The 56,496-nt window shown below is 70.3% G+C and carries 56 protein-coding genes (2 of these 56 running past the window's edge); 46 read left to right on the top strand and 10 right to left on the bottom strand.

Annotated elements, in window-relative coordinates:
* The 4 genes from ACFCVM_RS14020 to ACFCVM_RS14005 all read left to right on the top strand — a co-directional run.
* Positions 1–396 carry the end of a PotD/PotF family extracellular solute-binding protein gene (locus ACFCVM_RS14020; RefSeq protein ID WP_375837086.1) on the top strand. It extends 819 nt beyond the left edge of the window, so the window shows 396 of its 1,215 coding nt (coding positions 820–1,215); its start codon lies beyond the left edge, outside the window; the stop codon is at positions 394–396.
* Between the two features lie 2 nt (positions 397–398).
* Positions 399–1,598: an ABC transporter ATP-binding protein gene (locus ACFCVM_RS14015; RefSeq protein ID WP_375837633.1), complete on the top strand. Its 1,200-nt coding sequence runs from the start codon at positions 399–401 to the stop codon at positions 1,596–1,598.
* Between the two features lie 2 nt (positions 1,599–1,600).
* On the top strand, positions 1,601–2,512 hold the full coding sequence (locus tag ACFCVM_RS14010; RefSeq protein WP_375837084.1) for an ABC transporter permease: 912 nt from the start codon (positions 1,601–1,603) through the stop codon (positions 2,510–2,512).
* A 113-nt stretch (positions 2,513–2,625) separates the two neighbouring features.
* Positions 2,626–3,408 (top strand): ABC transporter permease, encoded by a 783-nt coding sequence (locus tag ACFCVM_RS14005; protein WP_375837632.1) that lies wholly within the window; start codon positions 2,626–2,628, stop codon positions 3,406–3,408.
* Positions 3,409–3,517: 109 nt separating this feature from the next.
* On the opposite strand, the gene ACFCVM_RS14000 is transcribed toward ACFCVM_RS14005, so the two are convergent.
* Entirely contained in the window at positions 3,518–4,507 is a 990-nt protein-coding gene (locus ACFCVM_RS14000; protein ID WP_375837083.1) for an asparaginase, read from the bottom strand.
* Positions 4,508–4,512: 5 nt separating this feature from the next.
* Positions 4,513–5,889 (bottom strand): 4-aminobutyrate--2-oxoglutarate transaminase, encoded by a 1,377-nt coding sequence (gene gabT, locus ACFCVM_RS13995; RefSeq protein ID WP_375837080.1) that lies wholly within the window; start codon positions 5,887–5,889, stop codon positions 4,513–4,515.
* A gap of 82 nt (positions 5,890–5,971) precedes the next feature.
* Between gabT and ACFCVM_RS13990 the strand changes: the two genes are divergently transcribed.
* Entirely contained in the window at positions 5,972–6,451 is a 480-nt protein-coding gene (locus ACFCVM_RS13990) for an OsmC family protein (protein ID WP_375837078.1), read from the top strand.
* Here ACFCVM_RS13990 and ACFCVM_RS13985 read toward each other — a convergent pair.
* Both ACFCVM_RS13985 and ACFCVM_RS13980 read right to left on the bottom strand, forming a co-directional pair.
* Entirely contained in the window at positions 6,438–7,388 is a 951-nt protein-coding gene (locus ACFCVM_RS13985; protein WP_375837077.1) for a hypothetical protein, read from the bottom strand. The genes ACFCVM_RS13990 and ACFCVM_RS13985 overlap by 14 nt on opposite strands.
* 46 nt (positions 7,389–7,434) lie before the next feature.
* Positions 7,435–8,244: a lysophospholipid acyltransferase family protein gene (locus ACFCVM_RS13980; protein ID WP_375837630.1), complete on the bottom strand. Its 810-nt coding sequence runs from the start codon at positions 8,242–8,244 to the stop codon at positions 7,435–7,437.
* Positions 8,245–8,359: 115 nt separating this feature from the next.
* On the opposite strand from ACFCVM_RS13980, the gene ACFCVM_RS13975 reads away from it, so the two are divergent.
* From ACFCVM_RS13975 to ACFCVM_RS13950, 6 genes are all read left to right on the top strand, one after another.
* Positions 8,360–8,998, top strand: a complete 639-nt coding sequence (locus ACFCVM_RS13975) for a 4'-phosphopantetheinyl transferase family protein (RefSeq protein WP_375837076.1) — start codon at positions 8,360–8,362, stop codon at positions 8,996–8,998.
* An 88-nt stretch (positions 8,999–9,086) separates the two neighbouring features.
* Positions 9,087–10,178, top strand: coding sequence for a 1-deoxy-D-xylulose-5-phosphate reductoisomerase (gene dxr / locus ACFCVM_RS13970; protein WP_375837075.1), 1,092 nt, complete (start codon positions 9,087–9,089; stop codon positions 10,176–10,178).
* A 124-nt stretch (positions 10,179–10,302) separates the two neighbouring features.
* Complete coding sequence (locus ACFCVM_RS13965) at positions 10,303–11,628, top strand: RIP metalloprotease (protein ID WP_375837073.1); 1,326 nt, start codon at positions 10,303–10,305, stop codon at positions 11,626–11,628.
* A gap of 115 nt (positions 11,629–11,743) precedes the next feature.
* Positions 11,744–12,943: a sensor histidine kinase gene (locus tag ACFCVM_RS13960; protein ID WP_375837072.1), complete on the top strand. Its 1,200-nt coding sequence runs from the start codon at positions 11,744–11,746 to the stop codon at positions 12,941–12,943.
* Complete coding sequence (locus ACFCVM_RS13955) at positions 12,940–13,602, top strand: response regulator (protein ID WP_375837070.1); 663 nt, start codon at positions 12,940–12,942, stop codon at positions 13,600–13,602. Before ACFCVM_RS13960 ends, ACFCVM_RS13955 begins: the two co-directional genes overlap by 4 nt.
* Before the next feature lie 131 nt (positions 13,603–13,733).
* Positions 13,734–14,045 carry an SHOCT domain-containing protein gene (locus tag ACFCVM_RS13950; RefSeq protein ID WP_375837069.1) on the top strand — a complete coding sequence of 104 codons (312 nt, stop codon included), beginning with the start codon at positions 13,734–13,736 and terminating at the stop codon, positions 14,043–14,045.
* A gap of 84 nt (positions 14,046–14,129) precedes the next feature.
* Here the strand turns inward: ACFCVM_RS13950 and ACFCVM_RS13945 are convergent, their stop codons facing one another.
* Together ACFCVM_RS13945 and ACFCVM_RS13940 are read right to left on the bottom strand one after the other, a co-directional pair.
* Positions 14,130–15,413 carry a low temperature requirement protein A gene (locus ACFCVM_RS13945; protein WP_375837068.1) on the bottom strand — a complete coding sequence of 428 codons (1,284 nt, stop codon included), beginning with the start codon at positions 15,411–15,413 and terminating at the stop codon, positions 14,130–14,132.
* Between the two features lie 97 nt (positions 15,414–15,510).
* Positions 15,511–16,695: an acetyl-CoA C-acetyltransferase gene (locus tag ACFCVM_RS13940; protein ID WP_375837067.1), complete on the bottom strand. Its 1,185-nt coding sequence runs from the start codon at positions 16,693–16,695 to the stop codon at positions 15,511–15,513.
* Positions 16,696–16,844: 149 nt separating this feature from the next.
* On the opposite strand from ACFCVM_RS13940, the gene ACFCVM_RS13935 reads away from it, so the two are divergent.
* The 17 genes from ACFCVM_RS13935 (at position 16,845) to ACFCVM_RS13855 (ending at position 32,226) form a co-directional block, all read left to right on the top strand.
* Positions 16,845–18,041, top strand: coding sequence for a substrate-binding domain-containing protein (locus ACFCVM_RS13935; protein ID WP_375837066.1), 1,197 nt, complete (start codon positions 16,845–16,847; stop codon positions 18,039–18,041).
* Positions 18,042–18,285: 244 nt separating this feature from the next.
* A complete protein-coding gene (locus tag ACFCVM_RS13930; RefSeq protein ID WP_375837065.1) occupies positions 18,286–19,041 on the top strand; it encodes an ABC transporter ATP-binding protein in 756 nt (251 codons plus the stop codon).
* Positions 19,038–19,790, top strand: coding sequence for an ABC transporter ATP-binding protein (locus tag ACFCVM_RS13925; RefSeq protein WP_375837063.1), 753 nt, complete (start codon positions 19,038–19,040; stop codon positions 19,788–19,790). Before ACFCVM_RS13930 ends, ACFCVM_RS13925 begins: the two co-directional genes overlap by 4 nt.
* On the top strand, positions 19,787–20,662 hold the full coding sequence (locus ACFCVM_RS13920) for a branched-chain amino acid ABC transporter permease (protein ID WP_375837060.1): 876 nt from the start codon (positions 19,787–19,789) through the stop codon (positions 20,660–20,662). Before ACFCVM_RS13925 ends, ACFCVM_RS13920 begins: the two co-directional genes overlap by 4 nt.
* Positions 20,659–21,831, top strand: coding sequence for a branched-chain amino acid ABC transporter permease (locus ACFCVM_RS13915; protein WP_375837059.1), 1,173 nt, complete (start codon positions 20,659–20,661; stop codon positions 21,829–21,831). The genes ACFCVM_RS13920 and ACFCVM_RS13915 overlap by 4 nt, the downstream gene beginning before the upstream one ends.
* Positions 21,824–23,425, top strand: coding sequence for a class I adenylate-forming enzyme family protein (locus ACFCVM_RS13910; protein WP_375837058.1), 1,602 nt, complete (start codon positions 21,824–21,826; stop codon positions 23,423–23,425). The genes ACFCVM_RS13915 and ACFCVM_RS13910 overlap by 8 nt, the downstream gene beginning before the upstream one ends.
* On the top strand, positions 23,422–24,174 hold the full coding sequence (locus tag ACFCVM_RS13905) for a TetR/AcrR family transcriptional regulator (protein ID WP_375837057.1): 753 nt from the start codon (positions 23,422–23,424) through the stop codon (positions 24,172–24,174). The genes ACFCVM_RS13910 and ACFCVM_RS13905 overlap by 4 nt, the downstream gene beginning before the upstream one ends.
* Entirely contained in the window at positions 24,171–24,917 is a 747-nt protein-coding gene (locus ACFCVM_RS13900; RefSeq protein WP_375837056.1) for a 3-hydroxybutyrate dehydrogenase, read from the top strand. Before ACFCVM_RS13905 ends, ACFCVM_RS13900 begins: the two co-directional genes overlap by 4 nt.
* Positions 24,902–25,813 carry an alpha/beta fold hydrolase gene (locus ACFCVM_RS13895; RefSeq protein ID WP_375837055.1) on the top strand — a complete coding sequence of 304 codons (912 nt, stop codon included), beginning with the start codon at positions 24,902–24,904 and terminating at the stop codon, positions 25,811–25,813. Before ACFCVM_RS13900 ends, ACFCVM_RS13895 begins: the two co-directional genes overlap by 16 nt.
* The gene (locus ACFCVM_RS13890) at positions 25,810–26,583 is read left to right on the top strand and encodes a CoA transferase subunit A (RefSeq protein WP_375837053.1); all 774 of its coding nucleotides are present in this window, start codon (positions 25,810–25,812) and stop codon (positions 26,581–26,583) included. The genes ACFCVM_RS13895 and ACFCVM_RS13890 overlap by 4 nt, the downstream gene beginning before the upstream one ends.
* Position 26,584: 1 nt before the next feature.
* The gene (locus ACFCVM_RS13885) at positions 26,585–27,217 is read left to right on the top strand and encodes a CoA transferase subunit B (protein WP_375837052.1); all 633 of its coding nucleotides are present in this window, start codon (positions 26,585–26,587) and stop codon (positions 27,215–27,217) included.
* A gap of 15 nt (positions 27,218–27,232) precedes the next feature.
* Complete coding sequence (locus tag ACFCVM_RS13880; protein WP_375837051.1) at positions 27,233–28,282, top strand: alpha/beta fold hydrolase; 1,050 nt, start codon at positions 27,233–27,235, stop codon at positions 28,280–28,282.
* A gap of 171 nt (positions 28,283–28,453) precedes the next feature.
* Entirely contained in the window at positions 28,454–29,170 is a 717-nt protein-coding gene (locus ACFCVM_RS13875; RefSeq protein WP_375837050.1) for a hypothetical protein, read from the top strand.
* A 23-nt stretch (positions 29,171–29,193) separates the two neighbouring features.
* Positions 29,194–29,916 carry a hypothetical protein gene (locus ACFCVM_RS13870; RefSeq protein WP_375837049.1) on the top strand — a complete coding sequence of 241 codons (723 nt, stop codon included), beginning with the start codon at positions 29,194–29,196 and terminating at the stop codon, positions 29,914–29,916.
* Between the two features lie 58 nt (positions 29,917–29,974).
* On the top strand, positions 29,975–30,739 hold the full coding sequence (locus ACFCVM_RS13865) for a hypothetical protein (protein WP_375837048.1): 765 nt from the start codon (positions 29,975–29,977) through the stop codon (positions 30,737–30,739).
* Positions 30,740–30,826: 87 nt separating this feature from the next.
* Positions 30,827–31,957 carry a flavodoxin-dependent (E)-4-hydroxy-3-methylbut-2-enyl-diphosphate synthase gene (ispG, locus tag ACFCVM_RS13860; protein WP_375837047.1) on the top strand — a complete coding sequence of 377 codons (1,131 nt, stop codon included), beginning with the start codon at positions 30,827–30,829 and terminating at the stop codon, positions 31,955–31,957.
* Positions 31,958–32,031: 74 nt separating this feature from the next.
* Positions 32,032–32,226, top strand: coding sequence for a hypothetical protein (locus ACFCVM_RS13855; RefSeq protein ID WP_375837046.1), 195 nt, complete (start codon positions 32,032–32,034; stop codon positions 32,224–32,226).
* Between the two features lie 30 nt (positions 32,227–32,256).
* Here the strand turns inward: ACFCVM_RS13855 and ACFCVM_RS13850 are convergent, their stop codons facing one another.
* Positions 32,257–33,699, bottom strand: a complete 1,443-nt coding sequence (locus ACFCVM_RS13850; protein WP_375837045.1) for an RNB domain-containing ribonuclease — start codon at positions 33,697–33,699, stop codon at positions 32,257–32,259.
* A gap of 116 nt (positions 33,700–33,815) precedes the next feature.
* Here ACFCVM_RS13850 and ACFCVM_RS13845 point away from each other — a divergent pair, with 116 nt between their 5' ends.
* Together ACFCVM_RS13845 and ACFCVM_RS13840 are read left to right on the top strand one after the other, a co-directional pair.
* Positions 33,816–34,034 (top strand): hypothetical protein, encoded by a 219-nt coding sequence (locus tag ACFCVM_RS13845; protein ID WP_056013941.1) that lies wholly within the window; start codon positions 33,816–33,818, stop codon positions 34,032–34,034.
* 44 nt (positions 34,035–34,078) lie between these two features.
* Complete coding sequence (locus tag ACFCVM_RS13840; RefSeq protein WP_375837044.1) at positions 34,079–35,842, top strand: proline--tRNA ligase; 1,764 nt, start codon at positions 34,079–34,081, stop codon at positions 35,840–35,842.
* 102 nt (positions 35,843–35,944) lie between these two features.
* Here ACFCVM_RS13840 and ACFCVM_RS13835 read toward each other — a convergent pair whose 3' ends face one another.
* Positions 35,945–37,561, bottom strand: coding sequence for a flavin monoamine oxidase family protein (locus tag ACFCVM_RS13835; RefSeq protein WP_375837042.1), 1,617 nt, complete (start codon positions 37,559–37,561; stop codon positions 35,945–35,947).
* A gap of 161 nt (positions 37,562–37,722) precedes the next feature.
* Here ACFCVM_RS13835 and ACFCVM_RS13830 point away from each other — a divergent pair, with 161 nt between their 5' ends.
* The 5 genes from ACFCVM_RS13830 to rbfA all read left to right on the top strand — a co-directional run bounded on the left by ACFCVM_RS13830 (position 37,723) and on the right by rbfA (position 43,279).
* The gene (locus tag ACFCVM_RS13830; RefSeq protein WP_375837040.1) at positions 37,723–38,280 is read left to right on the top strand and encodes a helix-turn-helix domain-containing protein; all 558 of its coding nucleotides are present in this window, start codon (positions 37,723–37,725) and stop codon (positions 38,278–38,280) included.
* A 133-nt stretch (positions 38,281–38,413) separates the two neighbouring features.
* Positions 38,414–39,412, top strand: a complete 999-nt coding sequence (gene nusA / locus ACFCVM_RS13825; RefSeq protein WP_375837037.1) for a transcription termination factor NusA — start codon at positions 38,414–38,416, stop codon at positions 39,410–39,412.
* 78 nt (positions 39,413–39,490) lie between these two features.
* Positions 39,491–39,754 (top strand): YlxR family protein, encoded by a 264-nt coding sequence (locus ACFCVM_RS13820; protein WP_115962395.1) that lies wholly within the window; start codon positions 39,491–39,493, stop codon positions 39,752–39,754.
* Between the two features lie 83 nt (positions 39,755–39,837).
* Positions 39,838–42,660, top strand: coding sequence for a translation initiation factor IF-2 (infB, locus tag ACFCVM_RS13815; protein WP_375837034.1), 2,823 nt, complete (start codon positions 39,838–39,840; stop codon positions 42,658–42,660).
* Between the two features lie 127 nt (positions 42,661–42,787).
* On the top strand, positions 42,788–43,279 hold the full coding sequence (rbfA, locus tag ACFCVM_RS13810) for a 30S ribosome-binding factor RbfA (RefSeq protein ID WP_375837033.1): 492 nt from the start codon (positions 42,788–42,790) through the stop codon (positions 43,277–43,279).
* Here rbfA and ACFCVM_RS13805 read toward each other — a convergent pair whose 3' ends face one another.
* Positions 43,280–44,170: an A/G-specific adenine glycosylase gene (locus tag ACFCVM_RS13805; RefSeq protein ID WP_375837031.1), complete on the bottom strand. Its 891-nt coding sequence runs from the start codon at positions 44,168–44,170 to the stop codon at positions 43,280–43,282. It lies immediately after the preceding gene.
* 47 nt (positions 44,171–44,217) lie between these two features.
* Here ACFCVM_RS13805 and ACFCVM_RS13800 point away from each other — a divergent pair, with 47 nt between their 5' ends.
* Both ACFCVM_RS13800 and ACFCVM_RS13795 read left to right on the top strand, forming a co-directional pair.
* Positions 44,218–44,820, top strand: coding sequence for a hypothetical protein (locus ACFCVM_RS13800; protein WP_375837029.1), 603 nt, complete (start codon positions 44,218–44,220; stop codon positions 44,818–44,820).
* Positions 44,821–45,094: 274 nt separating this feature from the next.
* Entirely contained in the window at positions 45,095–47,602 is a 2,508-nt protein-coding gene (locus tag ACFCVM_RS13795) for a hypothetical protein (RefSeq protein ID WP_375837028.1), read from the top strand.
* A 107-nt stretch (positions 47,603–47,709) separates the two neighbouring features.
* On the opposite strand, the gene ACFCVM_RS13790 is transcribed toward ACFCVM_RS13795, so the two are convergent.
* Positions 47,710–48,705: a ketopantoate reductase family protein gene (locus tag ACFCVM_RS13790; RefSeq protein ID WP_375837026.1), complete on the bottom strand. Its 996-nt coding sequence runs from the start codon at positions 48,703–48,705 to the stop codon at positions 47,710–47,712.
* A gap of 58 nt (positions 48,706–48,763) precedes the next feature.
* Here ACFCVM_RS13790 and truB point away from each other — a divergent pair, with 58 nt between their 5' ends.
* From truB to ACFCVM_RS13745, 9 genes are all read left to right on the top strand, one after another.
* Positions 48,764–49,711, top strand: coding sequence for a tRNA pseudouridine(55) synthase TruB (gene truB, locus ACFCVM_RS13785; RefSeq protein WP_375837024.1), 948 nt, complete (start codon positions 48,764–48,766; stop codon positions 49,709–49,711).
* Positions 49,708–50,076 (top strand): hypothetical protein, encoded by a 369-nt coding sequence (locus ACFCVM_RS13780; RefSeq protein WP_375837022.1) that lies wholly within the window; start codon positions 49,708–49,710, stop codon positions 50,074–50,076. The genes truB and ACFCVM_RS13780 overlap by 4 nt, the downstream gene beginning before the upstream one ends.
* Positions 50,077–50,150: 74 nt before the next feature.
* Positions 50,151–50,546 (top strand): hypothetical protein, encoded by a 396-nt coding sequence (locus ACFCVM_RS13775; protein ID WP_375837021.1) that lies wholly within the window; start codon positions 50,151–50,153, stop codon positions 50,544–50,546.
* Positions 50,543–51,475, top strand: a complete 933-nt coding sequence (locus ACFCVM_RS13770) for a bifunctional riboflavin kinase/FAD synthetase (protein ID WP_375837629.1) — start codon at positions 50,543–50,545, stop codon at positions 51,473–51,475. Before ACFCVM_RS13775 ends, ACFCVM_RS13770 begins: the two co-directional genes overlap by 4 nt.
* A 32-nt stretch (positions 51,476–51,507) precedes the next feature.
* On the top strand, positions 51,508–52,728 hold the full coding sequence (locus tag ACFCVM_RS13765; RefSeq protein ID WP_375837019.1) for a CynX/NimT family MFS transporter: 1,221 nt from the start codon (positions 51,508–51,510) through the stop codon (positions 52,726–52,728).
* A gap of 170 nt (positions 52,729–52,898) precedes the next feature.
* Positions 52,899–53,843, top strand: coding sequence for a sugar-binding transcriptional regulator (locus ACFCVM_RS13760; protein WP_375837018.1), 945 nt, complete (start codon positions 52,899–52,901; stop codon positions 53,841–53,843).
* Between the two features lie 43 nt (positions 53,844–53,886).
* Positions 53,887–54,894, top strand: a complete 1,008-nt coding sequence (gene deoC / locus ACFCVM_RS13755) for a deoxyribose-phosphate aldolase (RefSeq protein ID WP_375837016.1) — start codon at positions 53,887–53,889, stop codon at positions 54,892–54,894.
* 10 nt (positions 54,895–54,904) lie between these two features.
* A complete protein-coding gene (locus ACFCVM_RS13750) occupies positions 54,905–56,491 on the top strand; it encodes an aldehyde dehydrogenase family protein (protein ID WP_375837015.1) in 1,587 nt (528 codons plus the stop codon).
* Positions 56,488–56,496 carry the 5' end (the start) of an aldehyde dehydrogenase family protein gene (locus tag ACFCVM_RS13745; RefSeq protein WP_375837014.1) on the top strand. The gene runs 852 nt beyond the window's last position, so the window shows 9 of its 861 coding nt (coding positions 1–9); its start codon is at positions 56,488–56,490; its stop codon lies off the right edge, out of view. Before ACFCVM_RS13750 ends, ACFCVM_RS13745 begins: the two co-directional genes overlap by 4 nt.

The raw sequence follows: 56,496 nt of genomic DNA, 5'->3' as shown, positions 1-56,496 counted from the left end.
ACGCTCGCCGCGATCTGCTGGTCGGGCGACATCACGGTCATCAACGCCGAGGCCGGCGACAAGTGGGAGTTCGCCATCCCGACCGCGGGCGGCACGCTGTGGAACGACAACTTCCTCGTGCCGGTCGGCTCGCCGCGCAAGGCGAACGCCGAGGCGCTCATGAACTTCTACTACAACCCCGAGATCGCCGCGGAGGTCGCCGCATGGGTGAACTTCATCACGCCGGTCGCCGGCGCGAAGGAGGCCGCGATCGCCATCGATCCCGAACTCGCCGAGAACCAGCTCATCTTCCCGAATGAGGAGACGCTGGCGAACGCGCACATCTTCCGTTCCCTCAGCGGTGCCGAGGAGCAGAAGTACCAGGCGCAGTTCCAGAGCATCCTCCTGGGGGCGTGAGCGTGTCGGTACGCGAGTTCGCCGAACGCGGCGCAGACCTCGAACTCGTCGGCATCCAGAAGCGGTTCCCCGGCTTCACCGCGATCGAAGAGCTCGATCTCACGATCCCGGCCGGCTCGTTCTTCGCCCTGCTCGGCCCCTCGGGCTGCGGCAAGACGACGACCCTCCGGCTCGTCGCCGGCCTCGAGGAGCCGACGAACGGACGCATCCTCATCGGCGGCCGCGATGTCACGGGGACCAAGGCGCACGAGCGCCCCGTCAACACGGTGTTCCAGAGCTACGCGCTCTTCCCGCACATGTCGGTGCTCGAGAACGTCGCCTTCGGGCTCAAGCGCCGCCGCATCGGCGACGCGCTCGGCCGCGCGCATGAAGCCCTCCGCCTCGTCGAGCTCGATCACCTCGCGCAGCGCCGCCCCGCGCAGCTCTCGGGCGGCCAGCAGCAGCGGGTCGCGCTCGCCCGTGCGATCGTCAACCGCCCGGCGCTGCTGCTCCTCGACGAGCCGCTCGGCGCTCTCGACCTGAAGCTCCGTCGCCAGATGCAGCTCGAACTGAAGACGATCCAGGAAGAGGTCGGTCTCACCTTCCTGCACGTCACGCACGACCAGGAGGAGGCCATGACCATGGCCGACACGGTCGCCGTCATGAACAAGGGCGCGATCGAGCAGATGGGCGCACCGGCCGAACTCTACGAACTGCCGCGCACCTCGTTCGTGGCGAACTTCCTCGGCCAGTCGAACCTGTTCACGGGCGACGTCTCGGGTTCGACGGATGCCGCGATCACGGTCGACATCGCCGGCTCGCGGGTGATCGTGCCCACCGCACGCGCCCAGCGCCACAACGGGCGCGTCACCATCGGAGTGCGGCCTGAGAAGGTCGCCCTGCTCCGCGAGGCGCCGGCCCCGTCATCCGACCGCAACACCCTCGGGCCGGGCCGCGTCGTCGATGTCTCGTTCTCGGGCGTGAGCACGCAGTACCTCGTCGCGATCCCCGACGCCGGCACCGTCACCGTGTTCGCGCAGAACACGGGTTCGGGTCCCGTCGTCGGCGAGGGAGCCGAGGTGTGGGTCTCGTGGCCGGTCGAGCACGGCTTCGGCCTCGACGACGTCGCCGAGCCCTCGGCGCGGTTCGCTGCAGACGACGACACCACCTCGATCGCCGCGCAGCGCCGTGAGGAGCTCGTCACGGAGCTCGAGGAGGGCTGACCATGGCCTTCGCAGCATTCCAGACCGCGGAGGTCGTGCCGCAGGCGCCGAGGAAGCGCAGCAGGATCGCCCTGTTCCTGCTGCTTCCCGGCCTGCTCTACCTCGTGCTGTTCTTCATCACGCCGCTCATCTCGCTCCTGCTCACGTCGCTGCAGGCGCCGACCGAGTTCGGCGACATCGGCCAGTACGACTACGCGTTCAACTGGCAGAACTACGTCACGGTGATGACCGAATACTGGCCGCACATCGTGCGCTCCTTCGGATACGCGCTCGCGGCCACGGTGTTCGCGCTGCTCTTCAGCTATCCGCTCGCCTACTTCATCGGCGTGAAGGCACGACGGTGGCCGATGCTGCAGGGGCTCATGCTCGTGTTGGTGATCGCCCCGTTCTTCATCAGCTTCCTGCTCCGCACGCTCGCCTGGAAGCAGCTGCTCTCCGACGAGTCGTTCGTCATCACTTCATTGAAGGCGCTGTCGCTGATGGCGCCCGACGCGCACTTCACCGGTACCCCGTTCGCGGTGATCTTCGGCCTGACCTACAACTTCATCCCGTTCATGACCCTGCCGCTGTACACGACGCTCGAGCGCCTCGACCTGCGATACCTCGAGGCCGGCAGCGACCTGTACGCGAACCCGTTCACGGTCTTCCGCAAGGTCACCATCCCGCTGTCGATGCCGGGCATCGTCGCCGGCACGCTGCTCACGTTCATCCCAGCTGCGGGCGACTACGTGAACGCGAGCCGCGACTTCCTCGGCGGACCCGACACGCAGATGATGGGCAACGTGATCGAGGCGAACTTCCTCGTGCTGCTGAACTACCCTGCGGCCGCGGCGCTCTCGATCATCCTGATGGCCGCGATCCTCGTGCTCGTCGGCATCTACGTGAAGCGATCCGGAACGGAGGACCTGCTGTGAGCGGAGAAGTCCAGGCGGCCGCCGTGCTCGGCGGCCTCGGCGAGAGCCAGGAGCTCGACTCGCGCCGCCCCGGCGGGCGAACGCGCTCGCGGCGACTCGGGCTCGGCGACTGGTTGCTGCCGGCCTACACGATCATCGCCTTCGTGTTCCTCCTCATCCCGATCGCCTACACCTTCGTCTTCTCGTTCAACGACTCGATCAAGTCGAACATCGCCTGGCGCGGCTTCACCCTCGACAAGTGGCTGAACGTCTGCACGGTCGAGGGCGGCGCCGTGTGCGAGGCGTTCGGCAACAGCATCATCATCGGCGTCGCCGCCACCGTCATCGCGACGGCGCTCGGAACGATGATCGCGATCGCGCTCGTGCGCTATCGGTTCCGCGCTCGTGGTGCGATCAGCCTGTTGCTGTTCCTGCCGATGGCCACGCCCGAGGTCGTGCTCGGTGCCGGGCTCGCGGCGCAGTTCCTCGCGGTCGGCGTCGCGAAGGACATGACGACGATCATCCTGGCGCACACGATGTTCTGCATCAGCTTCGTGGTGGTGACGGTCAAGGCCCGCGTGGCGAGTCTCGATCCCGCACTCGAAGAGGCGGGCCGCGACCTCTACGGCTCGCCGTCGCAGGTGTTCTGGAGGGTGACCTTCCCGCTGCTGCTCCCCGGCATCGTGGCGGCGGCGCTGCTGTCGTTCGCGCTCAGCTTCGACGACTTCATCATCACGAACTTCAACTCGGGCGCGGTCTCGACGTTCCCGAAGTACATCTACATCTCGGCGTCGCGCGGCATCCCGGCAGAGGCGAACGTCATCGCCTCCGCGGTGTTCCTCTTCGCACTGGTGCTCGTGATCGTCGCCCAGGTCTCGCGCGCAGCGCGCGCGAAACGGCTCGCGAGACTCGGCTGACCCGAACCGACCGAGAGCGCGGGCGACGGATGCCGCGACGGGAGCGATCCCGCCCGCGGCATCCGTCATCGCCGCCTCGTCACCGGCTCGGATGCCGGCGAGGTTCGGTTCAGACGGTGGCCCGGATCGTGCCGACGCGCTGATCGCCGCCCATGACCCAGAGATCGAGCTCGGTCTGCACGGCGTCGATCGCCTCGTGCTCGATCGCACCCGACTGCGCGAGCAGTCGAAGCGCGATGATCGTCGATGCGCGAGCGGAGCCGTCGAGCACCTTGAGCGCCACGGTCGTGCCGTCGGGCGCCGTCATGACCATGACGCCCTCTGCACCGATCTTCGCGAAGACGCCGAGTCGCTCGACTGCGACGGTGTCGGGCTGGCCGGGGCCGCCGACGGCCCACGCGTGGTCGCGGACCGCTTCGGTGAGCGCGGCGGCCTCACGGTACAGCGCGAACGGCGAGCTCGCGGCCGCGGTCGTGATCTTCTGGATGCCGCGGCCCAGGCCGCCGAGGCTGATCGCGTGCACGGGGGCACCGCAGCCGTCGATCGCGGTCGCCGCCGGACGCTCGCCCGTGAAGCGCTCGATGACGTCGAGCACGCGCTTCTGCAGCGGGTGATCGAGCTCGAGGTAGCTCTCGAGCGGCCACTCGTTCGCGACGCACGCGAGGAGCATCGCCGAGTGCTTGCCGGAGCAGTTCATGTAGACGCGCTCGCGCGGCCCGCCCGAGCGGATGAGCTGCTCGCGCGCCACCTGGTCGGACGGAGCCGCCGCCGGGCAGCCGAGCGCCGACTCGGGGAGCGTCTCGCGTTCGAGCAGGCGTCGAACGAGGGCGACGTGCGCGGCGGTGCCCGAGTGGCTCGCAGTGGCGATCGCCGCGTCTTCGCCGCGGAGCGTGACGCCCGAGGTCATGACGGCGACGGCCTGAAACGGCTTCAGGCAGGACCGGGGGAAGATCGGGGTGACGACGTCGCCGAGGGCGCGCATCACCTCGCCTTCGGGGGAGAGCACGACGGCGGAACCCGCGTGCCGGGACTCGATGAAACCACTACGCTCGACCACGGCGAGTTCGACGGAGTCAGTGACTGAGAATGTGCCGGCCACCTGCACTATCCGAGCGAGGCGAAGGCGTCGTCGAGCACGCGGAGCCCGTCTTCGATGAGCGCGTCGCTCACTGCCAGGCTCGGCAGGAAACGCAGCACGTTGCCGTAGGTGCCGGCGTTGAGGAAGAGCACGCCGTGCTGGGCGGCGAACGCGACGATCGCGGTGACGGCTTCGGCGTTCGGTGCCTTCGTCGTCGCTGCGGTGCCCGGCTGCACGAGCTCGATGGCGATCATCGCGCCCTTGCCGCGGATCTCGCCGATGATGTCGTATCGCGCGGCGAGCTTCTCGAGCCCGGCACGGAAGGTCGCCTCGATGCGACGCCCCTCGGAGAGGAGGTCGTGCTCCTCGATCGACTCGAAGACGGCGATCGCCGCGGCGCACGCCACCGGGTTGCCTCCGAAGGTGCCGCCGAGTCCGCCGGGCTGCGAGGCGTCCATGATCTCGGCGCGGCCGGTGACCGCGGCGAGGGGGAGGCCGCCGGCGATGCCCTTCGCCGAGAGCACGAGGTCGGGCTCCCAGCCGAAGTGCTCGCTCGCGTAGTAGCGACCGGTGCGGGCCATGCCCGACTGGATCTCGTCGGCGATCATGACGACGCCGTTCTCGGTGCACCAGGCCTGCAGGATCGGCAAGAATCCGTCGGCGGGCACCATGAAGCCGCCCTCGCCCTGAATGGGCTCGACGACGAGGCAGGCGAGGTCGCTCGCCCCGATGACCTTCTCGAGGTAGGCGATCGTGCGGGCCGCCGCGTCGGCGCCGGAGAGGCCGTCGCGGTACGGGTAGGAGTTCGGCGCGTGGTAGACGTCGCCGGCGAGCGGGCCGAAGCCGGTCGCGTACGGCATCGCCTTGTAGTTCATCGCCATCGTGAGGTTGGTGCGACCGTGGTAGGCGTGGTCGAGCACGGCGACGGCGCGGCGCCCGGTGTGCTTGCGCGCGATCTTGACGCCGTTCTCGACGGCCTCGGCGCCCGAGTTGACGAGCACGCTCTTCTTCTCCCAGTTGCCGGGGGTGTGCTCGGCGAGGAGCTCGGCGACGCGTACGTACTCCTCGTAGGGCGTGATCGTGAAGAGGGTGTGGATGACGTCTTGGAGCTGGTCGGCCGCGGCGGCGACGACGCGCTGCTCGGTGTGGCCGATCGTCGTCACGCCGATGCCGGCGCCGAAGTCCACGAACTGGTTGCCGTCGACGTCGACGAGGATCGCGCCGTTCGCGCGCTCGATGTAGACGGGCAGCGCCGAGGAGACGCCGGAGGAGACGACCTTCGATCGTCGGGCCTGCAGCTCCTGCGATTTCGGACCGGGGATGGCGGTCACGATCTTGCGCTCCTGCGGCACGGTGTAGACCGGGGCGGCGGCTGTCTGGGCGTCGATGCGGGTATCAGTCATGGTTCCTCCACCTTATCGCCGTGCAGTCACCGGCATCGGGCAGAATCGGATGGCGCGGACCACGTGCACGATCGGAGGAACGATGCTCGGCGAACACCACTACGAGATCGAGGTCGAGTGGCTGGGCGACCGCGGCACGGGCACCTCGGGATATCGCGCCTACAGCCGTGAGCACGTCGTCCGTGCGCCGGGCAAGCTGCACGAGATCGCCGGGTCGAGCGACCGCACCTTCCACGGCGATCGCGAACGGTGGAACCCCGAGGAGCTCCTGCTCGCAGCGCTCAGCCAATGCCACATGCTCTCGTACCTCCACGTCGCGACGAACCACGGCGTCGTCGTGCGCAGCTACGCCGACCGGCCGACCGGGCACATGCGGGAAGACGGGAAGGGCGGCGGCGCGTTCGTCGAGGTCGTGCTGCGACCGCAGATCGAGGTCGCGGACGCCTCGATGAGCGAGCTCGCCGCCGCGCTGCACGCCGAGGCATCCGAGAAGTGCTTCATCGCGGCCTCGGTCGCCTTCCCGGTGCATCACGAACCGGTCGTGACCGTCAGTCGGCGCTGAGTCGCACCGGCGGCACCGCCGGCAGCGTCGCCTCGGGGATCGGGCACGCGTGACCGCCGACGAGCCTGCTGCACGGCGGCAGGAAGCCCGGGTAGCGCTCGGCCTGCGGGTCGCCGAACCAGCGGTGCCAGAGCCGCCAGAAGTTCAGGTTGCCGAACGCGGAGCAGCCGTCGCCCACCTCGGGGTCGGCAACGGCCGCCGGGTTCGGCTGGTAGGGCGTGTAGTTGTACAGGTTCGCCGTGGCCTGGTTCACGATGGCGACGGATGACGCGCCGCACGCGGCATCCGGATGGAACCCCACATCGACCGCGCCGATGCGGTACGCGCGGTCGGGCTGTTCCGTGTACTGCCGGAACTGCCAGGCGGCGTTGTAGACCTGATTGAAGAAGCCGAAGTACTTCGCGTCGCAGTCGGCCGTGTCGGGGCAGCCGTAGCCCGTCGCGCGGAGGTAGCCCGACTCGCTCGGGCGGGTGAGCAGCGACTGCTCCTTCTGGAGCAGCACGAGCAGCGTCTTCGGACTCACGCCGCACGCCGCGGCGACCTTCGAGACGATGCGGCTCGCCCGTTCGCGGATGCCGCCGCGATACTCGGCGCAGTGGCCGGGGCCGGCCGCCGCCTGCGTCGTGGTGCTCTGCATGAAGTCGGCGAGGCACGGCACCCGGTCTTCAGGGCGGCAGTCGAGGCCCTCGAAGAACTCCTGGATCTCGTCTTCGCTCATCGCTCCGCTGTCGTAGAACGAGTCGTCGCTCACGATGTACCCGGGGTCGAACTCGGTGGCGGGCGGAATCGGGAGGTCGACGACCTCGGTCGCCGCGACGCTTCCTGCGGCGGCTCGCTGCACGTCGACGGGGCCGGCGCACGCCGCGAACACGAGCACGACGGCGACGGTCGCGGCGACGGTCGCGGTGACGCGGCGGAGGATCGAGGCGGGGCGCATCGGACTGACGATACCGGGGCGAGACGGGGAGCGGCTGGGAATCCGGTCAGATCCGCTCGCGCGGCACGACCCGGTCGGCGAGCTTGGCGAGGGCGCCCTGCGGCGGCGTCTCGTTGTAGACGCCCGCGAGCTCCTGCTCGCTGAGCGCGTGGATCGCGGCCATGATCTCGTCGGTCGCCGCGCGGCGGGCGCGCCCAGAGGTCGCCTGGCCGTGGCGACTGAGGTCGAGCGGTTCGCCGAAGCGAACGGTGACGGGGCGCACTCGGGGCAGCTTCGCCCCGACCGGCTGGATCTCCTCGGTGCCGATGAGGCCGACGGGAACGACCTGTGCGCCGGTCGTCAGCGCGAGCCATGCCACGCCGGTGCGGCCGCGGTAGAGCCGGCCGTCGAGCGAGCGGGTGCCCTCGGGGTAGAGGGCGAAGGCGTTGCCGGCGTCGAGGATGCGGCGGCCGGCGTCGAGGGCCTCCTGCGCCTGCGAACCGGCGCCGCGTTCGACCGCGACCGCGCCGATCGCGCCGAAGAAGGTGCGCGAGACCCAGCCCGAGAAGCCCGTGCCGGTGAAGTACGTCGACTTCGCGAGGAACTGCACGGGTCGCGGCGACGCGAGCGGGATCACGATGCTGTCGACGAACGAGAGGTGGTTCGAGGCGAGGATGACCGGCCCCCGCATCGGCACGTGCTCGGCCCCGGTGATCGTCGGCCGGTACACGAGCCGCACGAGCGGGCGGAGGAATCCGCGCACGATGCGGTAGAGCGGGCCCTGCCGCACCGGCGCCGGCGCAGCGTCGCCATCCGGGACCTGGGCGGGAAGTGCAGCGCCTCCACGGACGGGGGCGGGCACGGCGTCGCCTTCGATCTCTGTCACCGTTCGACCCTACGGGCGGGGACATGCACGCTACGGCATATCGGAATCACCCGCGCGTCGCCCATCGGCGTGGAGTGCTGCGGCGCTGGTGCGGGAAGATGGTGGCATGGACGTCGCAGCCGAAGGCGAGCTCATCGAGCTGGAGGCCTCCGGCGTGCGCGTCGTGGTGGTGATGCGCGGGCGCCGGGGTCCGGCTGCCGACACGGTCCTCCGCGGACTGCTGGCGCACGCGACGGGCGTGCCCGCCGACGACGTCGAACTCGTGCACGCCTGCGCCGAGTGCGGGGCGCGGCACGGTCGGCCGTCGGTCGCCTACCCGCTCACCCCGTCGGGCGCCACGTGGTACGCCGACGTCGCCGTCTTCGGCGACGCGGTCGTCGGCGCAGCGGCCACGAGGCATCCGGTGGGCGTCGGCATCGAATCGGCCGCGCTCGAGTCGGGCGCCGTCATCGACGAGGCGGCGTTCCACGCGAGCGAGCGGGCCGCGCTCGACCGTTTCGATCCGGCGGCACGGGCGATCGCCCGCGCCACGCTGTGGGCGCGCAAGTCCGCACTGCTGCGCGCCGTCGGCCACACCGAGTTCATCGAACCGTCGCGGTTGGCCCTCACGATGCCGAGTGACGATGGCGGGATCGGCCGCATCGAGGTGAGCCCGCCCGAGTTCGGTTCCGGATGGCGCGGCATCCGCTTCCACGACGTCGACGTGCCCGGAAACCGCGCGGCGACCGTGGCCGTGCTCTCCTGACGCGGAGCCCCGTGCTCACATGCGGTCGCGTGGTGGCCGTGGCCGTGCGCTCCTGACGCGCCGGGCCCCGCTCCCATACAGTGGGGACGTGCGTTCCGTCATCATCCTCGGCTCATCCGGTTCGATCGGCACCCAGGCCCTCGACGTCATCCGGGCGAATCCCCGTCGCTTCGACGTCGTCGGTCTCGCGGTCGGCTCCAATCGCGCGCTCCTCGACGCGCAGGCGGCGGAGTTCGGGGTCGAGCACACCGCGGTCGGCATCGAGGAGGCCGAGCAGCTCGTGCGCGACGTCGACGCCGACGTCGTGCTGAACGGCATCACCGGTTCCGTCGGCCTCGGGCCGACCCTCGCGACGCTCGAACGCGGCACGACCCTCGCGCTCGCGAACAAGGAGTCGCTCATCGTGGGCGGCGACCTCGTGACCCGGCTCGCCGAACCCGGCCAGATCGTGCCCGTCGACTCGGAGCACTCGGCGATCGCGCAGGCACTGCGCTCGGGCACCGACGACGAGGTGCGCCGGCTCGTGCTCACCGCCTCGGGCGGCCCGTTCCGCGGCCGTCGGCGCGACGAGCTCACCGCGGTCACTCCCGCCGAGGCGCTCGCGCACCCCACATGGGACATGGGCCTCGTCGTGACGACCAACTCGGCGACGCTCGTCAACAAGGGACTCGAGGTGATCGAGGCGCACCTGCTCTTCGACGTCGAGTACGACCGCATCGACGTCGTCGTGCACCCCCAGTCGATCGTGCACTCGATGGTCGAGTTCGTCGACGGCTCGACGATCGCACAGGCCTCGCCACCCGACATGCGCCTGCCGATCTCGCTCGGCCTCGACTGGCCGAACCGGGTCGCCGCCGTCGGCGCCCCACTCGACTGGACGCGTGCGCAGGAGTGGACGTTCGAACCGCTCGACGGCGAGGCGTTCCCCGCGGTCGCGCTCGCCAAGCAGGTCGGTCGCGCCGGCGGCGAGTACCCCGCCGTCTTCAACGCCGCCAACGAGGAGGCGGTCGCGGCGTTCCACGCGGGGCGCATCGGCTTCCTCGACATCGTCGACACCGTGCGCGACGTCGTCGAACACCACGAGGCATCCGATGCCGCGCTCTCCGTCGCCTCGCTCGCCGAGGCGGAGCGCAGCGCCCGGCGCGCAGCGGAGACCCGCATCGCCCGCATTTCGGGCTGAGGCCTGCGGCTGAGCCCTGCGGCCCGAACCCTGCTGCTGAGTGAGCCGGGCGCTCAGTCCGCGTTCGCCGAGCTCACAGCGGACCGCCAGCGCACTCGAAGCCGACGGCACTACGCTTGCAGCCGTGGATTCCGTGCTCGCCTTCATCATCGGCGTCGTCATCATCGTGATCGGCCTCGCCGTGTCGATCGGCCTGCACGAGATCGGTCATCTGGTTCCGGCGAAGATCTTCGGCGTCAAGGTCACCCAGTACATGATCGGCTTCGGCCCGACCATCTGGTCGCGCAAGAAGGGCGAGACCGAGTACGGCGTCAAGGCCATCCCGCTCGGCGGCTACATCTCGATGATCGGCATGTTCCCGCCCGCCAAGGGCGAACGCGTGCACGCCGACAGCACCGGCTTCTTCCGCGGCCTCGTGCAGGACGCGCGCGATTCGAGCACCGAGTCGATCACGCCCGGCGACGAGCACCGCGCGTTCTACCTGCTGCCGGTGTGGAAGCGCATCATCGTCATGTTCGGCGGTCCGTTCATGAACCTCCTCCTCGCGGTCGTGCTCTTCGGCGTGCTGCTCATGGGGTTCGGCGTCGCGCAGTCCTCGACGACCGTCGGATCGGTCTCGGCGTGCGCGCTGCCCGCCACGAGTGAACGGCAGACCTGCGAGTCCGGCGACCCCGCGGCTCCGGGCGCGGCGGCAGGAATCGAGCCGGGCGACCGCATCGTCTCGGTCGACGGCGAGCCGATCGAGTCGTGGAACGAGTCGACGGCGATCATCCGCGCGCACCCCGACGCCCCCATCGCGTTCGTCGTCGAACGCGACGGCGAGACCGTCGAGCTCGAGGTCACGCCGATGCTCAGCGAGCGCTACGTGATCGACGACAAGGGCCAGATCGCGACGGATGCCTCGGGCAATCAGCTGACCGAGTCCGCCGGGTTCGTCGGCATCGGCCCCGCGACCGAGATCGTGCAGCAGCCCGTGACCGCCGTGCTGCCCGCCGTCGGCGAGAACGTGGCCGGCGTGGCCGGAATCATCCTGAACCTGCCGCAGCGCATCGTCGACGTCGCCAACGCCGCGTTCGGGCCCGAGGAGCGCGACCCCAACGGCCCGATGTCGGTCGTCGGCGTCGGCCGCCTCGCGGGCGAGATCGCGACGATCGACGAGATCCCGATCGCCTCGAAGGCCGCGACGATGATCGGCATCCTCGGGTCGCTGAACATCGCCCTCTTCGTCTTCAATCTCATCCCGCTGCTGCCGCTCGACGGCGGGCACATCGCGGGGGCGCTCTGGGAGGGCATCCGTCGCGGGTTCGCCAAGCTCTTCCGGCGGCCCGATCCGGGGCCCGTCGACCTCGCGAAGCTCATGCCCGTGACCCTCGTCGTGGTCGTGATCTTCGGTGCGATGAGCGCGCTCCTCATCTACGCCGACATCGTCAAGCCGGTGCAGCTCTTCTGACCGAGCCCCTGATCGCCCGCGCCGCGGCACGCCTCCGCTCGTACTCCCCTCGGAGTAGCGAGTGAGTCTTCGTGGGGCCGATTCGGCCAGGAGGCGCCGGCGATACGATCTGGGAATGCCCGTGCCCCAGTGGGACGGTCGCTCCGAACGATTCCGGCCGCCGCCGGCATTCGTGCTGTTCGCGCCCGTCGTCATCAGCCTCCTCGTGCAGGTGCCCGCCGCGATCGGCATCGCCGTGTGGACCCACGTCGCTTGGGCTGCGGGCATCACCCAGGTCGCGCTCGCCGCAGCCGGCCCGCTGGCGCTGCTCGGATCGCGGCGATACCCCGGCCCGACCGTCGCGGTGGTCGCAGCCGCCGCGCTCGCCGATCTCGCGCTGACACCCGATCTCGGGCCGCCGTACATCGCCGTGGCGTTCGCGATCGTGCTCGCCGTCGCGCGCGGCGCCGTCGTCTGGGCGGTCTCCTCGATCGTCGTCGCCTGGGTCGCGGCGATCGCGCTCGGGTCGGTGCTCGGCGTGTCATGGCATCCGTTCCGGATCGCGTTCACGACGCTCGCGCTCGCTGTGTGCTTCGGCATCGGCTGGTTCGTGCGCGTTCGCCGGGCGCGCGCGTCGGCGTTCCGCGCCGAGGCGATGCGGCGCCGCCAGAGCGCCGAGGAGCGCGAGCGCGTGCGCATCGCCCGCGAACTGCACGACGTCATCGGCCACGCCCTCTCGCAGATCAACGTGCAGGCGAGCGTCGGCCTGCACCTGATGGACCGCGACCCCGAGCAGGCCCGCACGGCGCTCGGCAGCATCAAGGAGACCTCGAAGTCGGCGCTCGACGAGGTGCGCACCGTGCTCGGCGTCATCCGCGACGGCGAGGCGCCGCTCGTGCCGCAGGCGGAGCTCGCCGAACTGCCGAGGCTCGTTCGCGGCATCAGCTCGCCGGATCTCGATGCGCGCCTCGTCGACCGGCTCGCAGAGGCCCCGAGGCGAGCCGTGCAGTTCGCGGGCTACCGCATCGCGCAGGAGGCGCTCACGAACGTCGTGCGCCATGCCGGCGCGACCGAGGTGGTCGTGACCGTCGAGCGGTCGGGCGACGAGTTCGTGCTCACGATCGACGACGACGGCAGCGGCCCGGGCGGTGCCGATCACGGGGGCCTCGGCAGCCTCGGCGAATTCGGCGAGGCGCCCTCCGATCACGGCGAGGGTAGCGGCATCCTCGGCATGCGCGAGCGCGCAGCGCTCCTCGGCGGCTCGGTCGAGCTCGGCGCTTCGCCGCTCGGCGGTACGCGCGTGACCGCGCGCCTCCCGTGGGGAGGCGTGGCATGATCCGCGTCGCGCTCGCCGACGACCAGGTGCTCGTTCGCGCCGGCTTCCGTGCGCTGCTCGCGGCCGAAGACGACGTCGAGGTCATGGGGGAGGCGTCGACCGGCACCGAACTGCTCGAGCTCGTGCGCCGAGAGCCGGTCGACGTCGTGCTCATGGACATCCGGATGCCCGACGGCGACGGCCTCTGGGCGACCGAGCAGATCGCCGCCGATCCGAGGCTCGCGGGGGTGCACGTCGTGATCGTGACGACCTTCGAGCTCGACGAGTACGTCGCGAGGGCCGTGCGGGCGGGGGCGAGCGGATTCCTCGTGAAGGACACCGAACCCGTCGACCTCATCCGCGCCGTGCGGGTCGTCGCGAGCGGCGACGCGCTGCTCTCGCCCGGCGTGACCAAGCGACTCCTCGAGCGCATGTCGATCGGCCTCCGCGACGCACCCGACGAGGGCCGGCTCGCGGCGCTCACCGACCGCGAGCGCGAGGTGCTCCGCCTCGTGGGGCTCGGCCTCACGAACGACGAGATCGCCGAGCGACTCGTGCTGAGCCCGCTGACCGCGAAGACGCACGTCTCGCGCATCATGTCGAAGCTCGCAGCGCGCGACCGAGTGCACCTCGTGGTCGTCGCCTACGAGTCGGGGCTCGTGGCCCCCGGCTGGCAGTAGCCGCGGCGCGCTCGACTGCTCCCGGGGGAGCAGTCGAAGTGACTCCGCCGGGCGGATTCGCAGAGACGTCCGGCTCGCGAGACTCGACATCGACGGCCTGAACCGCGGGCCGCACGATCAAGGGAAACATCATGCTCGCCACCCTCGCCACCACCGCGGTGGTCACTCACGCCGGCCCATGGGCGGCCGGGTTCGGATGGGTCTTCTTCCTCATCCCGATCTTCTGGTTCCTCGTCATCGGCCTGATCATCTTCCTCGTCACTCGGAGCCGTCGCCGCTACTGGGCGCACGGCGGACCCGACGGGTCGTACGGGCCGCCCTGGATGCGCTCGGGCAGCGCCGAGTCGACCCTCGCCGAGCGCTTCGCCAAGGGCGACATCGACGAGACCGAGTACCGTGCCCGCCTCGAGGTGCTTCGCGCCAACCGGCCGAACGCCTCATAGAGCGCGCCTCCCGAGGCCTCTCCGAGGGGCGGATGCTGCGGCATCCGCCCCTCGGATGCACCGTCGCCGCCCCTCGGCGCCGCCCTACCGGCCGAGCGCCCGGTGCAGCGCCGCCGCCTGGTGCCGATGCCCGATCGTCTCGTAGCCGACGATCACGACGAGCGGTGCGCATGCCGCGAGCACGATGCCGACGGGCATGCTCGCGCCGGCCACGACGGCGAGCACCGAGACGCAGAGCGCCGCCATGCTGAGTACGAACAGCAGGATGTGGAAGCGGTCGAACTCCCGCAGCAGCAGGGAGTAGATCGTGAAGAGCGCGATGAGGAAGACGCCGACCGGCACTGCGACCGTGAGCATGGCCGCGACCTCGCCGATGTGCGCTGTTCCGTCGATCTCGAATGCCGCGACATGCAGCCCCGCCCCCGTCGCTGCGATCGCCCCGAAGATCACGAGGTGGCCGTAGCCCCAGACGAACCCGCGTTCCCGGAATCGCTGCAGCACCTTCGCCGACGGCATCGTGAAGTAGACCCACCACATGCCGAACGCGAGCGCCGTGCCGCCGAAGGCGACGAGCACGGCGTCGACGCTCCAGTCCTGATGCTCGACCACGGCGGAGATCGTGAGGATCGTGCCGAGCACGACCTCGCCCAGCGTGATGATGACGAGCAGGCCGTAGCGCTCGGCGATGTGATGCGCGTGCCACGGCGTGCCGCCGATGCGACGTTCGATCAGGTAGGGGCCGAGCAGTTCGAGGGTGCCGAGCACCACGAAGATGCCGAGCATCACGGGCAGCGAAGGGTTGATGAAGATCGTGGTCACCCAGCCGACCTGGATGACGCCGACGACCGTCGCGTAGGCGAGTGCGCTGCGCCGGTGCGAGGGGTCGTGACGCGCGATGCGCAGCCACAGGGCGACGGTGGCCACCCGCATGACGACGTAGCCGGCGACCACCACGCCGTTGTCGAGGTGCTCGCCCTCGTCGATCGAATGGAACATGGGCGGCAGTCCGAGCGCCAGCAGGAGCACGCCGAGCATCTGCACCATCGTCGCGATGCGGAAGAAGACGTCGTCGTTGTCGTAGGCCGAAGCGAGCCACGAGTAGTTGATCCAGGCGAGGCAGATCGCGAAGACCGCGATCGTGAAGCCGATGAACGCCGGCATGAAATGCCCGATCTCGAGCAGGTGCGCGGCCTGCGTGCCCGCCTGGCTGAATGCCACCACGAACGTGAGGTCGAAGAGCAGCTCGAGCGGCGTGGCCGTGCGGTGCGCCTCGTCGGGGTCGCGGCCGACCATGCGCCGGAGCCGGTGGTCGAGCGGCGGGTGAGCGGATGCCTCCGCGCCCGCGTCACCTGTCTGGCGATCGGCCATGCTGCGCCCCTCCCGTCGGCGCTCGGGCGGCGCCGGTGGCTAATGCTGCCACAGGCGCCGCCCGGCGCGCAGGATCACCGACGTGTCGGGACGCGACTCAGCGGGAGAGCAGCAGTGCCTCGCCCTGGCCGCCGCCGCCGCAGAGCGCGACGGCCGCGCGGCCCTCGCCCCGGCGGGAGAGTTCGAGGGCGGCGTGCAGCGCGAGCCGAGCGCCGGAGGCACCGATCGGGTGCCCGAGGGCGATCGCGCCGCCGTGCACGTTGACGACGTCGCTCGAGACGCCGAGCTCGCGAGCCGACTCGAGCGAGACCGCGGCGAACGCCTCGTTGATCTCGATGAGGTCGAGTTCGGTTGCCGAGCCGCCCGACTTCTCGAGCGCTGCCGCGATCGCGTTGGCCGGCTGCGCGTGCAGCGAGTTGTCGGGACCGGCGACCTGGCCCGCCGCGCCGACGAGCGCGAGCCAGGGGAGCCCGCGGGACTCGGCCCACTCGCGGCTCGCCACGACGACGGCGGCGGCGCCGTCGGAGAGCGGAGAGGAGTTGCCGGCCGTGATCGTGCCCTCTGCGGTGAACGCCGGGCGCAGCTTCGCGAGCACCTCGACGGTGGAGTCGGGGCGGACGCCCTGGTCTTCGGCGACGACGACGGGGTCGCCCTTGCGCTGCGGGATCTCGACGGGCACGATCTCGTCGGCGAAGACGCCCTCGGCCTGTGCGGCACCGGCGCGCACGTGGGAGGCCGCGGCGATCTCGTCCTGGGCGGCTCGGTCGATCTCGTAGCGTCCGTTGAAGCGCTCGGTCGAGGCGCCCATCGATTCGCGGTCGAAGGCGTCGGTGAGGCCGTCGTGGGCGGCGTGGTCGAGCATCTCCCACGATCCGTAGGCCTGACCGCGACGCGAGCCGGGCAGCAGGTGCGGGGCGTTCGTCATCGACTCCTGGCCGCCGGCCACGACGACGGATGCCTCGCCGAGGCGGATGAGCCTCGCGGCATCCGTGATGGCGACGAGGCCCGAGAGGCAGACCTTGTTGACGGTGGTGGCTGGGACCCGCCACGGGATGCCGGCGGCGACCGCCGACTGCTTCGCGGGGTTCTGGCCGGCGCCCGCCTGGAGCACCTGGCCCATGATCACGGCGTCGACGTCGTCGGGGGAGACCCCGGCCTTCTCGAGCGCGCCGCGGATGGCGACGGTGCCGAGCTCGACCGCCGTCTGGCCGGCGAGGTTGCCGTTGATGCGGGCGAACGGCGTGCGTGCCCCCGCGATGATGACGACGTCGGGGATGCTCATTTTCCGGGACTCCTTCGTTCGGGTTGCGAGCTGCGCTGCTCTCAGCCTATTGTACTTTCCTGAGACCTGAACCAGCTGTCAGGTTCACTGAACGCAGCAAGCCGATCCACCCCCACGATCCAGCCATTCACTGTTGAGAGGCACAACCCATGCGAGCTACGAAGAAGTACCTCGCGACGGCCGTCATCGCCGCCGCGACCATTGCACTGGTCGGGTGCGCCCCGACCGCCACCGGCGGCGCCGAGTCGACGGATGCCGCCGCCCCCGTGAAGGTGGCGATGCTCACGAGCCAGACCGGGCCGCTCGCCGCGTACGGCGCCGCCTACACGGCGGGCTTCGAGGCCGGCCTCGACTACGCGACCGACGGCACCGGCACGGTCGACGGCCGCGACCTCGAGATCGAGTGGGCCGACGACCAGGGCAACCCCGACACCGCCGTCTCGAAGGCGAAGGACTTCATCGGCCAGGGCTACCAGATCCTCGCGGGCACCGCGGCATCCGGCATCGCCACCGCGCTCGCCGAGCAGGCCGCGCAGAACCAGATCCTCTACATCTCGGGCCCCGCGGCCGCCGACGCCATCACCGGCGTCAACGAGTACACCTTCCGCTCGGGCCGCCAGACCTACCAGGACGTCGCGACCGCCGGCACCTTCATCGGCGACCCGGCCGGCAAGAAGGTCGTCGTCTTCGCGCAGGACAACGCCTTCGGCCAGGGCAACCTCGCCGGCGTGCAGGCCGTGCTCGGTGGCCAGGGCGCGACCGTCGAAGGAGTGCTCGTCGCCGAGGACGCGACCGAGTTCACGCCCTTCGCGCAGCAACTCGTCGACGCGGCACCCGACCTCGTGTTCGTCGCGTGGGCCGGCGCTTCCTCCGGCGCCATGTGGACGGCACTCTCGCAGCAGGGCGTCTTCGACCAGGTGCCCGTCGTGACGGGCCTCGGCGATGTCGCGACCTACGACGCCTACGGCGACGCCTCGAGCGACATCTCGTTCCTGAACCACTACTTCGGCGGTGCAGCGGGCACCGATGCCGAAGCCGCGATGATCGAGCACCTCGAGGCCGCGGGCGCCACCGCCGACCTCTTCTCGCCCGACGGCTTCGTGGCGGCGCAGATGATCGTGCAGGCCGTGCGCGAGGGCGGCGACACCGTCGATGGCATGATCGCCGCACTCGAGGGCTGGACCTTCGACTCGGTGAAGGGCGAGATCACGGTTCGCGCCGAGGACCACGCCATGATCCAGCCGATGTACCAGGCGAAGCTCGTGCAAGACGGGGCGAACTGGGTGCCCGAACTCGTCGACACCGTCGACGCCGAATCGGTGGCACCGCCGGTCGCCGGCAAGTGACCAGCGCGGCGGGCCGGGCGCCCCGCCCCGGCCCCCCCCACCCACCCACCCGCCCTGACGCGGGCCAGAGCCACCCCCCCCGGCTCACCCCCGCGCCCCATGCGGGGGCTAAGGGGGTGCCCTAACTCTTCGACACCGTCGACGCCTATTGGGTGGCACCGCGGGTCGCGGGAATGTGACCCGCGGGGCGGCGGTGCCTCCGAGCCCGGCCGCCGCACTCCATCCGACTCGCAGTAAGGCGACCATGACCCACGACGCGATGCTCAGCCTCGAGCACATCGGCCTCCGCATCGGCGGCGCCCGCATCCTCCACGACGTCTCGATCGACGTGGCGGCCGGGGAGATGCTCGGAGTGATCGGCCCCAACGGTGCCGGCAAGACCACCCTCTTCAACGTCATCTCCGGCGTCATGCGCCCCACCGACGGCCGCGTCGTGCTCGACGGCGACGACGTCACGCGGGAGCCGATCCACCGCCGGGCGGCGGCCGGCCTCGGCCGCACCTTCCAGACGTCGAGCCTCTTCGCCGCACTCAGCGTGCGGGAGAACGTGCGGCTCGCCGCTCAGGCCCACCTGGGCGGCGCGACCTCCGTCTTCCGGCTCCCGCGAGCGACGGATGCCGCGAGCGAACGTGCGCTCGAGTGCCTCGCCGAGGTCGGGCTCGAGCACCGGGCCGACGCCCAGGCGTCCGGCCTCGCGCACGGCGAGAAGCGCAAGCTCGAGATCGCCATGCTCATCGCGACCGACCCCAAGGTGATCCTGCTCGACGAGCCCATGGCCGGGGTCGCCTCCGGCGACGTGCCGGCGATCACCGAGGTGATCCGCGGACTCCACCGCGGCGGGCGCACCGTGCTCATGGTGGAGCACCACATGGAGGTCGTGCTCGGCCTCGTCGACCGGGTCGCGGTCATGCATCACGGCGAACTGCTCGCCGTCGACACCCCGGAGGCCGTCATGGCGAACCCGACCGTGCAGTCCGCCTACCTCGGGGAGGCAGTGTGAGCACCCCGACCTCGGCCGCACCCATCCTCACGGTCCGAAGCCTCTCCGGGCGCATCGCCGGCCAGCAGGTCGTCGAGGACGTCTCCTTCGAAGTGCCGCCCACGGGCGTCACCGCCCTGCTCGGTCGCAACGGCGTCGGCAAGACCTCGACGATCAAGTCGATCCTCGGCCTCATCGACCGGAGCGGCGAGGTGCTGCTCGACGGCGCCCGCGTCGACCGCCTCCCGACCCACCGCATCGTGCAGCAGGGCGTCGGCTACGTGCCGGAGGACCGCGAGGTCTTCGGCTCGCTGACCGTCGCCGAGAACCTCAGGCTCGCCGAGCGAGACGACCGGCCCCGCCGCGAGTACATCGCCGAGCTCTTCCCCGACATCCACGACCGCCGCGCGCAACGCGCAGGCACGCTCTCCGGAGGGCAGCAGCAGATGGTCTCCCTCGCCCGCGCCCTCGTCAACGAGAACCGGCTCCTGCTCGTCGACGAACCCACCAAGGGGCTCGCCCCGAAGATCGTCGACGAGGTCGCCGCGGCGCTCGGCGAGGCGGCGCGCACCGTGCCGATGCTCCTCGTCGAGCAGAACCTGCACGTCATCCGCGCGCTCGCCGACCGGGTCGTCGTGCTCTCCGGCGGCCGGGTCGTCTTCACGGGCGAGGCCGCAGAGCTCCTCGACGACGAGGACCGCATCCAGCGCTACCTCGGCGTGCACGACGCCGACGCCGGCGCCGACGCGACGGAGGAGGGTGCCCGATGAGCACGATCGTCCTCCTCGTCATCACGGGCCTCGGCCTCGGCGCGCTCTACTTCCTTGTCGCGAGCGGACTCTCCCTCATCTACGGACTCATGGGCGTCTTGAACTTCGCCCACGGCTCGTTCCTCACGATCTCGGCGTTCCTCGGCTGGGAGGTCGGGCGCCGCGTCTCCGACGGCACCTGGTGGGGGCTCGCACTGTCGGCGCTCGTCGGCATCGCCGTCGGCGCCATCGTCGCGGCGCTCACGGAGTACCTGCTGATCCGGCGGCTCTACGAACGCCACATCGAGCAGGCGCTCGTGACCGTCGGCCTCTCGCTCGCGAGCGTCGCCCTCTTCGAGGGCATCTGGGGCACCGATCCGATCTACACCGAGAAGCCCGACTGGCTCGGCCAGACGACGATGATCCTCGGTGCGAAGATCCCGAACGACCGCTTCCTCCTCATCGCCTGCGCGCTCCTCGTGCTCGGCGGCATCGTGCTCTTCCTCCGGCGGACCAGGTACGGCCTCATCATCCGCGCCGGCGTCGAGAACCGCTCGATGGTCACCGCGCTCGGCATCGACGTGCGCCGCTCGTTCACGCTCGTCTTCGCGATCGGCGGCGCGGCCGCAGGACTCGGCGGCGTGCTCGCATCGGTGTACTACGGCTACGTCTCGGCGCACCTCGGCTCGACGCTGCTCATCTTCGCCTTCATCGTGACGGTGATCGGCGGACTCGGCTCCCTCACGGGGGCCGCGATCGCCTCGGTGCTCGTCGCCGTGCTGCAGCAGTTCGCCAACTTCTACCTCGGCGGCACGGGCGACCTGGTCGTCGTGATCGCGCTCGCCGCGGTACTGCTCATCCGCCCGCGCGGACTGATGGGGAAGGTCGCATGACAGGCTCACAGGACACGGCCCGGCAGACGACGGATGCCGGGGCGTCCGCCTCCACGACAGCACAGGCCGGCACCGGGGCATCCGCTCGTCGAACCCTCTGGCTCACGCTCGGCGGTGCGGCACTCGTGGTGCTGCTCGCGCTGCTGCCGCTGCTCGCGATCGACATCCCGGGGGTGCTGCCCGGCCCGACGTACACGCCGGGCACGCTGCAGCTACTCGCCTACGCGATGCTCATCGCCGCACTCGCCCTCAGCTACCGCATGATGTTCGGCCTCGCGGGGCTGCTGTCGTTCGGCCATGCGCTCTTCTTCGCAGCGGGCGCCTACGGACTCGGCATGACCCTCGACGCGTTCGCGCCCGTCGCGTGGACGAGCGAGCTCATCTTCCTCGGCTCGATCGTCGTCACGCTCGTCTTCGGGCTCGTGCTCGCGGCGACCGTCGGGGCGCTCGCGCTCCGGGTCACCGGCATCTCGTTCGCCATGGTGACGCTCGCGTTCGCCCAGGCCGGTTCGGTGATCATCCGGCGCAACCCCGGCGGTGCGACGGGCGGCGACGAAGGCCTCTCGCTCGACATCGCCAATGTGCCGGGGGCCCTCGTCGGCGTGCTCAACACCCGCAACCTCTACTGGGTCGCGCTCGGCGTGCTCGTCTTCGTGTACCTCGTGGTGCTCTGGGTCGAGAAGAGCCGGGCCGGTCACGTCGCCGAGGCCACGCGCGAGAACGAGTTGCGGGTGCGCGTCATCGGGATCCGCCCCTACAACGTGAAGCTCCTCATCTTCATCGTCGCCTCGGTGCTCGCGGCCGTCGCCGGCATGGGCTACCTCCTGCTGCAGTCGGGCGCCTCGCCGCGCGTGGCGACGGCGGACTTCACCCTGACCCTGCTCGTCATCGTCGTGCTCGGCGGGGTGGGGTATCGCTGGGGCGCGATCGTGGGCGGTATCGTCTACACACTGCTCGACCAGCGATTGACGGCGCTCGCAGGCTCGGACGCGATCGCGGCCCTGCCCGATGTGCTCCGGATCCCGCTCTCCGAGCCGTTGTTCATTCTGGGAACGCTCTTCATCCTCGTGGTGCTGTTCCTGCCCGGGGGGATCGCGGGGCTCCCGCAGCGCATCCGCACGGGGCGGAAGCAGCACCCGGCCGAAGCGGAGGAGACCGCAGATGCCTGACGCACTCCACACACTGGGGCGGTGGACGCGGGATCGCGCCCGTGCCACCCCCGAGCGCATCGCGATCGACGATCGCGGCGTCGTCGTCAGCTACCGCGACCTCGATGACCGAGCCGAGCGACTCGCGGCGGCGTTCCGCACGGCGGGCTTCGCGATCGGCGACCGCGTCGCCACGCTCACGGGCAACAGCGCCGACCAGGTCGTGCTGTTCTTCGCCTGCGCGAAGGCCGGTCTCGTGCTGGTGCCGCTCTCGTGGCGCCTCGCCCCGCGCGAGCTCGCCACGCAGCTCGAGATCGCCGAGCCCGCGCTCCTGCTCATCGAGAGCGAGTTCGAGTCGCTCGCCAGGGCGACGCTCTCCCGCGTCATCCGCAGCATCCCCACCGCCGCGCTCGGCGCACACGGCGTCGAGGCCGAGATGCCCGCGCCGGCCCGGCACGGAGACTCCGCGCCATCCGCTCGCACCGAGGTGGCGGACGACGATGCGCTGCTCATCATCTTCACCTCGGGCACCACGGCGACGCCGAAGGGTGCCGTGCTCACGCACGCCAACTGCTTCTGGACGAACCTGTCGCTCTCGCGCATCTCGGAACTCCGCGCGGCCGACACCGTGCTCGCGGTCATGCCGCAGTACCACGTCGGCGGATGGAACATCCAGCCATTGCTCGCATGGTGGACGGGCGCGACGGTCGTGCTCGAGCGCACCTTCGACCCGGGCCGGGTGCTGCACCTGATCCAGGACCGCGGCATCACGACGATGATGGGCGTGCCCGCGAACTACCTCTTCCTCGCCCAGCACCCCGACTTCGCCCGCACCGACCTCTCGAGCCTCGAGCACGCGATCGTCGGCGGTGCGCCCATGCCCCCTGCGCTGCTGCGCGCCTGGCATTCACGCGGGGTCGCGCTCGCCCAGGGATACGGGCTCACCGAGGCGTCGCCCAACGTGCTGTGCCTTCCCGACGAGGACGCGCAGACCCGTGCCGGATCGGCGGGCAAGCCCTACCCGCACGTCGACGTCGCGGTGGCCGACCCGGTGACCGGCGAGCGCCTCGACGGCGCGGCCGAGGGCGAGCTGCTCGTGCACGGACCGTCGGTCTTCGCCGGCTATTTCCGCGACCCTGCAGGCACGGCCGCCGCACTGCACGACGGGTGGCTGCACACCGGCGACCTCGTGCGCCGCGACGCCGACGGCTACTTCACGATCGTCGACCGCATCAAGGACGTGTACATCTCGGGCGGCGAGGGCGTCGCTCCCGCCGAGGTCGAGGCCGTGCTCCTGAGCCACCCCGCCGTCGCCGACGTCGCCGTCGTCGGCGTTCCCGACGAGCGCTGGGGCGAATCCGGCGTGGCCTGGGTGGTCGTCGGTCGAGGCCGGGTGACGGATGCCGCCGAGCTCATCGAGTTCGCCCGCGCCTCGCTCGCCCACTTCAAGGTGCCGCGCGAGGTGCACCTCGTCGATGAACTGCCCCGCTCGACGGCCGGAAAGGTGCTGCGGCGGGTGCTCGTCGAGCGCGCGACCGCGATCGCCGGCACCGGGGTCGAGACTCGCACCGGCGCCGAGCCCGCCACCACGCATCACCGAGAGGACGCACGATGAGTGCAGCACCCCGAACCGCACGCGGCGAGAAGACCCGCCGGCGCCTGCTCGAGGCCGCAGAGCACGTCTTCGCCGCTCACGGCTACCACGAGGCATCCGTCTCGCGCATCACCGACCGGGCGGGGGTCGGCCAGGGCACCTTCTACCTGTACTTCGACACGAAGCTCGACCTCTTCAACGAGCTCGTCGAAGACCTGAACCATCGCGTGCGTCAGGCCATGAGCGAGGGCACTCGCGGCGCGGCGAACCGCATCGAGGCCGAGCGCGCCGGGTTCGCGGCGTTCTTCCGGTTCACGGCGGAGCATCCGGCGCTCTACCGCGTCGTACGCGAGGCCGAACTCGTCTCGCCCGATGCACTTCGCCTGCACTATACGCGCATCGTCGACGGGTACATCGACGGCCTCCGCGAGGCGAGCGAAGACGGCGAGATCGGCGACATCGACCCGACCGTGGCGGCATGGGCGCTCATGGGCATCGGAGAGATGATCGGCATGCGCTGGGTGCTCTGGGGCGATGGCGATGCCGCGCCCGGCGACGACGCCGACCCGACCGCGAGCGGCACCCGCGCCGTGCCGCCCGAGGTGCTCGACGAGATGATGCGCTTCGTCGAGGGGGCGCTCGGCCGACCCTCGGCAGACGGGCGCGCGACCGATCGCACGGCCTCCGGCGCACAGACCGCCGATCGGGACCCGGCGGACGACGACGACATCGAACCGCGCAGCGACGCGGCCGGCAAGGAGGAATCGTGACCGATCTCAGCGGACGCCGGGCACTCGTCACCGGGGGAGCGAGCGGCATCGGGGAGGCCTGCGCCCGTGCGTTCGCCGAAGCGGGCGCGCACGTCACCATCGCCGACCTCAACGGCGAGGCCGCCGAGCGCGTCGCGGCCGAGCTCGGAGGTGAGGCGTGGCAGGTCGATCTCGGTGACACCGCCGCGCTCGCCGACCTCTCGCTCGATGCCGACATCCTCGTCAACAACGCGGGCATCCAGCACGTGCGCCCGATCGAGGAGTTCGAGCCCGAGCGCTTCGCGTTCATCTTGCGGCTCATGCTCGAGTCGCCGTTCCTGCTCATCAGGGCCGCACTGCCCGGCATGTACGCACGCGGCTTCGGCCGGGTCATCAACATCTCGAGCGTGCACGGGCTGCGCGCCTCGCCGTTCAAGTCGGCCTACGTGGCGGCCAAGCACGGCCTCGAGGGCCTCTCGAAGGTCACCGCCCTCGAGGGCGGCCCGCACGGCGTCACGTCGAACTGCATCAACCCCGCCTACGTGCGCACGCCCCTCGTCGAGCGGCAGATCGCCGATCAGGCGAAGGTGCACGGCATCTCCGAAGACGAGGTGGTGCCCAAGGTCATGCTGACGGAGTCGGCCGTCAAGCGACTCGTCGAGCCCGAGGAGGTCGCGAGCCTGGCCCTGTGGCTCGCGGGCCCGGCCGCCGGCATGGCGACGGGCGCGAGCTACACGATCGACGGCGGATGGAGCGCACGGTGACGTCGACGGCCTTCGCCGCGCCCGTCGAGGGCGGCCTGCTCGCGGGCGGCCAATGGCGAGCTGATGCCGCCGGCCTTCCCGTGCTCGCCGTGCACGGCATCTCGGCGACCCACCGCAACTGGGATCTCGTGGCCGATGGCCTCGCCGAGCGGAGGGTGATCGCCCCCGACCTGCGCGGTCGCGGCCGCAGCAACGCGCTGCCGGGACCGTACGGCCTCGAGCGCCACGCCGACGACGTGGCAGCGGCCCTCGACGCCCTCGGCGTCGACCGGGTCTACGTGCTCGGCCACTCGATGGGTGCGTTCGTCTCGGTGCGATTCGCCGAACGCCACCCCGATCGGGTCGCGGGCATCGCGCTCGTCGACGGCGGGCTGCCGGTGCCGAACCCAGAGGGCGTGCCCGACGAGGAGCTGCCGGCGCTGCTGCTCGGCCCAGCGCTCGAGCGCCTCTCCATGACCTTTCCCGATCGGGCCGCGTACCTCGACTTCTGGCGGCGGCATCCGGCGCTCGGACCGTACTGGAACGCCTCGATCGAGGCGTACGTCGAGTACGACCTCGACGGCGTCGAGCCGAGCCTCAGGAGCTCGGCGGTCGCTGCCGCCGTCGTGGAGAACGCCGTGCAGCTCGACGGCGCGAGCGGATACCTCGAAGCGCTCCGGGCGCTGGCCGGGCCGGTCGACTTCTTCCGTGCTCCTCGCGGACTGCAGGACGAGGCTCCGCTCTACCCCGAGGCGCTCGTCGCCGAGTGGGCCGAGCGGATGCCGCAGCTCGTCGTGCACGACGTCGCCGACGTGAACCACTACACGATCGTCATGACCGAGCCCGGCGCGGGTAGCGTGATCCCTGTGATCCGTGCCCGCATCGAGGCGGCGGAAACACAGGAAGGTGCATCGTGACACTCGACAAAGTCGTCGGGTCCGCTCAAGAGGCGGTCTCCGACATCCCTTCGGGCTCAAGTCTCGCCGTCGGCGGATTCGGGCTCTGCGGCATCCCGATGGTGCTGATCCAGGCCCTGCTCGACGCAGGGGTCGACGGGCTCTCCGTCGTCTCGAACAACTGCGGCGTCGACGACTGGGGGCTCGGTGTGCTGCTCGCGAAGCAGCGCATCGCCAAGATGACCTCGTCGTACGTCGGCGAGAACAAGGAGTTCGAGCGGCAGTACCTCTCGGGTGAGCTCGAGCTCGAGCTCACCCCGCAGGGAACGCTCGCCGAGAAGCTGCGGGCCGGAGGCAGCGGCATCGCGGCGTTCTTCACCCAGACCGGCGTGGGCACGCAGGTCGCCGAGGGCGGGCTGCCCCGGCGGTACAACGCCGACGGCACGATCGCCGTCGCCAGCCCGGTGAAGCCCGTGCAGACGTTCGACGTCGCGGGGGTGGCCCGCGAGTTCGTGCTCGAAGAGGCGATCACGACCGACTTCTCGCTCGTGCACGCGCTGAAGGGCGACCGGTACGGCAATCTCGTGTTCGACAAGTCGGCTCGCAACTTCTCGCCGCTCGCGGCGATGGCCGGACGCGTCTGCATCGCGCAGGTCGAGGAGATCGTCGACGCCGGCGAGATCGACCCCGATGCCGTGCACCTGCCGGGCATCTACGTCGACCGCATCGTGGTCGTCGGCCACGAGATCGAGAAGCGCATCGAACGTCGCACCGTGCGAGAGGGGAACTGAGATGGCACTGACCCGCCTCGAGATGGCCGCCAGGGCCGCCCGTGAACTCGCCGACGGCTCCTACGTGAACCTCGGCATCGGCCTGCCCACGCTCGTGCCCAACTACGTGCCCGACGGGGTCACGATCCTCCTGCAGTCCGAGAACGGCATCCTCGGCGTCGGACCCTATCCGACCGACGACGCGGTCGACCCCGATCTCATCAACGCCGGCAAGGAGACGGTGACGGTGCTGCCCGGCGCTGCGTACTTCGACTCGGCGGCGAGCTTCGGCATGATCCGCGGCGGCAAGATCGACGCCGCCATCCTCGGCGCCATGCAGGTGTCCGCCACGGGCGATCTCGCCAACTGGATGATCCCCGGAAAGATGGTCAAGGGTCCTGGCGGTGCGATGGACCTCGTGCACGGCGCCCGCAAGGTGATCGTGCTCATGGAGCACGTCGCGAAAGACGGCTCCGCGAAGATCGTGAACGAGTGCTCGCTGCCGCTCACGGGGCGCGCGGTCGTGCACCGCATCATCACCGACCTCGCCGTCATCGACGTGACGCCCGAGGGCCTGCGGCTCGTCGAGTGCGCGCCGGGCGTGAGCGTCGACGAGGTCGTGGCCGCGACCGAACCGCCACTGATCACGGACTGAACGGACCATCGCCCAATGATCGAAACGATCTTCCCCGGCATCGTCTCCCGAACCGTCGAGACGCCGCGTCTCGTGGCCGGCGTGCTCGAGCGGCGAGCGGATGCCCCGTCGGCGACCGTCGTCTTCGTGCACGGCAATGTGTCATCGTCGCTGTTCTGGCAGCCGACGATGCTCGCTTTGCCGCCCGGCATCGCGGCATACGCGGTCGACCTCCGCGGCTTCGGCGACAGCGAGACGCTGCCGGTCGACGCCACTCGCGGCCTTCGGGACTTCTCCGACGACGTGGCAGCCGTCATCGACGCCCTCGATCTCGGCCCCGTGCACCTCGTGGGCTGGAGCATGGGCGGGGGTGTGGTCATGCAGCTCCTGCTCGACCGGCCCGATCTCGTGGCGAGCCTCACGCTGCAGTCGCCGGTGTCGCCGTACGGGTTCGGCGGCACCGCACTCGACGGTTCGCTGCTCATCACGGATGCCGCGGGCACGGGCGGCGGGGGAGTGAACCCCGACTTCGTGGCCCGGCTCGAGGCCGGCGACCGGAGCGACGAGGCTGGTTCACCGCGCGCGGTGTACCGCTCGAGCTATGTGGCGCCGGGCTTCGTCTCCGAGCATGAAGACGTCTGGGTGGAGTCGATGCTCTCGACGGCGATCGGCCCCGACAACTACCCGGGCGACTCGACGGTCTCCGAGAACTGGCCGGGATTCGCGCCGGGCGGCCGCGGAGTGCTGAACACGATGGCGCCGACCGTGTTCGACGTGAGCGGCATCGTCGACCTCGCGGCGAAGCCGTCGATCCTCTGGATCCACGGCTCGCAGGACGCGATCGTCGGCGACGCCTCGTTCTTCGACCTGAACCAGCTCGGTGCCGCCGGCATCATCCCGGGCTGGCCGGGGGCCGAGGTCGCGCCCCCGCAGCCGATGATCTCGCAGACGCGTGCCGTGCTCGCTCGCTACTCCGATGCCGGTGGCACGGTCATCGAGCTCGAGCTCGAGAACTGCGGGCACTCGCCGCACCTCGAACACCCCGAGGCGTTCCGCGACGCGCTCGTCGCGCATCTGTCCGCCTGAGCATCGTGCCGGCGCCGCATCAGGGCAGTCCCTGACGCTCGAATCCCGGGGCGTGCCCGATACTGATCAGCGGAGGGCCTGTTCGTTGCCGCATCGTGTCCGAAGCGGAGACATGCATGAGACAGAATTCAACGTGGGGGCTGAGGATGCCTCCATCGGAATGGAGCATCGATGCCGCGTCGTAGCAACCTTGTCCGCGTCGCCGCCGGGGTGGCGGCGTTTGCTGTGCTCGCACTGGGCGGGTGCGTGGGCACCGCCGGCGCCGAACCGACTCCCACCGCAGCGGTGTCGGCGTCGCCGAGCCCCACTACTGCTCCGAGCGACCCGCTCGAGAGCGTGACGGCCCTCGTCGCCCGACCGCAGGCGCTCGAACTGCGGGACGATTCCGGCGCGGTCGTCGCGTCGCTCGACTACCTCGGAGATGCGGCTGAGGCCATCGCGGCGCTCGAGACCGTGTTCGGCGCCGCACCGGCGAGCGAGGAGTACCCCGGCAACAGTCACTACGCCCCCGGCATCGCATATCGGTGGGGCGGCATGGAACTCCGCCAACCCGAGTACACGGGGGAAGTGGCCGAGTTGCCGCGCAGCTATTACTCGCCGTCGTTCAGCGTGTGGTTCAGCGCCCCGATGTCGGGTGAAGCCGAATTGACCACCGCGGAGGGGTACCAGGTCGGCGCAGAGTGGGCCGAGCTGGTCTCCGAGCCCGCGCTGCAGACGAACCCGTCGGGGTGTTCGGGGCCGTACCTCGACTTCGTCGAAGTGCCGCTGACGGATTCCGACGGCAACGTGGACGACCAGCGGGTCGCGGTGGTCTTCCGGGCTTCGGATGACGAATCCACCGTCGCCCGGATCTCGGCCCCGCTCGAGATCCATGACGAGTGCGCCTGACGCGGCGGATGAAGCGGAGAACCATGCGGAGTTTCACGGGGCTGCGCGCCGCGATGGCGTCCACCGCCACGTTCGTGCTCGCAGCGACATTGCTCGCGGGATGTTCGGTTGCTTCGAATCCTCCTGCACCCTCGACGGTGGCGAGCGAGGCGCCCGACTCGACCCCGGCGCCCGCTCCGGAACCGCTCGACGCCGTGACCACGCTCGTCGCGCGTCCACTGGCGATCGAACTGCAGGACGCGAACGGGTCCGTCGTGCAGTCGTTCGACTATCTCTCGGACACGGCCGCGGCGGTCGCGACGCTGACGACGGTGTTCGGCGAGCCTCCGACCATCGAAGAGGATGCCGGTTCGAACTACGAACTGCCGAGCACGGTTCACCGGTGGGTCGGCGTCGAACTCATCGAGCCGCTGTATCCCGACGCGCCATCCGACCTGGAGGCGGGCCCCTGGTATCCGAATTTCCGGGTCGCCTTCACGGCGGGGGCATCCGGCGACGTCGTGCTCGCGACGAATTCCAACCATGTCGCGGGCGAGCCCTGGGCCGAGTTCGTCGCATCGCCGGCCGCGATCCGGAACGGACTGTGCGATGAGCGGTACGGCGAGGTCGTCGTCCTGCCGAGGACGTACTCGGACGGCACCGTGGAGGATTCACGGAACTCGGTCGAGTTCCGGGCGTCCGACGATGGCACGGTCATCGCGAGCGTGACGGCACCGCGCGTGATGCATCGCGACGGTTGCGCGTGATGCCTGCAGGACGATTCGGCGGCCGACGCCTCGAAGCGACGAATGAGATGGAGTGCGAATGGCCATGAAACGACCGGGACCGACTCGATGGCGTCTCGCGGCACTGGCGCTGACCGCGGCGCTCACCGCGGCGCTGACCGGCTGCGTCGGGCCGAGCCCGATGCCCACCCCGTCGCCGACGGCGACCACGAACCCGCCGCTCTCTCCGACGCCGACGCCTGCGGCCGATCCCCTCGAGGGAGTGGTGGCGCTCGTCGCCACTGCCGAGACCCTCGACCTTCGCGATCGTGACGGCGCACTGGTCGAGCAGTTCCACTACCTCGACCAGCCGGCGGGCGTCATTGATGCGCTCTCTATCGTGTTCGGTGCAGCGCCGGTCGACGAGGAGAGCCCGGGGAGCAACCACACGCCCCCGTCGACATCGCATGTCTGGGGCGACGTCGAGATCGAAGAACGGCACTACGACGAAGCCCGTCGCGAGGCGGAGTCGATCGGAATGTCGTGGCCTCGGTTCTCCGTGTACTTCGACGCACCGACGTACGACGACGTCGAGCTCACCACACCCTCGGGCTACCAGGCGGGTGACATCCTCGCCGATCTCGCCCCCGGCTTCGATTCCGATGACTGGACGTGCGTGGGACAGGGGGTCGACGTCGTCACCATCGACGAGTACGTGGAATGGCAAGGCGGGAATGTGGAGCGCGAATACGGCGTCGCGCTCGCGAACTGGGACTCGATGGGCGGGCCGCCCGACGGCGTCGACGACGAGGGCACCGTCATCTGGATCGGCGCGCCCTACATCGTCGCCGAAGGCTGCGCGTAGCGATCGGCGTGCCGGCGGATGCTACCTCACAGCCGCCGACCCTCCGCGCGGAAGTAGACTCGTCACGTGCCTGCTGTGAATCTCGGAATGCCCAAAGTCCCTGAGGTACTGGCCCCGCGACGCAAGTCCCGCCAGATCAAGGTGGGCAAGGTGCTCGTCGGCGGTGACGCCCAGGTGAGCGTGCAGTCGATGACGACGACGCCCACGACGAACATCAACGCCACCCTGCAGCAGATCGCCGAGCTCACGGCATCGGGCTGCGACATCGTGCGCGTCGCCGTGCCGAGCCGTGACGACGCCGAAGCGCTGCCGATCATCGCGAAGAAGAGCCAGATCCCCGTCATCGCCGACATCCACTTCCAGCCGAACTACGTGTTCCAGGCGATCGATGCCGGCTGCGCCGCCGTGCGCGTCAACCCGGGCAACATCCGCAAGTTCGACGACAAGGTCGGCGAGATCGCGGCGGCGGCCAAGGCGGCCGGCGTGAGCCTGCGCATCGGCGTGAACGCCGGTTCGCTCGACCCTCGCCTGCTCCAGAAGTACGGCAAGGCGACGCCCGAGGCGCTCGTCGAGTCGGCGGTGTGGGAGGCGAGCCTCTTCGAGGAGCACGACTTCCACGACTTCAAGATCTCGGTCAAGCACAACGACCCCATCGTCATGGTCAAGGCCTACCGCATGCTCGCAGAGCGCGGCGACTGGCCGCTGCACCTCGGCGTGACCGAGGCCGGCCCGGCGTTCCAGGGCACGATCAAGTCGGCCACGGCGTTCGGCATCCTGCTCGGCGAGGGTATCGGCGACACCATCCGCGTCTCGCTGTCGGCTCCGCCGGTCGAAGAGGTCAAGGTGGGCCTGCAGATCCTGCAGTCGCTGAACCTCCGCGAGCGCAAGCTCGAGATCGTCTCGTGCCCGTCGTGCGGCCGGGCGCAGGTGGATGTCTACAAACTCGCGAACGACGTCACCGACGGGCTCGAGGGCATGACCGTACCGCTTCGCGTGGCCGTCATGGGCTGCGTCGTCAACGGACCGGGCGAGGCCCGAGAGGCCGACCTCGGCGTGGCATCCGGCAACGGCAAGGGCCAGATCTTCGTGAAGGGCGAGGTCATCAAGACCGTGCCCGAGTCCGAGATCGTCGCGACGCTCATCGAAGAGGCCAACCGCATCGCCGACGAGATGGGCGCCGACGCGCCGGTCGGCACTCCCGAGGTGCTCACCCCGTAGTCGCGAGCGCCGCCCGAGCGTATGGTGGGCGGCAGCGGATGCCCCGGGGCATCCGATCGCGAGAGGAGACCGCGATGAGCGGTGACGGCAGCGAGTTCGAGTACCCCGACACGGCGGGCTACCCCGATGGCATGGGCACACTCCACGAGGGCACCGATGAGGGTGCCGACGAGGGCATCGACGAAGACACCGACGATGCCGCGACGCAGGCTGAGGGCGACCTCGAGAGGTTCGCCCTCGCCGACGAGGAAGACGTCGAGGGCGTCTGACCGCATTCGCGACCCTCGGCGCCGAGCCGGTCAGGCGGGCGCGGCCGTGACGGGACCGAACTCGATCGTGCCCGTCGCGATGTCGGCCGCGAGCAGCTCGACCTCGAGCTCGGTCCCGGCGCGGGCGTCGGCGGGCGCCGGACACGTCGCGGTCACCGCGGGTTCGGCGAGCTGGAGCACCGCCCGCTCACCGCGCACCTCGAGCACCGTCGCGACGAAGCGCTCGCCGACCCGTGCGCTCAGCAGCGCCGCCTCGACCCTGGCGATGGACTCGGCGTCGAGTCGGCTCGCGCGCTGCGACGATGCGCCCATGAGCGACGGCAGTTCGCGCAGCGACGAGCGTGCCCATTCGGGCACCTCGCGCCCGGCGCAGAGCGCCTCGCAGACGACGAGCCCCCAGCGGTCGATCAGGCGACGCAGCGGCGCGGTGACGTGCGCGTACGGCGCCGCGAGCGCGGACTGGATCGGATCCGGCGGCACCTCGCCGTCGAGGGCGAGGTAGCCGGCGCCGCGGAAGAGACCGGATGCCGCCTGCATCACCGCGAGCGCGGCAGGGTCGGCGCGGTCGAGGCCACGAAGGTACTCGCCGTACGAGATCGTCTCGGGCCACGGGAGGCCGAGCGCGCGGGTCTGCGCACGGAACGCCGCGATGCGCTCGGCGCTCGGCTTCGGCATCGTGCGGAGCACGCCGATGCGGGCCCCCAACATGAGCTGCGCGGCCGCCATCCCGGTCATGAGCGACAGCTGCGCGTTCCACTCCTCGACGGGCAGCGGGTGCCGGCGTTCGAGCGAATAGCCGCCGTCGGTCGTGCGCACGATCTCCTCGTCGGGGGCGTTGAGGCTCGCGCCTCCACGAGCGCGCTCGAGCTCGATGCGCAGCAGCCCGACCTCCCGCAGCAGCGCGAGCGACGATTCGTCGCCGTCTCCCGCCTCGATGCGGGCCTGCGCCTCGTCGTACGTGAGCTGCTCGCGCGAGCGCACCGTCGCCCGGGTGAGTCGGGTCGACGTCACCTCGCCGCGTTGGTCGAGCTCGAACGCCCACACGAATGCGCTGCGGTCGGCATCGGGCAGCAGCGAGGCGCGGTCCTCACTGAGCACCACCGGATGCAGCGGCACCCTGCCGTCGGCCGCGTACAGGGTCTGCCCGCGGCGCCGGGCCTCGAGGTCGACAGCGCCGTCGGGGATCACCCAACCGGGGACATCCGCGATCGCGTAGTGCACGACGAACCCGGCGGTGCGGCGCTCGATGTGGAGCGCCTGGTCGAGGTCGGTCGATCCCGGCGGGTCGATCGTGACGAACGCGAGTTCGCGCAGATCGGTGCCAGGTGCTGCCGCACGCGTCGCCTCGGCCTCGGCGAGCACTTCTGGCGAGAACGACTCGGGCACGTCGAGCTCGGCGCGGAGCCGGGCGAGCGCGACCGCCAGCTCGCTCTGCGCGAGGGAATCCGTGACGTGCGTTCGGCGGCTCGGCATGCGGCCAGCCTACGAGCAGCACGGCGAACGGATGCCTCGGCGTTCGGACTCCCGGCGAGTCACGCCGGCTCGCGGCCAGGGCCGATCACGTGTCGAGCCGCCGATAGAATTCGAGGATGACGATCAACAGCCGCCACCTCGAGAACGCCGCGAACGCCCGCGACGACGCGTACCACCTCATCGAGGAATTCGAAGACGGTGACGTGCACCCGCGCGTGCTCGAGGTGCTCGAGAGCCTCGACACCGCACTGTTCGACCTGATCAACTGGGCCGACCAGGTCACCCGTCACCTCGCCGAGAGCGGCGTCGAAGTGGTCGACGTCGACCTCACCTGACCACCCGGGCGGGAGGCATCCGCGGTGCTCAGTAGAATCGTCGGGTGCCCACACGCCTGACGAACTACTTCCTCCGTACGCTCCGCGAAGACCCCTCCGACGCCGAGGTCACGAGCCACCGCCTGCTCGTGCGCGCCGGCTACATCCGGCGTCAGGCGCCAGGTGTGTTCGCCTGGCTGCCGTTGGGCCTGCGCGTGAAGGCGAAGATCGAGGCGATCATCCGCGATGAGATGACGAACGCGGGCGCGCACGAAGTGCACTTCCCGGCGCTCCTGCCGCGCGAGCCCTACGAGGTCACGAACCGCTGGACGGAGTACGGCGACAACCTCTTCCGCCTGCAGGACCGCAGGGGCGCCGACTACCTGCTCGCGCCCACGCACGAAGAGGTCTTCACGCTGCTCGTGAAGGACCTTTACAACTCGTACAAAGACCTGCCGCTGTCGATCTACCAGATTCAGGACAAGTACCGCGACGAGGCCCGGCCCCGTGCCGGCCTCCTGCGCGGCCGTGAGTTCACGATGAAGGACGCGTACTCGTTCGACGTCTCAGACGAGGGCCTCGACGTGAGCTACCAGGCGCAGCGCGACGCCTACGAGCGCATCTTCACGCGCCTCGGACTCGAGTACGTGATCGTCAAGGCGGATGCCGGCGCGATGGGCGGCTCGAAGAGCGAGGAGTTCCTGCACCCGACCCCCGTCGGCGAAGACACCTTCGTGCGCTCGGCCGGCGGCTACGCGGCCAACGTCGAGGCGTTCGAGACCGTCGTGCCCGAGTCGATCCCGTTCGACGGGCTTCCCGCGCCCCTCGTGCTCGACTCGCCGAACACCCCGACGATCGCGACGCTCGTCGACCTCGCGAACGCCGAGTACCCGCGGCCCGACGGGCGCGCATGGACCGCGGCGGACACCCTGAAGAACGTCGTGCTCGCCGTCGTGGCGCCCGACGGCACCCGCGAGCTCGTCGTCATCGGCCTGCCCGGCGACCGGGACGTCGAGATGAAGCGCGTCGAGGTCGCCTTCGCCCCGGGCGAGGTCGAGCCCGCGACCGAGGCCGACTTCGCGAAGCACCCCGGCCTCGTGAAGGGCTACATCGGCCCGTGGTCCGAGGGCGGTGCCGTGCTCGGCGAGGAATCCGCCACCGGCATCCGATTCCTCGTCGACCCGCGGGTCGTCGACGGCACCGAGTGGATCACCGGAGCCAACGTCGACCAGAAGCACGTCTTCGGTCTCGTCGCCGGCCGCGACTTCGTCGCCGATGGCACCGTCGAGGCGTCGAACGTGCTGCCGGGCGACCCCGCTCCCGATGGCTCGGGCCCGGTCGAACTCGCTCGCGGCATGGAGATCGGCCACGTCTTCCAGCTCGGCCGCAAGTACGCCGAGGCCCTCGGCCTCAAGGTGCTCGACGAGAACGGCAAGCTCGCGACCGTCACCATGGGTTCCTACGGCATCGGCGTCACCCGCATCCTCGCGATCATCGCCGAAGACAACAACGACGACAAGGGCCTCATCTGGCCGCCCGCCGTGGCGCCGTTCGACGTGCACGTCGTGGCGACCGGTCGCGACGAGGCCGTGTTCGAAGCGGCCGAGACGATCGTGGCCGGGCTCGAGGCATCCGGTTTCGACGTGCTCTTCGACGACCGCCCGAAGGTCTCGCCCGGCGTGAAGTTCGGCGACGCCGAGCTCATCGGCGTGCCGAAGATCGTGATCGCGGGCCGCGGCGTCGCCGACGGCATCGTTGAGGTCTGGGACCGGGCGACGGGGGAGCGCACGCAGGTCGCGATCGGCGAGGTCGCCGCAGCGCTCGCCTGACGCCGACGGTTCGCCTGAACTGCTCGCCCCTGCGGTCTCATCGACCGACGGGGCGAGCGGTGCGTCGGGCGAGCGTGCCGACGGCACGTCGCCCGAACGCCGTCACGACGCCGCGACCGCCTTCGCGGCCCGCTCGCCCGACACGACGGCACCGTTGAGGAAGCCGAAGTAGTCGACGCTCGTGTGCTCGCCCGCGAAGTGCACGTTGCCCTCGGGCACCGAACCGGCGCCGAACAGCGAGGTGTACTGCCCTGGGCGCAGCACCGTGTAGGAGCCCTTCGACCACGGGTTCGCCCACCAGAGATCGCGATAGGACTTGCCGGAGTACGCGGCGGTCATGCCGGGGAAGATCGGTTCGGCCTGCGCGAGGAGACCGTTCACCTGCGAGGCGCTCGCCGGGCCGAAGGCGCCGCCCGTCCACGCCTTCACCTGGTCGCCGGAGGGGAAGAAGTTGAACACGCCGGTCGGCAGGGGGTGATCGGCGGTGTCGTCCCATCCGCACTGGAAGCCGTTCTTGTTCGTGTAGGCGGCGCCGCCATACCCCTGCTCGACCCACGGCCGGTGGCTCACCTGCACGTGCACCTTGGCGTTCGCACCGAGTCCGATCTCATCGATCGCACGTCGCTTCAATGCCGAGAAGCCCGACTGCGTGAGGTCGCAGTCCCGCAGGGTCGTGAACGGCAGGGCGAGGATCGCGCGATCGGCGGTCTGGTCGACGGTGGAGTTGCCGACCTGGAAGCTGAGCCGCACGGTGCCGTCGGTGTTGCGCTTGACCGCGGTGAGCCGGTAGCCGTACCGCACGGTGTTCGCGGGCAGCTCCTCGAGCATGCGCGAGACCAGGAGGTCGTTGCCGCCGTTCACGGAGTACTTCTCGTCGGCGCCGTTCACGGGAGACAGGCTGTTCTGCGCGTTCCACCCGAGCAGGTAGACGAGGTTCAGCGCCGATTGCTCGTGCGGCTCGAGGCCGTACTCGCTCATCACGTTCGACTGCATGAGCTTCGCGAAGCGGCTCGAGAGGCCGCCGGGCACGTTCGCGGCGAGCCACTGGTCGACGTTCAGCTGGTCGAGGGCGACTCCGGCCGCCGTGTGACTGTCGTACGTCTGGCAGTACGGTGCGCTCGCGAGCGCCGACTTGAACGCCTGGTGCACGACGCCCCAGTCGGCGTTCGCGTCGTCGTACGGGTAGTCGGCGCCGTCGATCCAGTACTTGTCGTCCCATCCCTGGTAGCTGCCGCCCGCGACGACGTCGAGGCTCAAGCCGAGGTTCGACGCGAGGCTCCGAGTGGCGTTGTGGTCGGTGTTGATGAGCGCGCCCCCGTGCTCGACCACGATGCCGTCGTCGAAGTAGCCGCGAAGGCTGTAGCAGCGGCCCCCGGCCCGGGCGCTGCCCTCGTAGATCGTCGACGCGATGCCCTTCACCCGCCAGAGCCAGTGGGCGGCGCGCACACCGGCGAGGCCCGCGCCGACGATCACGACCTTCGGTGCAGGGCCGGGCTTGGCCACTGCCGCGTGCGCGGGCGTCGCCATGGCGAGGGCGGCTCCGGCGCCGATCGCGCCTCCGGCGATGAGCGCGTTGCGCCGGCTGATGCTCCTGGGCGGTTCGGGCTCGCGCCCGAGCACGTCCTCGACGGGGACGCCGGTTCGATCGGCTTCGGCGTGAGCGCGGAGGATGCGGCCGAGCCGTGCGCTGAGCGGGGTGGTGCCTCGGGAACCTGTCATGATGAGAGCCTCGCAATCCGTTGGTGTTGGGATCAGTGCTGCTTAACATGTTGCTTAGTGCAATTGAGCAGGATGCCGCGTGGCGCGTCAAGCCCCAACTTGTCGCGTCCCCGGCTGAACGGCGCGCCGCGGCATCCGCGGGGCCGTGACTGGAGGTGGGAGTGACCGGAAACGATGTCGGCGAGCAGGTGCGTCGCTACCGTGTCGCCCGGCGGCTCTCGCAGCGCGCCCTCGGCGACCTGGCCGGCGTCACCTCGGGGTTCCTCAGCCAGCTCGAAACGGGACGGACGAACGCGAGCATCTCGACCTTGCGGCGACTCGCCGACGCCCTCGGCGTCGGGCTCGCGGACCTCGTCGAGCCGGGTCCCGTCTCGGCGGCCCGGGTCGTGCGCGCCGGCCTCCGGCGCACGCTCTCCGCGAGCGACGGCATGACGAAGACCTTCCTCACGGAGCCCCCGTTCGGGCACCTCGAGATGTACGCGGTGACCATCGATCCCGGCGGGTCGACAGGACCCAGCCAGTATCGGCACGGCGACTCCGAGGAGGTCCTGCTCGTGCTGCGGGGGAGCGTTCGCGTCGAGCTCGCCGACGAGGTGCACCTGCTCTCGACGGGCGACAGCATCGTCTTCGCGAGCAGCACTCCGCACCGCGTGGCGAACGACGGCGACGGCGAGGCGGAGCTCGTCTGGGTGAACAGCCCGCCCACCCCCGCCGACTGAGGTGCGGTCGCGACCGCAGGGAGCGTCGGGAGCGTCCACCATGGCTGACCGAGGGCCGCGACATCCGGTACCGTAGAGTCCTGTCCGCTCCGAGGGGAAGCGGCGTGAGAGCTGAATAGAGGAGGCCGGGTTCATGGATATCGACCTCAGCGTGCTGCGGATGATGGAGCGCGAGAAAGAGATCCCATTCGACGAGCTGGTGGAGATCATCGAGCAGGCCATTCTCATGGCCTACTTGAAGCACACCCATCCCGACCAGCACGGACATGCGAACCCCGACGGCGCACGTGCGCACCTCGATCGCAAGACCGGCCACGTCTCGGTGTTCGTTCCCGAGCTCGATGAAGAGGGCAATGTCGTCGGCGAGGCCGAAGACAGCCCGAGCGACTTCGGTCGCATCGCCGCATTCGCCGCGAAGCAGGTCATCAACCAGCGACTGCGCGACATCGCCGACGACGCCGTGCTCGGCGAGTTCCGCGGGCGCGAGGGCGACATCGTCGCGGGCATGATCCAGCAGGGTCCGAACCCGCGAATGGTGCACATCGACCTCGGCACCGTCGAGGCGATCCTGCCCCCCGAAGAGCAGGTGCCCGGCGAGGAGTACCTGCACGGCCAGCGCATCCGCGTCTACGTGACGAGCGTCGCGAAGGGCCTCAAGGGCCCGTCGATCACCGTGTCGCGCACCCACCCCGCGCTCGTGCGCAAGCTCTTCGCCCTCGAGGTGCCCGAGATCGCCTCGGGTGTCGTCGAGATCGTCTCGCTCGCCCGCGAGGCCGGCCACCGCACCAAGATCGCCGTGCGCGCGACCCAGCCCGGCGTCAATGCCAAGGGCGCCGCGATCGGCGAGCTCGGCCAGCGTGTTCGTGCCGTCACGGCCGAACTCGGCGCCGAGAAGATCGACATCGTCGACTGGAACGACGACCTCGCGACCTTCGTCGCGAGCGCGCTCAGCCCCGCGAAGGTCACGAGCGCGTTCGTGATCGACGAGGCGACGCGTGCGGTTCGCGCACTCGTGCCCGACTACCAGCTCTCGCTCGCGATCGGCAAGGAGGGCCAGAACGCCCGCCTCGCCGCGAAGCTGACGGGCGCGAAGATCGACATCCAGCCCGACTCGGTCCTCGAGTCCGACTGAGCCCGACGACCGCCCGGCGGTCACCGCCAATGTCCACCGATCGGCCGCCGTCGGCGGCCGCACAGCGCAGAGTGTAAGATGGAACCCGTCAGAACGTGCATCGGATGCCGTTCGCGTGCCCCAAGGTCCTCACTTCTGAGGGTCGTCTCCCAGAACTCCCACGTCGTGGCCGATGTCACGGCTGTGCTTCCGGGCAGGGGTGCGTGGCTGCATCCGACACTCGAGTGCTACCGCCTCGCCGTTCGGAAGCGCGCCTTCGGGCGAGCGCTCCGCATTCGCGGCGAGGTGGACACCGGCAACGTAGAGAACAGGCTGAACCCACAAGTGATGACCAATGAGTGACAACTAATGAGCGGCTCGAAATGAGTCCCGTCCGCCATTGATGGTCTGCCCCTGTCCGGGGTCGGACCCGGAACAGGAGAGAAGTGGCTGCCAAACCACGCGTACACGAGATCGCATCCGAACTCGGTGTCGACAGCAAGATCGCCCTTGAGAAGCTCAAGGAGATGGGCGAGTACGTCAAGGGACCCTCGTCGTCCATCGAACCCCCCGTCGCACGTCGCCTGAAGGCGGCGCTCGAGGCCGCAGGCGCGGCCGCGTCCGCAGCTCCCGCAGCTCCGGCGCCTGCCGCGCCCGCAGCGGCCTCCGCCGCGAAGCCCGGCGCCAAGCCCGGCCCGAAGCCGGCACCGAAGGCTCCGGCCGCACCCGCGGCTCCCGCCCCGGCGCCGGTCGAGGCCGCAGAGGCCCCCGTCGTCGAAGCACCGCTCACGGTCGCCGAGCGCCAGGCGCAGGCTGAGGAGCGCGCAGCGCAGGCGGCAGCCGAGAAGTCGACGGATGCCACGGCCGCCGCATCGACCGACGGCGATGTCGCCAAGCCCGGCGGCGCCCCGAAGCCCGGTGCTGCTGCAGCTCCGCGTCCCGGAGCTCCCCGCCCCGCCGGCGGCGGAACGCCCCGCCCCGGCAACAACCCGTTCTCGAGCTCGCAGGGCATGGGCTCGCGCCCCGCTCAGCCGCGCCCGGGCAACAACCCCTTCTCGAGTGCCCAGGGCATGGGCCAGCGCCCGAGCCCCGGCAACATCCCGCGCCCGCAGGCGCCGCGACCCGGTTCGCCGCGTCCCGGCGCTCCGCGTCCGGCCGGTGCAGGCGGTCGTCCCGGCGGCGGCTTCCAGCGTCCCGGTGGCGCAGGCGGTGGCGCAGGCGCCCGTCCCGGCGGTGCCGGTGGCGGCTTCCAGCGTCCCGGCGGCGCGCCCGGTGGCGGCTTCGGCGGCCCGCGTCCCGCGGGCGGCGGCGGCCGTGGTCGCGGCCCCGGCGGTGGCACCGCAGGTGCCTTCGGTCGTGGTGGCGGCAAGAGCAAGTCGCGCAAGTCGAAGCGGACGAAGCGGGCCGAGTTCGAGATGCGGGAAGCCCCGTCGCTCGGCGGCGTGAGCGTTCCCCGCGGCGACGGCAACACCGTCATCCGTCTGCGTCGCGGCTCGTCGATCTCCGACTTCGCCGACAAGATCGACGCGAACCCCGGTTCGCTCGTGACGGTGCTGTTCCACCTCGGTGAGATGGCGACCGCGACCGAATCGCTCGACGAGGCCACCTTCCAGGTGCTCGGCGAGGAGCTCGGCTACAAGATCCAGGTCGTCTCGCCCGAAGACGAAGACCGCGAGCTCCTCGAGGGCTTCGACATCGACCTCGACCAGGAGCTCGAGGACGAGACCGACGAAGACCTCCAGCAGCGTCCTCCGGTCGTCACCGTCATGGGTCACGTCGACCACGGTAAGACCCGACTCCTCGACGCGATCCGCAACGCGAACGTCGTCGCGGGCGAGGCCGGCGGCATCACCCAGCACATCGGTGCCTACCAGGTGCACACCGAGCACGAGGGCAAGGACCGCGCGATCACCTTCATCGACACCCCGGGTCACGAGGCGTTCACCGCCATGCGTGCACGTGGTGCGCAGGTGACCGACATCGCGATCCTCGTGGTCGCGGCCGACGACGGCATCATGCCGCAGACGGTCGAGGCGCTGAACCACGCCCAGTCGGCGAACGTGCCGATCGTGGTCGCGGTGAACAAGATCGACAAGCCCGACGCCAACCCGGCCAAGGTGCGCCAGCAGCTCACCGAGTTCGGCCTCGTCGCCGAGGAGTACGGCGGAGACGTGATGTTCGTCGACGTCTCGGCTCGCGAGAACATCGGCATCCAGGACCTGCTCGACGCAGTGCTCCTCACCGCCGACGCCGGTCTCGACCTGCGTGCGAACCCCAACAAGGACGCTCGCGGTGTCGCCATCGAGGCGAAGCTCGACAAGGGTCGTGGTGCGGTCGCAACCGTGCTCATCCAGTCCGGAACGCTGCGCGTCGGCGACGCGATCGTCGCGGGCACGGCCTACGGCCGCGTTCGTGCGATGGTCGACGAGAACGGCGACGCCGTGGCCGAGGCCACCCCGTCCCGCCCTGTGCAGGTGCAGGGTCTCTCGAGCGTGCCGCGAGCCGGCGACACCTTCCTCGTCACCGAGGAGGACCGCACCGCGCGTCAGATCGCCGAGAAGCGAGAGGCCGCCGAGCGCAACGCCCAGCTGGCCAAGGCGCGCAAGCGCATCTCGCTCGAGGACTTCACCCGTGCGCTCGAAGAGGGCAAGGTCGAGTCGCTCAACCTCATCATCAAGGGTGACGTGTCGGGTGCCGTCGAGGCGCTCGAAGAGTCGCTCATGAAGATCGAGGTCGACGACAGCGTGCAGCTGCGCATCCTCCACCGCGGTGTGGGTGCCATCACCGAGAGCGACGTGAACCTCGCGACGATCGACAACGCGATCATCGTGGGCTTCAACGTGCGACCCGACACGAAGGCGCGCGAGCGCGCCGCTCGCGAGGGCGTCGACATCCGCTTCTATTCGGTGATCTACAACGCCATCGACGAGATCGAGGACTCGCTCAAGGGCATGCTGAAGCCCGAGTACGAAGAGGTCCAGTCGGGCGTCGCCGAGATCCGCGAGGTCTTCCGCTCCTCGAAGTTCGGCAACATCGCCGGTGTCATCGTGCGGTCGGGAACGATCACGCGAAACGCCAAGGCTCGTGTCATCCGCGATGGCGTCGTCGTCGGCGACAACCTCGCGATCGAGTCGCTGCGCCGCTTCAAGGACGACGTCACCGAGGTCCGCACGGACTTCGAGGCGGGCATCGGCCTCGGCAAGTTCAACGACATCCAGGTCGGCGACGAGATCGAGACCATCGAGATGCGGGAGAAGCCCCGCGCCTAGTTGCTCGAGGGTCGGGGTCCCGCTCTCTTCCTGAGTGAAGAGAGCGGGACCCCTTCCCCGATTCACTCGACACGAGAGCGGGACCCCTCCGGCGCAGGTCGGAGCGGGGTGAGAGAAGGGTAAGGACATGGCGGATCCGGCACGGGCCAGGAAGATGGCCGATCGCATCAAGGAGATCGTGGCCAAGCGGCTCGACAAGGGGCTGCGCGACCCGCGGCTCGGGTTCGTCACCATCACCGACGTTCGCGTCACGGGCGACCTGCAGCACGCGAGCATCTTCTACACGGTGTACGGTACCGACGAAGAGCGTGAAGACTCGGCCAAGGCGTTGAAGGCCGCGACCGGCATGCTCCGCAGCGAGGTGGGTCGCAACATCACGGCGCGACTGACCCCGTCGCTCGAGTTCATCGCCGACGCGATCCCCGAGAACGCCGAGCACATCAGCGCGCTCCTCCGCGAGGCGCAGACACGCGACGCCGAGACGGCGTCGCTCGCCGCGACGGCCGAGTACGCCGGCGAGTCCGACCCGTACGTCAAGCCGCGCGAGTTCGACGAAGACGACGAGTTCGGCGTCGCCGAAGGCGACGAGAGTGTCGATGAAGCGGATGCCGCGCGCTGATCAGCCCTCGGGCAGGCGGTAGCCCTCGGCGTCCGAGACGGCGAGGCCGTCGGCGACGAGCGTCGTGAGCGCGCGGTCGAGCTGAGCGACGTCGGCCCAGACGGGCTCGAGCTCGCTTCGCCCGACGGGGCGGTGCGCCGCCCTCAGCTCCCGCATGACGAGTCCGCGCACCTGGCGGTCGGAGCCTTCGAAGCGGGCCTGCCCGGCCTTCCGAGGGCCGGTGTATGCGGGATACCCGTCGGCCCGCCACGCGCAGGAGCCGGCGATCGGGCACGCGTCGCACTCGGGCGCGCGTGCGGTGCAGATCGTCGCACCGAGCTCCATCGCGCCGGCGTTGAACCGGCGCGCGGCGTCGTCGTCGCGGGGGAGCAGCGCCGCCATCGCGGCGAGATCCCGTGCCGTCGACGGCGGCCCCGGCTCCGCCTGCCCGGCGACCGAGCGCGCGATGACCCGCCGGGTGTTCGTATCGACGACCGGCACACGGAGGCCGAAGGCGAAAGCGGCGATGGCTCGTGCCGTGTACGGCCCGACGCCGTGCAGTGCGAGAAGGGCGTCGAGGTCGGCGGGCACCTCGCCGCCGTGGCGCTCGACGATCTCGACCGCGGCGCGGTGGAGCCAGAGGGCCCGCCGCGGATAGCCCAGTCGGTCCCACGCGCGAACCGCCTCGGACGGTGGCTCGGCAGCGAGGGCAGCCGGGGTCGGCCACCGCTCGATCCACGCCTCCCACTTCGGCACGACCCGCGCGACCTGCGTCTGCTGCAGCATGAACTCGCTCACGAGCACGGCCCACGGCGAGACGTCGGCGGCGCGCCACGGCAGCGGCCGCGCGGCATCCGCGAACCACGCGATGACCGCGGGGGCGATCGCATCGGCGTCGGACGTTCGGGGCATCCGTCCAGCCTACGGCGAGGCGGATGTCGCGGAGCTAGGCTCATCGCATGAGGCTCGTCACCACGCCCCGGGTCACCTTCCTGCGCTCGATCGCCGACGAGGTGCTGCAGCATCACGGCCGCGGCCGCATGATCGTCGCGATCGACGGGCCGCTGCAGAGCGGCAAGACCGAGCTCGCCGACGATCTCGCCGCAGTGCTCGAAGAGCGCGATCATTCGGTGTTCCGCGCGAGCATGGAGGGCTTCCACCGTTCGAGGGAGGCGCAGGCGGCGTTCGGCGCCGACACCCCCGATCGGTACTACCGCTTCGGCTTCGACGAGTCGGCGCTGCGCCGCGTGCTCGTCGAGCCGTTCCGCCTCGGCGGATCCACCGCGTTCGTCACCCGGGTCTGGGACCCGACTCGCGACGCCTGGGTCGAGCCGAAGTGGATCACGGGGCCCGAGGACGCCATCCTCGTGCTCGACGGTCGCTTCGTGCTGCGCCCGCGGCTCGCCGGGCTCTGGGACGTGCGGATCGCACTCGACGGCGACCCGGTCGACCCCGCCGACCGGATCGCCTACGCCGAGAGCGACCCGCGCCTCGAGGCATCCGTCGTCATCGACAACAGCGACCCCGAGCACCCGCGGCGGCGCTTCTTCGACAGCTGCTGACCGGACCCCGCCTCGACGACTTGTCGCCGTCGTGTCCCCCATTCGGGAGGTATTTCGTACCTCGATGAGGAAAAGGGGTGACGTGTCCCCGTTTCGGAGGACATAATGGGGGACACAGCCAAGCCCCCCGGCGACGCGAACCCGAATCACCACCCGAACCACCCGACGCAGTCGACGAGCGCCCCAACGCTCGTCGACATCGCTGTGCGCCCTGAGCGCCGCCGTCACCTCGGATTCGACGACCCTGCCGGGCCGACCGATGGAGACACCCCGAATGAGCAAGCCCGGCGCCGCTCTGGCGCACGCCGACGGCGATGCCCGCACTCGCGTGCGATGGTCGTCAAGAGCCCCATTCCGCCGCATCGCGGCGATCCTCACCTCACTCGCGCTCGGCGCGGGACTCGCCGTCGTGGGCGTCGCCGCCCCCGCGAGCGCCCACCACAACACGATCACCGCGACCGCGAGCTGCGACGCGGCGACCGGCACCTTCGACATCACCTGGAAGGTCGAGAACTCCGAGAACCGCAAGGAGACGATCACCGCGTCGTCGAACAAGGACCTCGTTCCTGTGGGGACCGAGCTCGGCAAGCGCGAAGTGAAGACGTTCGTCCAGAAGGGCGTTCCCGGCGGCACCTACAAGCTCGACCTCTCGGCGAAGTGGGACAACGGCGCCACCCAGAAGAACTCGGGCGGCATCACCGTCGACGCCGAGAAGTGCGGTGAGCAGCCGACCAAGAAGATCGAGTACTGTCACGCCACGAGCAGCTCCTCGAACCCGTACACGCGCGTCGAGACCTCGGTGAGTGCGTTCATCACGGCCGGTCACATCGACCACGAACGCGACATCTGGCCCGCCTTCACGTACCGCGACAAGACGGGCAAGCTCGTGAAGGTCGCCGCGCAGGGAGACCAGAGCCTCCTGCAGTACGAGGGGTGCGAGAAGCCCATCGTCAAGATCCCGGTCGAGGGCGCCCCGACGTTCTCCGACACGTGCGGCCCCGACAACGAGAAGCTCACCGTTCCCGCGGACACCGCGAAGATCGACTGGAACTCGTCGGAGTCCAATGGCGTCATCACGGTGACGGCGACGGCGATGCCGGGCTACGAGTTCAAGAAGGGTGAGAAGACGAAGTGGACGTTCACGATCGATGACAAGCCCTGTGTGGTCGACGTGGTCGGCGCACCGACGTTCTCGGACACCTGCGGCCCTGACAACGAGAAGCTGACGGTTCCCGCGGACACCGCGACGATCGACTGGAACTCGTCGGAGTCCAATGGCGTCATCACGGTGACGGCGACGGCGAAGCCGGGCTATGAGTTCCCGAAGGGCGCCAAGACGACCTGGACGTTCACCATCGACGACAAGCCCTGCGTGGTGCAGGTCGTCGGGGCTCCGTCGTTCTCCGACAAGTGCGGTCCCGACAACGAGAAGTTGACGGTTCCCGAGGACACCGCGACGATCGACTGGAGCTCGACCGAGGTCGACGGCGTCATCACGGTGACGGCGACGGCGAAGCCGGGCAATGTCTTCCCCGAGGGTGCGACGAAGACCTGGACCTTCACGATCGATGACAAGCCGTGCGTGATCGAGCTGGTTGGCGCGCCCGAGTTCTCCGACAAGTGCGGCCCCGACAACGAGAAGCTGACGGTTCCCGAGGACACCGCAACCATCGACTGGAGCTCGACCGAGGTCGACGGCGTCATCACGGTGACGGCGACGGCGAAGCCGGGCAACACCTTCCCCGAGGGTGCGACGAAGACCTGGACCTTCACGATCGACGACAAGCCGTGCATCGTCCAGGTCGTCGGCGAGCCGACGTTCAGCGACACCTGCGGTCCCGACAACGAGAAGCTGACGGTTCCCGAGGACACCGACACGATCGACTGGAACTCCTCCGAGGAGAACGGCACGATCACGGTCACCGCGACCGCGAAGCCCGGCTCGGCGTTCCCCGAGGGCGCCAAGGACGTGTGGACCTTCACGGTCAACGACGCCCCGTGCCTGATCGAGCTCGTCGGCGCACCGGAGTTCTCCGATAAGTGCGGTCCCGACAACGAGGATCTGAAGGTTCCGGCTGACACCGACACCATCGACTGGGCCTCGGTCGACGCGAACGGCGCCTGGACGGTCACCGCCACGGCGAAGCCCGGCTATGCGTTCAAGGAGGGCGGTCCGGTCACCTGGACCTTCCCGTACTCCGACGCCGACTGCGTCGCGCCGTCGCTCAAGGGCTCGGTCGCGACCGGTATCTGCGAAGCCGACTCGCCGTGGATCTTCTTCGACGTCGAGCTGACCGACCCCGACAAGCAGTCGACCGGCAACACGGCCTCGCTCGTCATGACCGATGGCACGAACACCGAGACGATCGAGCTCGGCGAGCTGGAGAACGGCAGCCTTCAGGGCAAGGTTCTGTGGCCCGGCGCATCGGTCGATGCCGACGGCAAGGCCAACGGATGGCCCGGTTGGGCGCTCGTGGGCAACAAGTGGATCGAGGTCGACGACAACTTCGCCTGGACCCGTGGTGACATCACGGCGACGCTCGAAGTGAACCCCGAGCTCGACGTCGCCATCGCCTACCCGCCGGCGACGCCGAACTGCGCCATCGGCCCGAAGGTCACGCCTCCGGCCGGCGGCGAAGGCGGCACCCCCGCCGCGTCGAACGGCACAGGACTCGCCAGCACCGGATTCGCCGGTACGTCGATCGCGATCGTCGCGGGCATCATCGTGATCGCCGGACTCGCCTTCCTCGTCGTGGCTCGAATCCGCCGCAAGCGCGCATAACGTTCGCTGAAGCAGACTGAGGGGGCCCGGTTCGCCGGGCCCCCTTCGTCGTCCAGTGCGGCGGCGAGTCGGCGGTTCAGTGGCGTGGCGAGCGCCGCGGCATCCGATCAGGCGGGAACGTCGGCGAGCACGCGCTCGACCGGCAGGGAGGAGCCGCGCTCCTCGACCTCGTGCACGAGCGCGGTGAGCGCCCGGTTCACGGGGGCGTCGAGGCCGGCGGCTGATGCCTCGCGCACGACCGCGCCGTTGAGGAAGTCGACCTCGGTCGGCTGCCCGCGGCGAACGCTCTGCTGCGTCGACCCGAGGTTCGGCACGCCGCCCATGCGCACGCGCATCGACCACGGCAACAGCTGCCCGATCGCGAGCGGCAGGCGCGCGAAGACCCGGAGGCGGCGGTTGCCGAGCCCCTGCAGGGAGCCGAATCGCACACCTTGTGCGACGCCGACGCGCACGGTCTCCCGCATCGAGGCGGTCACCACACGCCGAAGGCGTCGATCGTCGACGACGTCCTGCACGCTGCGCCCGACGATCGCGGGTACGGCGTTCAGCATGTTGACCACGAGCTTCGTCCACTGCGCACCGCGGAACCCGCGGATCGCGATGACGGGAACCGCCTCCGAGAGCACGGCGGCGATGCGCGTGCACTCGGCGTCGGCCGGTCCGTCGCCGCGGCCGAGGTAGCTCGTCGCGGGCGTCGTGACGCGCACGACGCCGGGCTCGGTGTAGTTGGCGGCGATGATCGAGAGCAGCCCCATGCACGACGCGCGGGGGAGCAGGCGTGCGGCGGTCGCGACGCCGTCGAGGCCGTTCTGCACCACGACGACGGGCACGTCGCCGATGAGTTCGGCGTTCGAGGCGATGGCGGAGGCCGCGTCCTGGGCCTTCGTGCAGACGAGCACGAGCTCGGGCGGGGTCGTGAGCCGTTCGCCGGCCGTCACGCGGGCCCGCACCTCGCCGTAGGCGCCGCTCAGGGCGATGCCCGACTCGCGGATCGCCGCGAGGCCCGCGCCGCGCGCCGTGACCTCCACGTCGTGCCCTGCCTTCGAGAGCAGTGCCGCGAACGTGCCGCCGAGCGCGCCAGCGCCGATGATGCCGATCCTCACCGCTCCAGCGTAGGCGTGCGGCGCGGGCAGGCGTCGCACGGCTGTTAGCCTGTACGGCGTGAACAGCGGCATCCTCCTCGTCGACAAGCCGCAGGGAATCACGAGCCACGACGTGGTCTCGCGCATGCGCCGCCTCGCCGGCACGCGAAAGATCGGCCACGCCGGCACCCTCGACCCGATGGCCACCGGCCTCCTCGTCCTGGGCGTGAACGGTGCGACGCGCCTCCTGCACTACCTCGTCGGTCTCGACAAGGAGTACCTCGCCACCATCCGCCTCGGCTGGAACACGACGACCGACGACGCAGAGGGCGAAGCGCTCGACGCGGCTCCCGCATCCGTCGTCGCCGCGGTCACCGAAGCCGCCGTCGTGGCCGCGATCGCGCCGCTCACGGGGGAGATCGAGCAGGTGCCGAGCGCGGTCAGCGCCATCAAGGTCGCCGGCAAGCGCGCGTACCAGCGGGTGCGCGACGGCGAGACCGTCGAGCTCGCATCGCGCCGGGTCACCGTCTCGGCGTTCGAGCCCCTCGCGTTCCGCGTCGGCGACGGCCACCTCGACGTCGACGTCCGCGTCGAATGCTCGTCGGGCACGTACATCCGCGCACTCGCGAGAGATCTCGGCGCGGCGCTCGGCACGGGCGGTCACCTGACGGCGCTGCGGCGCACGCGCATCGGCCGATTCGGCGTCGACGAGGCCGGCGAGCTCGAGGGCTTCGACGTCGCGAGCGCCATCATGAGCCCAGCGGATGCCGCGCGGCGGGCGCTCCCGACCGTGACCCTCACGGCCCAGCAGGCCGTCGACCTGGGCCACGGCAAGCGCGTCGACGTCGAGGCGGTGGCCGGCCTCGAGGCATCCGCTGCCCCGCTGCCCTCGGTCCTCGCCGCCGTCGACCCCCACGATCACCTGGTCGCCATCGTCGAGCCGCGCGGCCGGCAGCTGAGGGTCGTCACCGGATTCCCGCCCGCCGAGTCGCAGGGGTCCGCCGAGTCGCAGGAGCACGAAGCATGATCGAGTGGTTCACGTGGGTGCAGCTCGCGGTGGCGGTCGTCGCCGGACTGCTCTGCATCGCGTTGGGGCTCGCCGGGCGCGTGCCGAGCGACCTCACCATCGGCGCGCTCGGCCTCGTCGAGGTGCTGCTCCTCGTGCAGGTCGTCGTCGCATTCGTCGCGCCGTCGCTCGGCAATGAGCCGACGGGAAGCGTGCTCGAGTTCGGCACGTACCTCGTCGGCGCGCTCATCCTGCCGCCCGCTGCGGCCTTCTGGGCGCTCCTCGAACGCAATCGCTGGTCGACGGTCATCCTCGGCGTCGCCGCCCTCTCGGTGGGCGTGATGGTCTACCGCATGTTCCAGATCTGGACGGTGCAGCAGGCGTGAGCGGCGGTCTGAGAGAATCGATCGACATGAGTGACGTGCGCAGTGCCCGACCGGAGGCACGAGAAGGTCGACGGATGAGCGGCATCGGGCGGGTGCTCGTGGCGGTCTACGGGGTGCTCGCGCTCGCAGCGACCGGCCGTTCGTTCGTGCAGATCGCCTCGAAGTTCGACGAGGCGCCGCTCGCCTACACGCTCTCGGCGCTCGCGGCGGTCGTCTACATCGTCGCGACGATCGCCCTGGTGCGGCCCGGCATCGCCTGGTACCGCGTGGCGTGGGCCACGATCGTGTTCGAGTTCACGGGCGTCATCGTGATCGGCACCCTCAGCATCGTCTTCCCCGAGCTCTTCCCCCACGACACCGTGTGGTCGCGGTTCGGTGCGGGTTACCTGTTCATCCCGCTCGTGCTCCCGGTGCTCGGCATGTGGTGGCTCGCACGCCACCGCCCGACCTCGAGGGCGGACGCCTCGTGAAGACCTTCAAGGGACTCGGCGCCGTGCCGTCGGGCATCGGCCCGTCGGTCGTGACGATCGGCAAGTTCGACGGCGTGCACCAGGGCCACCGAGCGGTCATCGCCCGGGCACGTGCGATCGCCGAGGAGCGCGAGCTCGCGACGTTCGTCGTCACGTTCGACCGCAACCCGCTCGCGCTGCTCGCACCCGAGAAGTGCCCCGATTCCCTCGTGAGCGTGCGACAGAAGCTCGAGCTGCTCGCCACCACGGGCGTCGACGCGACACTGCTGCTGCCGTTCGACCGGGCGCTCGCCTCGGTGCCGGCCACCGAGTTCGTGGAGCGCGTGCTGGTCGATGCGCTCGACGCCAAGGCCGTGCTCGTCGGCGCCGACTTCCGGTACGGCGCCCGCGGTGCCGGCGACGTGCCGCTGCTCGTCGAACTCGGTGCGAAGTTCGGGTTCACGGTCGAGGTCGTCGACGACGTTCGACCAGCGGGGGAGCGGCGGGTCTCCTCCACGTGGATCCGCGAGCTCCTCGCCGACGGCGACGTGCGACAGGCGACCGAGCTGCTCGGTCACACGCCGACGGTCTCGGGAATCGTCGTGCACGGCGCTGCTCGGGGACGCGAACTCGGCTACCCGACCGCGAACCTGTCGCCCGAGTCCGAAGGGCTCATCCCGGCCGACGGCGTGTACGCCGGTTGGCTCACCGACGCCGGCACACGGTATCCGGCCGCGATCTCGGTCGGCGACAACCCGACGTTCCAGGGCGTCGCGAAGAAGCAGGTCGAGGCGTACGTCCTCGACCGCGAACTCGACCTCTACGACCACGTCGTCGACGTCGAGTTCGTCGAGCGCATCCGGGGCATGGTGGCGTTCACGAGCATCGAGGCCCTCGTCGACACGATCCGCGACGACGTCGAGCGCTCGCGCGTCATCCTCGCCGGCTGAGCGCGAGCGGCTCCGCCCGTAGACTCGAGGGGATGACCTCGCTCCCGCCCCGACCGCTCTGGGCGGGTCGGTCCCTCGCCCTCGTGGGCATCGTGCTCGTGGCGTTCAACCTCCGCACGGCGGTGGCGTCGCTCTCGCCGATCCTCGGCCAGCTCGAGGCCGAGGTGCCGCTCGCGCCGGCGGTCGTGGGCTTCCTCGGCATGCTGCCGCCGCTCTGCTATGCGCTCTTCGGCATCCTGACGCCCATGGTCGCGAAGCGCCTCGGACTCGAGAAGACGCTCATCATCGCGCTCGTGGCGCTCTCGCTCGGACTCGCCGGTCGCGGTCTCGTGGGTTCGGCGCTCTGGCTCGTGCTCGCCTCGACCGTGACCTTCGCGGCGATCGGCGTCGGCAACGTGCTGCTGCCGCCCCTCGTGAAGCGGTACTTCCCCGATCGCATCGGCCTCGTGACGACGATCTACGTGACCGCGATGTCGATCAGCACCTTCACGCCGCCGCTCATCGCCGTGCCGGTGGCGGATGCGGCGGGCTGGCGGGTCTCGCTCGGCGAGTGGGCCCTCGTGGCGGCGGTCTCGCTCGTGCCGTGGATCGCGATGCTCGTGCATCCGAAAGCCCGCGCGGTCGAGGCGCTGCCCGAAGAGGCCGACCCCGGCCTGCTCCGGTACGCGGTGCGCTCGCCGCTCGCGTGGTCGCTCACGATCGTGTTCGCCGTCTCGGGCTTCAACGCCTATGCGGCCTTCGCGTGGCTGCCGACCATCCTGCACGACATCGCGGGCGTCTCTCCTGCCGAGGCGGGCGCGCTGCTCTCGCTCTACGCCGCCATGGGACTGCCGGCCGGGGTGTTCGTACCGCTCCTGGCCTCCCGGTACGGCAAGGTCGGCCTGCTCGTCACGATCGCGGTCGCGACCTTCGTGGTCGGCTACCTCGGGCTGCTGCTCGTGCCGGGCTCCGCCACGTGGCTGTGGGTGGCGCTGGCGGGCATCGGCCCGCTGCTCTTCCCGCTCGCCCTGGTGCTCATCAACCTGCGCACCCGCACCCATGCCGGCGCGGTCGCGCTCTCGGGCTTCGTGCAGTCGGGCGGGTACCTCATCGTCGCCGTCGGACCGCTCGTCGTCGGACTCCTGCACGAGGCGACCGGCGGTTGGACGTGGCCGATCCTGTTCCTGCTCGCCTCGGCGGTGCCCGCGGCGATCGCCGGCGCGGTCGTCGCCCGCCCCCGCTACCTCGAGGACGAGCACTCGCTCGTTCGCTGACGAGCGGTTGTCGGCGCGAGCCCTGCTCGTCCTCCGCGCGCGCAGCATTCGTGCTCGGTGCTGCGAGCGCGCGCGGCATCCGTCGGTGGTGTGCTCATATGAGCACGATCGCCCGCGAGTGTTGCTGATGCGCATCCACGTGCCTACGCTGGAGTGGAACGAGGAGGCGCATGGACGAGATCGACGAACTGCTCTCGATCAGGGCTGCTGAGCTCTACTACGAAGAGAACAAGACCCAAGACGAGATCGGGCAGGCATTGCGCCTCACCCGGTGGAAGGTCGGGCGGCTCCTCGCGCAGGCGAAGCAACGCGGGTTCATCCGCATCGAGATCCTGCACCCTCGCGCCAGGCGACTGCCGATCGAGCGGCGACTGCGCGACGAGCGCGGACTCGCCGATGCGATCGTCGTCTCGACGGCCGGCGTGACCTCGCCCGAAGAGCTGCAGGCGCGTACCGCCCAGGCTGCGGCCGACTACCTCACCGCCCTGCGCCCGGTTCCGCGCACGCTCGGCGTGAGCTGGGGGCGCACGCTCTTCGAGATCTCCCAGCACCTGCGCCAGGGCTGGGCCACTGGCGTCAACGTCGTGCAGATCAACGGCGGGGTCAGCCTCAATCGACGGCCGGGCACCGCTGCGGCGACCGCCGTCGGCATCGCCCAGAAGGGCGGCGGCAGCGCGACCCTGCTGCCGAGTCCCGCGATCCTCGAACGGCTCGAGACGAAAGAGGCGATCGAGTCCGACCGCGTCGTCGCGGGCGTCATCGAGCTCGCGCGCTCGGCCGACGCCTACCTCTTCAGCGCCGGCGCCGCCGACCATTCGTCGGTGCACGTCGAGAGCGGGTACCTCTCGGTGCCAGACGTCGACCTGCTCGTGCAGAAGGGCGCGGTCGGCGACGTCGTCGGTCGGTACATCGACTCCGACGGCAACATCGTCGACCCCGCACTCGACGCGCGCACCGTCGGCCTCACCCTCGACGAGCTGCGCCGCGCGCAGCTCGCGATCGCCGTCGTCTCGGGGCCGGGCAAGCACGCCGTCGCCGACGCGGTCGTGCGCAGCCGGCTCTGCTCGGTGCTCGTCACCGACGAAGCCACCGCCCTCCACCTCCTCGACGGCTGACGCCGCCGTCACCGCACCACACACGAAAGCCAGGTCTCCTCTCATGACAGGCACCTCCCTCGTCTCAGCCCGCGAGCGGGCCATCGCCGTGCTCGGCGGCGAGCCCGACGATGCGACCCTGCGGCGCTACCTGCACGGCATCCCGGGCGTCGACGCCGTCGGACTCGAGCAGCGCGCTGCCGGGCTCGGCACCCGCTCGATCAAGACGAGTTCCAAGAAATGGGCGCTCGACCGCATCATCGAGCTCATCGACCTCACGACGCTCGAGGGAGCCGACACCCCCGGAAAGGTGCGCTCCCTCGTCGCGAAGGCGCTGAACCCCGACCCGTCCGACGCGACGACGCCGCGCGTCGCCGCCGTCTGCGTCTACGGCGACATGGTGCCGTACGCCGTCGAGGCCCTGGGCGGAGCCCATGGAGACCCCGACGACGGGCTCATCTCGGTCGCCGCGGTCGCGACGGCGTTCCCGAGCGGCCGCGCCTCGCTCGACATCAAGCTCGCCGATACGGCAGAGGCCGTCGCAGCGGGCGCCGACGAGATCGACATGGTCATCGACCGCGGTGCCTTCCTCGCCGGTCGCTACGGCCTCGTTTTCGACCAGATCGCCGCCGTGAAGGCGGCCTGCGCCCGGCCCGACGGCACGAGTGCGAGCCTCAAGGTGATCCTCGAGACCGGCGAACTCGTCACCTACGACAACGTGCGCCGCGCATCGTGGCTCTCGATCCTCGCGGGCGGCGACTTCATCAAGACCTCGACCGGCAAGGTGGCCCCCGCGGCGACGCTGCCCGTCACCCTCCTCATGCTCGAGGTCGTGCGCGACTGGCACCTGGCCACTGGCCAGCGCATCGGCGTGAAGCCGGCCGGCGGCATCCGCTCGTCGAAAGACGCCATCAAGTACCTCGTGACGGTCGCCGAGACCGTCGGCGAAGACTGGCTGCAGCCGCACCTCTTCCGCTTCGGTGCCTCGAGCCTCCTGAACGACGTGCTGCTGCAGCGGCAGAAGATCGCGACCGGGCACTACTCCGGCGCCGACTACGTGACGATCGACTGAGACGGAAATCATGAGCTTCCTCGACTACGCACCCGCACCCGAGTCGCGCGCGATCCTCTCGCTCCGCGACAGCTACGGTCTCTTCATCGACGGCGAGTTCGTCGACGGCCGCGGCGAGCCCTTCCAGACCATCAGCCCCGCGACCGAAGAGCGCATCGCGATGATCGCGAACGCGAACGCCGCCGATGTCGACGCCGCCGTGGCCGCCGCCCGACGTGCCTACGACCGCACCTGGTCGAAGATGAGCGGCCGCGACCGCGGCAAGTACCTCTTCCGCATCGCCCGCCTCGTGCAGGAGCGCGCCCGCGAGCTCGCCGTCGCCGAGTCGCTCGACAACGGCAAGCCCATCAAGGAGTCGCGCGACGTCGACGTGCCCCTCGTCGCCGCGTGGTTCTTCTACTACGCGGGATGGGCCGACAAGCTCGATCACGCCGGCCTCGGCGCGAACCCGCGCTCCCTCGGCGTCGCCGCGCAGGTGATCCCGTGGAACTTCCCGCTGCTCATGCTCGCGTGGAAGATCGCCCCGGCGCTCGCCGCCGGCAACACGGTCGTGCTGAAGCCGGCTGAGACGACACCGCTGACGGCTCTCATCTTCGCCGAGATCCTGCAGCAGGCCGAGCTGCCGCCCGGCGTCGTGAACATCATCACGGGCGCGGGCGACACCGGCGCTGCACTCGTCTCGCACGAGGGCGTCGACAAGGTCGCCTTCACCGGATCGACCGGCGTGGGCCGTGCGATCGCCAAGCAGGTCGCCGGCACCGACAAGAAGGTGACCCTCGAACTCGGCGGCAAGGCCGCGAACATCGTCTTCGACGACGCGCCGATCGACCAGGCGATCGAGGGCATCGTCAACGGGATCTTCTTCAACCAGGGGCACGTCTGCTGCGCCGGTTCGCGACTGCTCGTGCAGGAGAACGTCCACGACGAGGTCGTCGAGCGACTGAAGCTGCGGCTCTCGACCCTGCGCCTCGGCGACCCGCTCGACAAGAACACCGACATCGGCGCAATCAACTCGAAGGAACAGCTCGAGCGCATCCGCACCCTCTCCGACATCGGAGTGGCCGAGGGCGCCGAACGCTGGACCGCGCCGTGCGACATCCCCGAGAACGGCTTCTGGTTCGCGCCGACGATCTTCACCGGCGTGCAGACCTCGAGCCGCATCGCCCGCGAGGAGATCTTCGGCCCGGTGCTGTCGGTGCTGACGTTCCGCACCCCGGCCGAGGCCATCGCGAAGGCCAACAACACGCCCTACGGGCTCTCGGCGGGCATCTGGACCGACAAGGGCAGCCGCATCCTCGCGGTCGCCGACCAGCTGCGAGCCGGCGTGATCTGGGCGAACACCTTCAACCGCTTCGACCCCGCGTCGCCCTTCGGCGGCTACAAGGAGTCGGGCTACGGCCGCGAGGGCGGACGCCACGGTCTGGGCGCCTACCTCGCACCCGCCCCGATCGGGCAGTCGGCGACCGGCCGCGCCGCGATCTCGGGCGCGGCATCGACGGCGGCCATCGAAGCGGATGCCTCGGCGCCCCCCAAGCGCTCACGCGCCGCCAAGCCCGCTCGAACGCCCAGGACCGCCACGAAGGGATCGAAGCGATGAGCCGC

Source organism: Agromyces sp. NPDC056389 (assembly GCF_042262385.1).
Taxonomy (GTDB): domain Bacteria; phylum Actinomycetota; class Actinomycetes; order Actinomycetales; family Microbacteriaceae; genus Agromyces.
This window is presented reverse-complemented; position numbering and strand designations above follow the sequence as displayed.

Coding starts and splice junctions, on each gene's coding strand:
- ACFCVM_RS13950 (WP_375837069.1), top strand. CDS start 13,734: ATGCTCGCCACCCTCGCCACCACCGCGGTGGTCACTCACGCCGGCCCA.
- ACFCVM_RS13905 (WP_375837057.1), top strand. CDS start 23,422: ATGAGTGCAGCACCCCGAACCGCACGCGGCGAGAAGACCCGCCGGCGC.
- nusA (WP_375837037.1), top strand. CDS start 38,414: ATGGATATCGACCTCAGCGTGCTGCGGATGATGGAGCGCGAGAAAGAG.
- ACFCVM_RS13985 (WP_375837077.1), bottom strand. CDS start 7,388: ATGCGCCCCGCCTCGATCCTCCGCCGCGTCACCGCGACCGTCGCCGCG.
- ispG (WP_375837047.1), top strand. CDS start 30,827: ATGCCCAAAGTCCCTGAGGTACTGGCCCCGCGACGCAAGTCCCGCCAG.
- ACFCVM_RS13915 (WP_375837059.1), top strand. CDS start 20,659: ATGACAGGCTCACAGGACACGGCCCGGCAGACGACGGATGCCGGGGCG.
- ACFCVM_RS13855 (WP_375837046.1), top strand. CDS start 32,032: ATGAGCGGTGACGGCAGCGAGTTCGAGTACCCCGACACGGCGGGCTAC.
- ACFCVM_RS13895 (WP_375837055.1), top strand. CDS start 24,902: ATGGAGCGCACGGTGACGTCGACGGCCTTCGCCGCGCCCGTCGAGGGC.
- ACFCVM_RS13775 (WP_375837021.1), top strand. CDS start 50,151: ATGAGCGGCATCGGGCGGGTGCTCGTGGCGGTCTACGGGGTGCTCGCG.
- ACFCVM_RS13910 (WP_375837058.1), top strand. CDS start 21,824: ATGCCTGACGCACTCCACACACTGGGGCGGTGGACGCGGGATCGCGCC.
- ACFCVM_RS13835 (WP_375837042.1), bottom strand. CDS start 37,561: ATGACAGGTTCCCGAGGCACCACCCCGCTCAGCGCACGGCTCGGCCGC.
- ACFCVM_RS13975 (WP_375837076.1), top strand. CDS start 8,360: ATGGACGTCGCAGCCGAAGGCGAGCTCATCGAGCTGGAGGCCTCCGGC.
- ACFCVM_RS13795 (WP_375837028.1), top strand. CDS start 45,095: ATGAGCAAGCCCGGCGCCGCTCTGGCGCACGCCGACGGCGATGCCCGC.
- ACFCVM_RS13920 (WP_375837060.1), top strand. CDS start 19,787: ATGAGCACGATCGTCCTCCTCGTCATCACGGGCCTCGGCCTCGGCGCG.
- ACFCVM_RS13765 (WP_375837019.1), top strand. CDS start 51,508: ATGACCTCGCTCCCGCCCCGACCGCTCTGGGCGGGTCGGTCCCTCGCC.
- ACFCVM_RS13865 (WP_375837048.1), top strand. CDS start 29,975: ATGGCCATGAAACGACCGGGACCGACTCGATGGCGTCTCGCGGCACTG.
- ACFCVM_RS14010 (WP_375837084.1), top strand. CDS start 1,601: ATGGCCTTCGCAGCATTCCAGACCGCGGAGGTCGTGCCGCAGGCGCCG.
- ACFCVM_RS13945 (WP_375837068.1), bottom strand. CDS start 15,413: ATGGCCGATCGCCAGACAGGTGACGCGGGCGCGGAGGCATCCGCTCAC.
- ACFCVM_RS13805 (WP_375837031.1), bottom strand. CDS start 44,170: ATGCCCCGAACGTCCGACGCCGATGCGATCGCCCCCGCGGTCATCGCG.
- ACFCVM_RS13780 (WP_375837022.1), top strand. CDS start 49,708: ATGATCGAGTGGTTCACGTGGGTGCAGCTCGCGGTGGCGGTCGTCGCC.
- ACFCVM_RS13880 (WP_375837051.1), top strand. CDS start 27,233: ATGATCGAAACGATCTTCCCCGGCATCGTCTCCCGAACCGTCGAGACG.
- ACFCVM_RS13800 (WP_375837029.1), top strand. CDS start 44,218: ATGAGGCTCGTCACCACGCCCCGGGTCACCTTCCTGCGCTCGATCGCC.
- ACFCVM_RS13935 (WP_375837066.1), top strand. CDS start 16,845: ATGCGAGCTACGAAGAAGTACCTCGCGACGGCCGTCATCGCCGCCGCG.
- gabT (WP_375837080.1), bottom strand. CDS start 5,889: ATGACTGATACCCGCATCGACGCCCAGACAGCCGCCGCCCCGGTCTAC.
- ACFCVM_RS13875 (WP_375837050.1), top strand. CDS start 28,454: ATGCCGCGTCGTAGCAACCTTGTCCGCGTCGCCGCCGGGGTGGCGGCG.
- ACFCVM_RS13930 (WP_375837065.1), top strand. CDS start 18,286: ATGACCCACGACGCGATGCTCAGCCTCGAGCACATCGGCCTCCGCATC.
- ACFCVM_RS13750 (WP_375837015.1), top strand. CDS start 54,905: ATGAGCTTCCTCGACTACGCACCCGCACCCGAGTCGCGCGCGATCCTC.
- ACFCVM_RS13850 (WP_375837045.1), bottom strand. CDS start 33,699: ATGCCGAGCCGCCGAACGCACGTCACGGATTCCCTCGCGCAGAGCGAG.
- ACFCVM_RS13845 (WP_056013941.1), top strand. CDS start 33,816: ATGACGATCAACAGCCGCCACCTCGAGAACGCCGCGAACGCCCGCGAC.
- ACFCVM_RS13960 (WP_375837072.1), top strand. CDS start 11,744: ATGCCCGTGCCCCAGTGGGACGGTCGCTCCGAACGATTCCGGCCGCCG.
- rbfA (WP_375837033.1), top strand. CDS start 42,788: ATGGCGGATCCGGCACGGGCCAGGAAGATGGCCGATCGCATCAAGGAG.
- ACFCVM_RS13990 (WP_375837078.1), top strand. CDS start 5,972: ATGCTCGGCGAACACCACTACGAGATCGAGGTCGAGTGGCTGGGCGAC.
- ACFCVM_RS13955 (WP_375837070.1), top strand. CDS start 12,940: ATGATCCGCGTCGCGCTCGCCGACGACCAGGTGCTCGTTCGCGCCGGC.
- ACFCVM_RS13760 (WP_375837018.1), top strand. CDS start 52,899: ATGGACGAGATCGACGAACTGCTCTCGATCAGGGCTGCTGAGCTCTAC.
- deoC (WP_375837016.1), top strand. CDS start 53,887: ATGACAGGCACCTCCCTCGTCTCAGCCCGCGAGCGGGCCATCGCCGTG.
- ACFCVM_RS13870 (WP_375837049.1), top strand. CDS start 29,194: ATGCGGAGTTTCACGGGGCTGCGCGCCGCGATGGCGTCCACCGCCACG.
- ACFCVM_RS13940 (WP_375837067.1), bottom strand. CDS start 16,695: ATGAGCATCCCCGACGTCGTCATCATCGCGGGGGCACGCACGCCGTTC.
- ACFCVM_RS13885 (WP_375837052.1), top strand. CDS start 26,585: ATGGCACTGACCCGCCTCGAGATGGCCGCCAGGGCCGCCCGTGAACTC.
- ACFCVM_RS13820 (WP_115962395.1), top strand. CDS start 39,491: ATGGAACCCGTCAGAACGTGCATCGGATGCCGTTCGCGTGCCCCAAGG.